The 57,671-nt window shown below is 59.2% G+C and carries 48 protein-coding genes and 1 tRNA gene (1 of these 49 running past the window's edge); 32 read left to right on the top strand and 17 right to left on the bottom strand.

The genetic code is table 11. The annotated features are described in order from the left end of the window. Together HCK86_RS14470 and HCK86_RS14465 are read right to left on the bottom strand one after the other, a co-directional pair. A protein-coding gene (locus HCK86_RS14470; RefSeq protein WP_176085188.1) for a dihydroorotase crosses the window boundary here: on the bottom strand, window positions 1-976 show its 5' portion. The gene continues 314 nt to the left of window position 1, outside the view; 976 of the gene's 1,290 nt are visible here — the first part of the coding sequence; its start codon is at window positions 974-976; the stop codon falls past the left edge of the window. Next, a complete protein-coding gene (locus HCK86_RS14465) occupies window positions 973-1,914 on the bottom strand; it encodes an aspartate carbamoyltransferase catalytic subunit (protein ID WP_176085187.1) in 942 nt (313 codons plus the stop codon). Before HCK86_RS14465 ends, HCK86_RS14470 begins: the two co-directional genes overlap by 4 nt. A 141-nt stretch (window positions 1,915-2,055) precedes the next feature. Here HCK86_RS14465 and HCK86_RS14460 point away from each other — a divergent pair, with 141 nt between their 5' ends. Beyond that, window positions 2,056-3,711: an acyl-CoA dehydrogenase family protein gene (locus tag HCK86_RS14460; protein WP_176085186.1), complete on the top strand. Its 1,656-nt coding sequence runs from the start codon at window positions 2,056-2,058 to the stop codon at window positions 3,709-3,711. Between the two features lie 178 nt (window positions 3,712-3,889). Here HCK86_RS14460 and HCK86_RS14455 read toward each other — a convergent pair whose 3' ends face one another. Continuing rightward, window positions 3,890-4,057, bottom strand: coding sequence for a hypothetical protein (locus HCK86_RS14455; RefSeq protein ID WP_176085185.1), 168 nt, complete (start codon window positions 4,055-4,057; stop codon window positions 3,890-3,892). Between the two features lie 457 nt (window positions 4,058-4,514). Here HCK86_RS14455 and HCK86_RS14450 point away from each other — a divergent pair, with 457 nt between their 5' ends. Further along, complete coding sequence (locus HCK86_RS14450) at window positions 4,515-6,347, top strand: aminopeptidase P family protein (RefSeq protein WP_176085357.1); 1,833 nt, start codon at window positions 4,515-4,517, stop codon at window positions 6,345-6,347. A 34-nt stretch (window positions 6,348-6,381) separates the two neighbouring features. Here HCK86_RS14450 and HCK86_RS14445 read toward each other — a convergent pair whose 3' ends face one another. Beyond that, entirely contained in the window at window positions 6,382-6,699 is a 318-nt protein-coding gene (locus HCK86_RS14445) for an AzlD family protein (RefSeq protein ID WP_176085184.1), read from the bottom strand. Further along, complete coding sequence (locus HCK86_RS14440; protein WP_176085183.1) at window positions 6,696-7,394, bottom strand: AzlC family ABC transporter permease; 699 nt, start codon at window positions 7,392-7,394, stop codon at window positions 6,696-6,698. The genes HCK86_RS14445 and HCK86_RS14440 overlap by 4 nt, the downstream gene beginning before the upstream one ends. Window positions 7,395-7,489: 95 nt before the next feature. Between HCK86_RS14440 and HCK86_RS14435 the strand changes: the two genes are divergently transcribed. After that, window positions 7,490-7,726, top strand: coding sequence for a DUF2164 domain-containing protein (locus tag HCK86_RS14435; RefSeq protein WP_176085182.1), 237 nt, complete (start codon window positions 7,490-7,492; stop codon window positions 7,724-7,726). A gap of 4 nt (window positions 7,727-7,730) precedes the next feature. Here the strand turns inward: HCK86_RS14435 and pncA are convergent, their stop codons facing one another. From pncA to HCK86_RS14420, 3 genes are all read right to left on the bottom strand, one after another. Beyond that, window positions 7,731-8,348 carry a bifunctional nicotinamidase/pyrazinamidase gene (gene pncA / locus HCK86_RS14430; protein ID WP_176085181.1) on the bottom strand — a complete coding sequence of 206 codons (618 nt, stop codon included), beginning with the start codon at window positions 8,346-8,348 and terminating at the stop codon, window positions 7,731-7,733. Between the two features lie 100 nt (window positions 8,349-8,448). Further along, entirely contained in the window at window positions 8,449-10,701 is a 2,253-nt protein-coding gene (locus HCK86_RS14425; protein WP_176085180.1) for a bifunctional diguanylate cyclase/phosphodiesterase, read from the bottom strand. Window positions 10,702-10,978: 277 nt separating this feature from the next. Further along, the gene (locus HCK86_RS14420) at window positions 10,979-13,417 is read right to left on the bottom strand and encodes a UvrD-helicase domain-containing protein (RefSeq protein ID WP_176085179.1); all 2,439 of its coding nucleotides are present in this window, start codon (window positions 13,415-13,417) and stop codon (window positions 10,979-10,981) included. Window positions 13,418-14,579: 1,162 nt separating this feature from the next. On the opposite strand from HCK86_RS14420, the gene HCK86_RS14415 reads away from it, so the two are divergent. From HCK86_RS14415 to HCK86_RS14400, 4 genes are all read left to right on the top strand, one after another. After that, on the top strand, window positions 14,580-15,737 hold the full coding sequence (locus tag HCK86_RS14415) for an efflux RND transporter periplasmic adaptor subunit (protein WP_176085178.1): 1,158 nt from the start codon (window positions 14,580-14,582) through the stop codon (window positions 15,735-15,737). A 109-nt stretch (window positions 15,738-15,846) separates the two neighbouring features. Beyond that, window positions 15,847-18,951, top strand: coding sequence for an efflux RND transporter permease subunit (locus HCK86_RS14410; protein ID WP_176085356.1), 3,105 nt, complete (start codon window positions 15,847-15,849; stop codon window positions 18,949-18,951). Window positions 18,952-19,069: 118 nt separating this feature from the next. Continuing rightward, window positions 19,070-19,663, top strand: a complete 594-nt coding sequence (locus HCK86_RS14405) for an OmpA family protein (RefSeq protein WP_176085177.1) — start codon at window positions 19,070-19,072, stop codon at window positions 19,661-19,663. Window positions 19,664-19,863: 200 nt separating this feature from the next. After that, entirely contained in the window at window positions 19,864-20,514 is a 651-nt protein-coding gene (locus tag HCK86_RS14400) for an OmpA family protein (RefSeq protein ID WP_176085176.1), read from the top strand. Window positions 20,515-20,631: 117 nt separating this feature from the next. On the opposite strand, the gene HCK86_RS14395 is transcribed toward HCK86_RS14400, so the two are convergent. Together HCK86_RS14395 and HCK86_RS14390 are read right to left on the bottom strand one after the other, a co-directional pair. Continuing rightward, a complete protein-coding gene (locus HCK86_RS14395) occupies window positions 20,632-20,895 on the bottom strand; it encodes a hypothetical protein (protein ID WP_176085175.1) in 264 nt (87 codons plus the stop codon). A 187-nt stretch (window positions 20,896-21,082) separates the two neighbouring features. Beyond that, window positions 21,083-22,567, bottom strand: a complete 1,485-nt coding sequence (locus tag HCK86_RS14390; RefSeq protein WP_176085174.1) for a D-alanyl-D-alanine carboxypeptidase — start codon at window positions 22,565-22,567, stop codon at window positions 21,083-21,085. A gap of 371 nt (window positions 22,568-22,938) precedes the next feature. On the opposite strand from HCK86_RS14390, the gene HCK86_RS14385 reads away from it, so the two are divergent. Together HCK86_RS14385 and HCK86_RS14380 are read left to right on the top strand one after the other, a co-directional pair. Further along, a complete protein-coding gene (locus tag HCK86_RS14385) occupies window positions 22,939-23,670 on the top strand; it encodes a rhomboid family intramembrane serine protease (protein WP_176085173.1) in 732 nt (243 codons plus the stop codon). A 114-nt stretch (window positions 23,671-23,784) separates the two neighbouring features. Continuing rightward, window positions 23,785-24,219: a CBS domain-containing protein gene (locus tag HCK86_RS14380; RefSeq protein WP_176085172.1), complete on the top strand. Its 435-nt coding sequence runs from the start codon at window positions 23,785-23,787 to the stop codon at window positions 24,217-24,219. 9 nt (window positions 24,220-24,228) lie between these two features. On the opposite strand, the gene hisI is transcribed toward HCK86_RS14380, so the two are convergent. Continuing rightward, window positions 24,229-24,681 (bottom strand): phosphoribosyl-AMP cyclohydrolase, encoded by a 453-nt coding sequence (hisI, locus tag HCK86_RS14375; RefSeq protein ID WP_176085171.1) that lies wholly within the window; start codon window positions 24,679-24,681, stop codon window positions 24,229-24,231. A gap of 160 nt (window positions 24,682-24,841) precedes the next feature. On the opposite strand from hisI, the gene HCK86_RS14370 reads away from it, so the two are divergent. Together HCK86_RS14370 and yidD are read left to right on the top strand one after the other, a co-directional pair. After that, entirely contained in the window at window positions 24,842-25,297 is a 456-nt protein-coding gene (locus HCK86_RS14370; protein WP_176085170.1) for an iron-sulfur cluster assembly scaffold protein, read from the top strand. Between the two features lie 5 nt (window positions 25,298-25,302). Continuing rightward, a complete protein-coding gene (yidD, locus tag HCK86_RS14365; protein WP_176085169.1) occupies window positions 25,303-25,671 on the top strand; it encodes a membrane protein insertion efficiency factor YidD in 369 nt (122 codons plus the stop codon). On the opposite strand, the gene HCK86_RS14360 is transcribed toward yidD, so the two are convergent. From HCK86_RS14360 to moaA, 4 genes are all read right to left on the bottom strand, one after another. After that, window positions 25,659-26,480: a class I SAM-dependent methyltransferase gene (locus tag HCK86_RS14360; protein WP_176085168.1), complete on the bottom strand. Its 822-nt coding sequence runs from the start codon at window positions 26,478-26,480 to the stop codon at window positions 25,659-25,661. The genes yidD and HCK86_RS14360 overlap by 13 nt on opposite strands. Window positions 26,481-26,543: 63 nt before the next feature. Beyond that, a complete protein-coding gene (gene mobA / locus HCK86_RS14355; RefSeq protein WP_176085167.1) occupies window positions 26,544-27,164 on the bottom strand; it encodes a molybdenum cofactor guanylyltransferase MobA in 621 nt (206 codons plus the stop codon). Next, on the bottom strand, window positions 27,161-28,114 hold the full coding sequence (locus HCK86_RS14350; RefSeq protein WP_176085166.1) for a DMT family transporter: 954 nt from the start codon (window positions 28,112-28,114) through the stop codon (window positions 27,161-27,163). The genes mobA and HCK86_RS14350 overlap by 4 nt, the downstream gene beginning before the upstream one ends. A 162-nt stretch (window positions 28,115-28,276) precedes the next feature. Beyond that, window positions 28,277-29,293, bottom strand: a complete 1,017-nt coding sequence (moaA, locus tag HCK86_RS14345; protein WP_176085355.1) for a GTP 3',8-cyclase MoaA — start codon at window positions 29,291-29,293, stop codon at window positions 28,277-28,279. 126 nt (window positions 29,294-29,419) lie between these two features. On the opposite strand from moaA, the gene HCK86_RS14340 reads away from it, so the two are divergent. Further along, on the top strand, window positions 29,420-29,776 hold the full coding sequence (locus HCK86_RS14340; protein WP_176085165.1) for a DUF971 domain-containing protein: 357 nt from the start codon (window positions 29,420-29,422) through the stop codon (window positions 29,774-29,776). 76 nt (window positions 29,777-29,852) lie between these two features. After that, on the top strand, window positions 29,853-30,464 hold the full coding sequence (locus HCK86_RS14335) for a pyridoxamine 5'-phosphate oxidase family protein (RefSeq protein WP_176085164.1): 612 nt from the start codon (window positions 29,853-29,855) through the stop codon (window positions 30,462-30,464). A gap of 7 nt (window positions 30,465-30,471) precedes the next feature. On the opposite strand, the gene HCK86_RS14330 is transcribed toward HCK86_RS14335, so the two are convergent. Beyond that, on the bottom strand, window positions 30,472-31,569 hold the full coding sequence (locus HCK86_RS14330) for an AI-2E family transporter (RefSeq protein ID WP_246739615.1): 1,098 nt from the start codon (window positions 31,567-31,569) through the stop codon (window positions 30,472-30,474). A 245-nt stretch (window positions 31,570-31,814) separates the two neighbouring features. Here HCK86_RS14330 and HCK86_RS14325 point away from each other — a divergent pair, with 245 nt between their 5' ends. The 14 genes from HCK86_RS14325 (at window position 31,815) to HCK86_RS14260 (ending at window position 51,857) form a co-directional block, all read left to right on the top strand. Next, entirely contained in the window at window positions 31,815-32,606 is a 792-nt protein-coding gene (locus HCK86_RS14325) for a hypothetical protein (RefSeq protein ID WP_176085163.1), read from the top strand. Window positions 32,607-32,741: 135 nt separating this feature from the next. After that, window positions 32,742-33,338, top strand: coding sequence for a DUF924 family protein (locus HCK86_RS14320; protein ID WP_176085162.1), 597 nt, complete (start codon window positions 32,742-32,744; stop codon window positions 33,336-33,338). A gap of 149 nt (window positions 33,339-33,487) precedes the next feature. Further along, complete coding sequence (locus HCK86_RS14315) at window positions 33,488-36,052, top strand: mechanosensitive ion channel domain-containing protein (RefSeq protein ID WP_176085161.1); 2,565 nt, start codon at window positions 33,488-33,490, stop codon at window positions 36,050-36,052. Between the two features lie 144 nt (window positions 36,053-36,196). Next, a complete protein-coding gene (locus tag HCK86_RS14310; RefSeq protein WP_176085160.1) occupies window positions 36,197-38,710 on the top strand; it encodes an FAD-dependent oxidoreductase in 2,514 nt (837 codons plus the stop codon). A 151-nt stretch (window positions 38,711-38,861) separates the two neighbouring features. Further along, a tRNA-Trp gene (locus tag HCK86_RS14305) sits at window positions 38,862-38,937 on the top strand. 171 nt (window positions 38,938-39,108) lie between these two features. Further along, the gene (gene secE, locus HCK86_RS14300) at window positions 39,109-39,309 is read left to right on the top strand and encodes a preprotein translocase subunit SecE (RefSeq protein ID WP_176085159.1); all 201 of its coding nucleotides are present in this window, start codon (window positions 39,109-39,111) and stop codon (window positions 39,307-39,309) included. A gap of 17 nt (window positions 39,310-39,326) precedes the next feature. Continuing rightward, window positions 39,327-39,857 (top strand): transcription termination/antitermination protein NusG, encoded by a 531-nt coding sequence (nusG, locus tag HCK86_RS14295; RefSeq protein WP_141150495.1) that lies wholly within the window; start codon window positions 39,327-39,329, stop codon window positions 39,855-39,857. Window positions 39,858-39,994: 137 nt separating this feature from the next. Continuing rightward, window positions 39,995-40,423 carry a 50S ribosomal protein L11 gene (rplK, locus tag HCK86_RS14290; protein ID WP_141150494.1) on the top strand — a complete coding sequence of 143 codons (429 nt, stop codon included), beginning with the start codon at window positions 39,995-39,997 and terminating at the stop codon, window positions 40,421-40,423. Window positions 40,424-40,428: 5 nt separating this feature from the next. Continuing rightward, on the top strand, window positions 40,429-41,124 hold the full coding sequence (gene rplA, locus HCK86_RS14285; protein ID WP_176085158.1) for a 50S ribosomal protein L1: 696 nt from the start codon (window positions 40,429-40,431) through the stop codon (window positions 41,122-41,124). Window positions 41,125-41,481: 357 nt separating this feature from the next. Then, window positions 41,482-42,000, top strand: a complete 519-nt coding sequence (gene rplJ / locus HCK86_RS14280) for a 50S ribosomal protein L10 (protein WP_176085157.1) — start codon at window positions 41,482-41,484, stop codon at window positions 41,998-42,000. 64 nt (window positions 42,001-42,064) lie between these two features. Next, window positions 42,065-42,442 carry a 50S ribosomal protein L7/L12 gene (gene rplL, locus HCK86_RS14275; protein ID WP_176085156.1) on the top strand — a complete coding sequence of 126 codons (378 nt, stop codon included), beginning with the start codon at window positions 42,065-42,067 and terminating at the stop codon, window positions 42,440-42,442. Window positions 42,443-42,638: 196 nt separating this feature from the next. Continuing rightward, complete coding sequence (gene rpoB / locus HCK86_RS14270; RefSeq protein ID WP_176085155.1) at window positions 42,639-46,781, top strand: DNA-directed RNA polymerase subunit beta; 4,143 nt, start codon at window positions 42,639-42,641, stop codon at window positions 46,779-46,781. Between the two features lie 180 nt (window positions 46,782-46,961). Further along, a complete protein-coding gene (gene rpoC, locus HCK86_RS14265) occupies window positions 46,962-51,176 on the top strand; it encodes a DNA-directed RNA polymerase subunit beta' (protein WP_176085154.1) in 4,215 nt (1,404 codons plus the stop codon). A 171-nt stretch (window positions 51,177-51,347) separates the two neighbouring features. Continuing rightward, window positions 51,348-51,857, top strand: a complete 510-nt coding sequence (locus HCK86_RS14260) for a MarR family transcriptional regulator (RefSeq protein WP_176085153.1) — start codon at window positions 51,348-51,350, stop codon at window positions 51,855-51,857. Window positions 51,858-51,999: 142 nt separating this feature from the next. Here the strand turns inward: HCK86_RS14260 and HCK86_RS14255 are convergent, their stop codons facing one another. Continuing rightward, window positions 52,000-52,293, bottom strand: a complete 294-nt coding sequence (locus HCK86_RS14255) for a transcriptional regulator (protein WP_176085152.1) — start codon at window positions 52,291-52,293, stop codon at window positions 52,000-52,002. Between the two features lie 153 nt (window positions 52,294-52,446). Between HCK86_RS14255 and HCK86_RS14250 the strand changes: the two genes are divergently transcribed. From HCK86_RS14250 to HCK86_RS14230, 5 genes are all read left to right on the top strand, one after another. Beyond that, window positions 52,447-54,024, top strand: coding sequence for an ATP-binding cassette domain-containing protein (locus HCK86_RS14250; RefSeq protein WP_176085151.1), 1,578 nt, complete (start codon window positions 52,447-52,449; stop codon window positions 54,022-54,024). A gap of 435 nt (window positions 54,025-54,459) precedes the next feature. Beyond that, the gene (gene rpsL, locus HCK86_RS14245; RefSeq protein WP_003507760.1) at window positions 54,460-54,831 is read left to right on the top strand and encodes a 30S ribosomal protein S12; all 372 of its coding nucleotides are present in this window, start codon (window positions 54,460-54,462) and stop codon (window positions 54,829-54,831) included. Window positions 54,832-54,905: 74 nt separating this feature from the next. Next, window positions 54,906-55,376: a 30S ribosomal protein S7 gene (gene rpsG, locus HCK86_RS14240; protein ID WP_141150485.1), complete on the top strand. Its 471-nt coding sequence runs from the start codon at window positions 54,906-54,908 to the stop codon at window positions 55,374-55,376. Between the two features lie 33 nt (window positions 55,377-55,409). Beyond that, window positions 55,410-57,509, top strand: coding sequence for an elongation factor G (gene fusA / locus HCK86_RS14235; RefSeq protein WP_176085150.1), 2,100 nt, complete (start codon window positions 55,410-55,412; stop codon window positions 57,507-57,509). 69 nt (window positions 57,510-57,578) lie between these two features. Continuing rightward, window positions 57,579-57,671: GTP-binding protein (locus tag HCK86_RS14230; RefSeq protein ID WP_002972655.1), on the top strand; the 93-nt coding region annotated here is incomplete at its 3' end.

Genomic DNA, 57,671 nt, shown 5'->3' with positions numbered 1-57,671 from the left:
CGGCTTCGGAGAAGGGAAGGCGCTTGGTATCGACGTCCTGGGGATCATGCGAAGAGACGATGATGTCGATCAGCCCGTTCTTCAGGGCCTCGACCATCGCAAGCCTGTCTTCTTCGGCGCGCAGCGGTGGCGACAGCTTGAAGAAGGTGCGGTATTCGCCGATGTCATGCTCGTTGAGCGTCAGATGGTTGATCGAGATGCCGCTCGAGACATTGGCGCCGCGCTCGCGGGCGACCCGGATGGCTTCGGTGGATTGCGGCACCGAGATCTTGGCGGCGTGATAGCGGACCCCTGTCAGGGTTGCCAGCCGCAGGTCACGCTCGAGCGGAATGATTTCCGCCTCGCGCGGAATGCCGGCAAGGCCCAGCCAGCTGGCAAACAGGCCCTCATTCATGTCGCCTGCCGAGAGATAGGGATCGCGTGGCTCCAGCGACACGACGCTGTCGAAGGAGCGGGCATAGGTCATGGCACGGCGCAGCACGCGGTTGTCGGCAATCGGATGCTGGCAATTGGTGAAGGCAACGGCGCCTTCTTCCTTCAGCAGACCGAGTTCCGTCATTTCCGTGCCCTTCAGCCCCTTGGTCAGGGCGGCAGCCGGATAGATGTTGACGACGGCGTTGTCGCGTGCGGTCTTCAGAACAAATTCAAGCAGCGCGATATCATCGATCGGCGGATTGGTGTCCGGCATCATGATGAAGGAGGTGATGCCACCGGCCGCCGCCGCATGGCTTGCCGATTCGATTGTCTCGGTATGCTCGAGACCGGGCTCGCCGACGAAGACATGCGAATCCACCAGCCCCGGCGTTGCAACGAGGCCTTCACAGTCGACCACTTCGGCGCCTTCGGGGATGCCCTGGTTCGCCGCCTCCGGACCGGCCGCGGCAATGATGCCGTCCTTGATGATGATGGTGCCTCTGGCATCGAGATCGCGCGAAGGATCAACGACCCGCGCATTGGTCAGAACCAGCGTTGTCATGGGCGCGGCCCTCCGTTTTCAGACAGCATCAGTGTTTCCATCACCGCCATGCGCACGGCAACGCCCATTTCCACCTGCTTTTCGATCACGCTCTGCGGACCGTCGGCAACATCGGTGGCGATTTCGACGCCGCGGTTCATCGGGCCGGGATGCATCACCAGTGCGTCTTCCTTGGCGGCTTTCAGCTTTTCGGCGTCCAGTCCCCAGAAGCGGAAATATTCCCGCACCGAAGGCACGAAGGAACCGGCCATGCGCTCGCGCTGCAGGCGCAGCATCATCACGACATCGGCGCCCTTCAGTCCTTCTTCCATTGTGTCGAACACTTCGACGCTCATGTCGCGCATGCCGGCGGGCAGCAATGTCGCCGGTCCGACAACGCGGACGCGTGCGCCCATCGTGTTCAGCAGAATGATGTTGGAGCGCGCGACACGCGAGTGGAGAATGTCGCCGCAGATTGCCACGATGATATTGTCGAGGCGGCCCTTGGCGCGGCGGATCGTCAGCGCGTCGAGCAATGCCTGAGTCGGGTGCTCGTGGGCACCGTCGCCGGCATTGACCACCGAGCAGGCGACCTTGCGCGACAGAAGCGCTGCAGCGCCTGCCGAGGAATGGCGGATCACCAGAACATCCGGGTGCATGGCGTTCAGCGTCATGGCGGTATCGATCAGCGTTTCACCCTTTTTGACGGATGAATTGCCGACCGACATATTCATGACATCGGCGCCGAGCCGTTTTCCCGCCAGTTCAAACGATGCCTGGGTTCGGGTCGAAGCCTCAAAGAACAGATTGATCTGGGTGAGGCCGCGCAAGGTAGATGTTTTCTTCTCGCGGGCGCGATTGAGCTTGATTGCCTCTTCGGCCTTGTCGAGAAGGGTTTCGATATCGACAGGGGAAAGGCCCTGAATGCCGATCAGATGGCGATGGGGAAAGAAGACCATAAAGCTTTCCTCCGTATGGGGTCTTGCGGTCTATAATGGCTGTGCGTCCACCCTGCAAGCGCCTGATCGCATTGTTACCCGGGTTTGACATGGCACGTCCCGGCGTGCCAACTGCTGCCGAAGAGAAGAGAAGTGATCCGAATGACGCCAAGCCGGTCTGACACGATATATAGTCAACTCAATCAGCCGAGGCCGTTTACGGGCATCAATGCCTATCAGTCGGATCCGCTGCTGGGCGATCTGACGCGCAGTCTGTCAAAGCCGCTCAGGGATGATCTGCTGACGCTCGGACGCCATGTGACCTCGTCGGAAGCGCAGGAACTGGCGCGCATGGCCAATATCCACGCACCGATCCTGAAGACCCATGGTCCGGCGGGCGAACGCATCGACAGTGTTGAATATCACCCTGCCTGGCACGCATTGATGCGCCGCTCCATGTCATCGGGGCTGCATTCATCGCTTTGGGAGCCGCCGCTTGATGCCGATTCGCGCAGCAAGGCGCACAAGATCCGGGCGGTGCGGATGTTCCTGAGCGCGCAGCTGGAATGCGGTCATCTTCTGCCGATGTCATCGACCTCGGCTGCTGTTTCCGTTCTGGCGGCCTCGCCGCAATTGCGGGCCATCTGGGCACCGAAAATACTGACGCGCCGCTATGATTCGACGACGCGGCCCGGCGGGCAGAAATCCGCCGTGACCGTGGGGCTGGCCATCGCCGAAAAACAGGTTGGCAGCGATCTGAAGGCCGTGACCACGCGTGCCGAGCGCGTCGGCGAGGGGATCTATCGCCTGAGCGGCCACAAGTGGTCGGTCGCCGCGCCGATGAGCGACGCCTTTATCATGCTGGCGCAGACCGAGGCCGGGGTGGGCTGCTTCATCGTGCCGCGCATTCTGGATGACGGCCAGCCGAATGGCCTGCATCTTCAGCGGATCAAGGATCTGCTCGGCATGCGATCGGTCGGCGTGGCGGAAATGGAATTTTCCGATGCGTTCGGCTTTCTGCTCGGTGGGCCGGGTGAGGGGTCTCGCACGGTGCTTGATATGCTGACGCTGATGCGGCTTGACCAGGCCGTTATCGCCGGCGGACTGATGCGCGCCGCGCTGGCCGAGGCCGTGCATGCCAGCCGGTCCCGCCTGGTGCAGGGGCGGCCGCTTGTCGCCCAGCCGCTCATGCTCAGGGTTCTGGCCGATCTGGCGCTCGATGTCGCCGCAGCCGGCTCCCTTTCCTTCCGTCTGGCCGAATCATTCGACCGGGCAAGGGATAGTGGCGAGGAAGCCGCTTATGCACGGGTCATGACGCCGGTGACGCGGTATTTCGCCACCAAGCTCGCGCCCGCCGTCATTGCCGAGACGATGGAGGTCATGGGCGGCAACGGCTATAGCGAGGACCGGGTCCTGGCGCGCCATTACCGTGATGCGCCCGCACTCGCCATTCTTGATGGCGGCGGAAACATGATGGCGCTGGATCTGCTCAAGGTCGTCGACCACGGTGCGGATCTGTTTGAGGCCGTATTCCGGCTGATCGGCCGCGATCTCGGCAGTTCAGGCGCCAAGATCATCGAGGTGCTGCGCGCAGCGATGGCGCTTTGCCGCTCTGATCCCAGTGCTGCGCGGATCTTTGTCGAACAGCTGGCGCATGCTGCTGCGGCGGCGGAGCTTTATCGCCTCGGTGCCGGGCGGATTGCCGATGCCTATCTGGAAACCAGGCTGGCATCGGGCTGGCGTTCGAGCTACGGCATGCTCGATACCCGCTTCGATGCAGGCTATATCGTCGAGCTCCTCTTTCCCAAGGCCGACTGACCAGGGCCTGCCTTGTCTCTGGCAAAGTCTCTGGCAATTCTGGCTGCAACGAAAAAGGCGGCGCCAGAGGCACCGCCTTCGATCAGTTTCCTGATCGTGATCCGCGAGCGGGTCGCTCAAGCAGACCGTTCTGGCTGGCTTGCGCCGGTCCTGGGAGGATGGACCAGCGAAACCGGCATCAGAGGAGGTAGGCAGAGCTGCCCTTGCGGCGGAGCTCGGCGCGGGACGTACCCATCGCGGTCAGCGAAGCGTCGTCGAGGTTCATCAGAGCGCCGTTGACATAACGGTCAGCCTGACGCTGGCGGGCTTCGGTGATGTTCTTGTAAGCGTTACGGAAGATACCCATTTTATCTCTCCTTGTTTCCGGATCGGCGCTCAGCTTGCTGCCGATCCTGTATTCGTCGCGAGGCAGGCCTTGAACCCGTTTCTCAGCTCCGCGTCTCAAACGACGTCTTGATCAATTAACTGAACCCTATATAGGCCGTACAACCTGGGCGAGGCAGGGGGTCTGTCTCATGGGAGCCATGCAGCAGACGCATGATCCGTCATGCGGACCTTAAGATTGGTCATGATGTGCCTCGAAATTGAGCAGGTTGCCGCATTTCTTTGTCATTCGTTCAGAACATAATGGCGCAATCCGTCCTGCGGGCGCCACGCTTTCGCGGCCAGCATTGCTTGCGAGGCGGGTCCGGTGCGGATATTGTTTCAACACCGTGTCAGGCTCTGGCCTGCCGCTTTGCATTTTCGCATGTCGGAACGCTCCGGTTTGAAGGACGCGATCCGGCGCAATGTCCGGGTGTTCCATGTTCCAGTCCTTCGAAGTCGTGTCCCGTCCTGAGCAGGCCGCGCCGCGCATTGCGGCCCTGCGCGCACTTTTCCCGAAACTCGGGATCAATGCCTTTCTGGTGCCGCATGCCGATGAATATCAGGGCGAATATCTGCCGCCTTCCGCCGAGCGGCTTGCCTTTCTGACCGGCTTTACCGGTTCGGCAGGTATCGCGCTGATCATGGAAAAAGAAGCCGTTGTCTTCGTTGACGGGCGCTATACCACCCAGCTTGCCGCACAGGTGGATCCGGCGCTCATGTCTGGCGGTGACCTTGTCGGAGAACCGCCGCATGTGTTTCTGGCAGGGCGCAGACCGAAGGGGCTGAAACTCGGCATTGATCCCTGGCTGCATACGCTGAAAGAAATCGAACAGCTGAAGCAGGCGCTGTCAGGATTTGGCGGCGAACTGGTTCTTGTCGAGGATAATCCGGTCGATCGCATCTGGTCCGACCGCCCGGCTGAACCGAAGGGGAAAATCTCGATCCAGCCGGATCATCTGGCCGGTCAGAAAGCTTCCGAAAAGCTAGGCAGCCTTGCATCGATGCTTTCAGGCAAGAATGCCGATGCTTTGCTGGTGAGCGATCCGACGGCCGTTGCCTGGCTTTTCAACATTCGCGGCCTTGATGTCGCTCACACACCGTCGCCGCTGTCGCGCGCGATCATTCGCAGGGACGGCGGGGCGATGATCTTCATTGATTCCGACAAGATTGATGATCCGGTGCGTGCCGACCTTGCCCGGCTTGCCGATCTTGCCGAACCGGCAGATTTCGGGCCCGCCGTTACTGATCTGGCGCGCGCCGGGGCCATGATCCTGCTTGATCCGGCGCAGGCACCTTTCGCTGTGGTCCGCCTGATCGAGGCGGCCGGAGGGCACTGGAGCGGGCAGGCCGATCCGGTCGTGCTGGCACGGGCGATCAAGAATGCTGCCGAGCTTTCCGGCTCCCGTCAGGCCCATCTCCAGGATGGCGCGGCCATGGTCTCCTTCCTGCATTGGCTGGATTGTCAGGAGCCCGGCAGTGTCAGTGAGATCGACGTCGCCGAGGCGCTGGAGGATGCCCGTCGCAGAACGGGTGACCGCATGCAGAACCCGCTGAAGGATATTTCCTTCGAAACGATTTCCGGCGCCGGGCCGAATGCTGCCATCATTCATTACAGGGTGACAACCGATACCAACCGTATGTTGAATGCTGGCGAGATGTATCTGGTCGATTCGGGTGGGCAATATCAGAACGGCACCACCGATATTACCCGGACATTTGCCATCGGTACGGTGCCGGCCGAGCAGAGACGCTTCTTCACGCTTGTCCTCAAGGGCATGATCGCGATCTCGGCGGCGCGCTTTCCGGTCGGCACCCGCGGCCAGGATATTGATCCGCTGGCGCGCATCGCGCTCTGGAAGGCGGGCGCCGATTACGGTCATGGCACCGGCCACGGCGTTGGCTCCTATCTGTCCGTCCATGAAGGTCCGCAGCGTATTTCCCGCGCAGGCGGTGCCGTGCTGGAGCCGGGGATGATCATTTCCAATGAGCCCGGCTATTATCTGCCCGGCAGCTTCGGCATCCGCATCGAAAACCTGCTGGTGGTGACCGAAGCCACTCCTGTTGACGGCGGCGACCGGCCGATGCTTGGCTTCGAAACGCTGACCTGGTGCCCGATCGATGCCCGCCTGATCGATACCGCCCTGCTGACGCGTGAGGAACTTGTCTGGCTGGATGCCTATCATGGCGAGGTGCGTGAGCGGCTTTCTCCGCTTGTCGCCGATGCTGCCGAACGGGCCTGGCTTGAGGCCGCAACCCGTCCGCTGACATAGAAAGATCCGCCAAAGGCTGTGATCTTATGAAGAATCAGGCAATCACAAAATAGCGCAGGATCATGACCAGCGACCAGCCGACGCCAATCATCGGCAGCGGTGAGGCGAATCTGAGACCGGTCACGAGTGCGGCCGCAATCGCAATCTTCGCCTCCCAGCCGCCGGAATAGAAGGCGGGCGCAACCAGCGTGGTCAGCACCGCAGCCGGAATGGCATTGAGAGCCGCTTCGGCGCGCGGCGGTATATCGGTCATGACCGACAGCAGCACGTAGCCGGCAATGCGGGTGAGATAGGTGGCAACGGCGGCAAGCAGGATCACGATGATCATGTGCTGATCGGTAAAGCTGTTCATGCGCTCGCCTCCTTGTTGGTTTTCGGAGGCAGGGCGGCAGCGAGCGCGATACCGGCCAGAGCGCCGATACTGACATGCCAGGGAGAGCCGATCGTGGCATAGGCGATGACGGAGCCAAGGGCGGAGACGAGGACGACCGGCAGAAAGTTATCACGTTTCCTGAAGCCGATCACGAGGCTGAGGAAGTAGATCGGCAGCAGGATATCGAGGCCAAGGGCTGCCGGATCGTCGATGAAGCCGCCAAGGGTTGCGCCGATCAGCGTCATGACATTCCAGAAACCATAAAGGCAGAGGCCGACACCGAGATACCAGACAAAACTGACGCCATGGCCGTTTTCATGACGCTTCAGCGTTTCGGCAAATTGCGGATCTGTCATCAGGAAGAAGGCGATTGCCTTTTCCGGCAGGCTGAAATGGGTGATCGCCGGGGTCATGGCGGCAGAATAGAGCACGTGGCGGAAATTGACGGCCACGATGGAGAGAATGATGATCCAGGCCGCGACGCGATGGCCGAACAGTTCGACGCCGACCAGCTGGCTGGCGCCGGCGAAGATGGTTATGCTCATGAGCGCCGTTTCGAAAACCGTCTGACCCTGCGCAACAGCCACGGCGCCGAACAGGACACCGAAGGGCGCGGCCGAGAGTGAGGGGACAAGGCCATCCTTAAGCCCGGTCAGAAATCCGTCTTTATGCATTTGTCTTCTTTCACGTGAAGGGCGGATCATGAAATGGTCGTGACCGGAATTCAAACGAGAATTGTTGATCGACCCATTAATGAAGGACAGGTATCATGATTGAATTTTCGCGCGCAGAAAAAACGGCCTTTGCCGCCCGGTTGCGCGATTATCTTGAAAGCGAACTGGAATGCGAGACCGGGCAGTTGCAGGCTGAATTGTTTTTCGATTTCCTCTGCACCGAATTCGGGCCGCTTTTCTACAATCAGGGCCTGCGCGATGCGCATGGCGTGCTGATGAGCCGGCTGGACGATCTGGCCGATCAGATCCTGCTGCTTGAAAAACCGGTCTGAAAATTCAGGCATCCTTGCTGTCAATCACCGCGATACCGGCCTGACGCAGCGCGGTGAGCGCCTCTGCAACACCGTCGGCACTGATGCCGCGGCAGCCATCGGCGATGAGCCGTACCGTGACGCCGGGCAGCATCTCGCGGGCGTCGAGCGCGGTGAACTTGACGCAGAAATCTGTCGCAAGGCCCATCACATCGAGCGTATCGATATCTTGCGCGCGCATCCAGTCATCGAGGCCGGTCCTGGCACTGCGGTCATTGTCACGAAAGGCCGAATAGGAATCGACCATCGGATCCATGCCCTTGCGCTGGACATAATCGATCGCATCTGTCCTGAGGTCCGGGTGAAACGCGGCATCGGGCGTGTTCTGGATGCAATGATCCGGCCACATGACCTGAGGTTTGCCGGCCAGTTCACCCATATCGAAGGGGGCTTTGCCCGGATGGGCGGAGGCGAAGGAACCGTGGCCCGGCGGATGCCAGTCCTGCGAGGCGATGACGAGATCGTAGTCACCTTTTTCAATCAGATGGTTTGCGACCGTGACGACGGCATTACCGTCTTCAACCGCGAGATTGCCGCCGGGGCAGAAACCGTTCTGAATGTCGACGAGCAGGAGCGCTTTCATGGGCATGGCTTCCGATGGGGGTGATTCTGACAGGCTGTGATGTGGGCAGGATGCAACAGGTTCATGCCGCTCGACAATGTCTGCAGCGCCGATCTCTGTTTCAGATCGCAGCAGGGCCGAGAAAATGCTCAACGGGCTTTGGTTCGCTGTAGCGATAGCCCTGCAGGAATTCGCATCCCCGTTCGTGCAGCCAGACCTCCTGTTCTTCGTTCTCGACGCCCTCGGCGACCAGTGTCAGATGCAGATGGCGGGCCACGGCAACGATGAATTCGACAAGAGAGGTGTCGCTGGTGTCGCCCGGAACGCCGGCAACAAAGCTGCGGTCGATTTTCAGTTCGTCGATCGGCAGCCGCTTCAGATAGATAAGCGCGGAATAGCCGGTGCCGAAATCATCGATAGACAGGCGGATGCCCAGCGCGCGAACCTGCTTCAGCCGTGCTGACACCATTTCGAAATTGGCGATGACAAGCGTTTCGGTCATTTCCAGCGTCAGATGCGCCGGATCAAAACGATAGGTGGCGATCAGTCGCTCCAGCCGCTCGACGAAATTATCCTGCAGCAGCTGCTGGACGGAAACATTGACGGACAGATGGATGTCGGGATTGGCGCGCAGCAGCCGGACGCTCTGGTCAAGAACCCAGGCGCCGATGGCGAGGATCATGCCGGTGCTTTCGGCAATGCCGATGAAATGATCGGGCCCGATAATGCCGCGGCTTGGGTGCTCGAGCCTGAGCAATGCCTCATAATAGTTCCCGGAAAAGGCGGTCGAAACCTTCGGCTGAAGATAGATCCGGAACCGGTCGTGCAGCAGTGCGTTCTGCAGATCCCGTTCGATATCGAAACGCTCAACGAGATCGTTGACCATATCCGTCTGGAACCAGGCCATCTGGCCGCGGCCGCGTTCCTTGGCGCTGTGCAGTGCTAGATCGGCGCGCCGCAACAGGTCGTCAACGCTCGTGCGTTCGCGGCCGAAAAGAATGACGCCCGCGCTTGAACTAGGCGTTATGTGACGCGAGCGCACCATGGCGGAGGCGCTGACGGCGGCATGAAGGCGCTGCAATTCCTCCGCCGTGCGGCCGCGCGCCACCGCTTCGTCAGGGCCGAGCCCGGTCAGCAGCAATACAAATTCATCGCTGGAAATACGTGCGACCATGCTGCTGGCAGAGATGTTACCCGACAGCCGGCTGGCAACCGTGCAAAGCAGCCCGTCCCCGACGTCATGGCCGAAGATCGAGTTGAGCGCGGCGAAATTGTCGAGGTCGAACAGGATGAGGGCCGCAAAGCCACGCTTGTGTTCCGGGCTCTTGAGGTAGGCGGTGATGGCGTCATAGGCCCGTGCCCGGTTCGCAAGCCCGGTCAGCGGGTCGTAATAGGCAAGCGTCTCGATCCGTTCTTCGGTGCGCCGCCGTTCCGTGACATCGCGCCACACCGAGACCGAGCCGAGCCGGTTGCCGTCAGGGTCGATCACGGCGGACTTGATCATTTCCAGCGTCAGGCGATTGCCGGTCGGGCCGGTGATCTCGCCTTCATTCGTCAAGGTCGCCTGATCGCTGACATCGCTGAAGATCTGCCGCCGGAGCAGATCATTCGCGCTGGCGCCGAAAATCTCCGTATCCGTCTTGCCGGAGATCATTTCCTTCGGCATGCCGACAAAGGCGGCGGCTGCGGTGTTGCAGGTGACAAAGCGGCCATCGGAGCGCTTGAAGTAGATCTGGTCAGGGATGGCATCAATCAGGACGCTGAGCAGAAGATGCTGCCTTCCAAGTTCACGGACCAGCCGACGCCGGCGCATGGTGTTGAAAGCCAGAAGAAGAATGATCACCAGCAGACCGATAAGCGCGACAGCCAGCGTGCGGCTGAACAGCCTGTAGGTCTGCTCAAGCTCGTGGCTCCGATCCATGATCGCCTTGTTGAGATTGCTGGTGTAGTCGCTGAGTGACTGGGTCGTAACCTGCTCGCCGTCTGCGTGGGATATCACGGAGAGCAGCGCCGTCGATCCGGCATACTGGATCGGCCAGGTGAAAACGCGGACTGTCCTCGTGGTACCGTCGGCGAAGCGATGCGGGAACAGGAAATAGTTTCGCTGAAGCTCTTTTGCCCGGCTTATTTCCTCGCGGATCTGGTCGCTCGACATCTGGTTGATATCGCTGATCGACATGGTCTCGAGGGTGGTCACACTGAAACCATAAAACCGCGCCGCAGCATCATTCGCCTTCAGGATACGGGTATCATCGGGATCCACCAGCAACATGGCGACCGGACTGTCACTGAACACGTCACCGAAATTCAGATGGCTCTGCGCACAGGCGATCTCTGTCAGGAAAAATGGTTCTGTCAGCAGAACCAAAAGCATGAGCGCAAGCCCGCGGGCAATCGCCCGGGCCCAGAAATTGGCCGGAAGCGGCCAAATAGCTGAAGAAACCCGCCTTGTTCTCATTCTCTCTTTTCGGGCCATCGGAGCCGTGATTGGCTTCGTCAATCAAATCAGAAGCAAGCATACAGCACAAAATGCTTTCCAAAAGACGAATTGGTGCGGGTCGGACACGCAAATTCACATGTATTGACGAACGGTCCAGAACTATGACAGCTCAGCATCCGGAGGCGATCGCAGGTTTGTGTGTCTTGGTCATTCAGACCGGCTGGATGAAGCCTTCAAGCACGCGCTTGCGGCCGGCCTTGTCGAAATCGATTGTCAGCTTGTTGCCCTCGATCGCGACGATGTTGCCGTTGCCGAACTTCATGTGGAACACACGGTCTCCAGGGGCGAAGCGGGACGGTGTCGTTTCCACCGAGCGGGCAACGAGCTCGCCTTCGATGGTCTTGCCGCTTGGTCCGCTTTCGCCATAACCGATACGCTCGACCTGGTGGCCGGATCTGGTTCCCCAATTGTCGCGGGTCGCATCGCTGCGATGCGACTGTGCCCGCTTCCAGCCCGGCGTGCCGTAGGAATTGGCAAAGGGCTCGGCGCGGTCGAAGCGTGATTGCCCATAGCCGCCATAGGACATCTCGGTCTCGCCGACCTCGACATGATCGGTCGGCAATTCATCGAGAAAGCGCGACGGCATGGTCGATTGCCACAGGCCGTGGATGCGGCGGTTGGAAACAAACCAGATATGGCAGTTGCGCTTGGCGCGGGTGAGGCCGACATAGGCAAGCCGGCGCTCCTCTTCCAGTCCGGCGCGGCCGCTCTCGTCAAGGGCCCGCTGGTGCGGGAACAGGCCCTCTTCCCAGCCAGGCAGGAAGACGGTCTTGAATTCGAGACCCTTGGCGGAATGAAGCGTCATGATCGATACGGCATCGAGATCTTCGTTCTGCTCGGCATCCATCACAAGTGAAACGTGTTCGAGAAATCCCCGCAGGCTCTCGAAGCCTTCCATCGAGCGGATCAGTTCCTTCAGGTTTTCGAGGCGGCCCGGCGCTTCGGCAGAGCGGTCGTTCTGCCACATTTCCGTATAGCCACTCTCGTCGAGAATCGTCTCGGCCAGCTCGGTATGCGGCGTGGTTTCCAGCAGACCCTGCCACCGGTCGAAATGGGTGACGACATCGTAAAGCGCCTTGCGCGCCTTGGGCTTCATCTCGTCGGTGTCGCACAGTTCACGCGCGGCGGCCAGCATCGGAATGTTGCGGTCACGCGCATGGTCATGCAGCTTGCGGATCGAGGCTTCGCCAAGACCGCGCTTGGGTGTGTTGATAATCCGCTCAAGCGCCAGATCATCGGCCGGCTGGCAGACCATGCGGAAATAGGCCATGGCATCGCGGATCTCGAGGCGCTCATAAAAGCGCGGCCCGCCGATAACCCGGTAATTGAGGCCGAGCGTGACGAAACGGTCTTCAAATTCGCGCATCTGGAAGGAGGCTCGAACGAGGATCGCCATGTCGTTCAGCTGTTCGCCCCGGCGCTGCAGCTGTTCGATTTCCTCGCCGACGGCACGGGCTTCCTCTTCCGAATCCCAGGCCGCATGAACCTGCACCTTGGCGTCATCAGGGTCCGAACGGTCGGTGAACAATGTCTTGCCGAGGCGGCCGTCATTATGGGCAATCAGGTGGCCGGCCGCGCCGAGAATATGCGCCGTGGATCGGTAATTGCGCTCGAGCCGGATCACCTTGGCGCCGGGAAAATCCTTCTCGAATCGCAGGATATTGTCGACCTCCGCACCGCGCCAGCCATAGATCGACTGGTCATCATCACCAACGCAGCAAATGTTCACCGGTCCGGTATCATGGCCCGGCCGCTGGGCGAGAAGCCTTAGCCACATATATTGCGCGGTGTTGGTGTCCTGATACTCATCGACCAGAATGTAGCGGAAGCGTTTGTGATATTCCTTCAGTACGTCGGGGTGCTGGCGGAAAATATGGATCGGATGCAGCAGCAGGTCGCCAAAATCACAGGCATTGAGCGTTTTCAGCCGGTCCTGATAGGCCTGGTAGAGCTTGCGGCCACGGCCGTTGCCGAAGGCTCGCGCGTCGCCCTCGGGAATATCCTTAGGCGTTAGCCCCTTGTTCTTCCAACCGTCGATCATGGATGCGAACTGGCGTGCAGGCCAGCGCTTGTCATCCAGGCCTTCAGCCTGGATCAGCTGCTTGATCAGGCGGATCACGTCGTCGGTATCGAGGATCGTGAAGTCGGAGCGGATGCCGGCAAGTTCCGCATGGCGGCGCAACAGCTTGACGCCGATCGAATGGAAGGTGCCGAGCCAGGGCATGCCCTCGACAGCCCCGCCGACCAGAACGCCAATGCGTTCCTTCATCTCGCGTGCTGCCTTGTTGGTGAAGGTCACAGCAAGGATCTGACTGGGATAGGCATTGCCGGAAGCGAGGATGTGCGCAATGCGCGTCGTGAGTACGCGCGTCTTGCCGGTGCCGGCGCCAGCAAGAACCAGAAGCGGACCTTCTGTGGTGACGACGGCATCGCGCTGTTCGGGGTTCAGGCCGCCGAGATAATCGGGCACGGAAGTTTCGCGCCGTGCCGCCATGGCACGCGCAGCAATGCCGCTGCCCTCGCGCCGCGGAGGCACCGGACCCGGCTCGTCGTCATCGAAAAAGGGAATATCGTCGCCGTGATGAATCATGCCGCCAATTTAGTGATTAATGCCGGAAAGAAAAGCACCATGGCGACAAAACCAGAACAAAATGAGTTCTGACATGCGATTGAAGCCGCGCATCCATATCTGCCGTGGCGAAAAGCGAATGCTCATTTGGCGCAGCAAGTGCCTGCATCCTGGCTGATGATCCGGGGCACTGGAGGCGATTTGGCCACTTGGCCATGCTGGATTTACGGCAGAATGCGGTGCTGTTTTCCTGCGCGGACCAAGACCGGAGATCGGCGCGCGATGATAATCTCCCACGCCTCTGTTCGTTGGGAGGGGGCATCTTGGCCGCATGATATTTCCAGCGCGACCAAACGGGGCTTGGATATCACGCGGCCAGACGTCGTTTCCGAATATCGACCTGCCTTCAGAATACAAATCGAACCGGCCGATGCTCTCGGCTTAGCGATTGCTGTTACGAGTCGTGCGGCCGGCGTATCGGCTATCAATATTCGTGTACAGTTCCGTCAGATTGTCCCTCTTGAGATTGTCTGCTTCAGTTGTCATGCTTCTTGGGCTCGTCAGGCCGTAGGCTCTGTCAAGGTTGTATCCGCCCAAACCCGTCTTCTGAACGTGTGACCGGTTCTGGTTGTCATATACATCTTTGAATTTATCGTTGGTGTGGGGCGTTGCAGTTCTGGTAGCTGTAGATATTTTGTCCATTTTAGCCTCGCTATAATGTGGATAATACCTAGCTGTATTTGCTATTATTTAGTTATTGTCAGTTTGAATTTTCTGAACCAGCTATGCATGTGCGGGTATTCGGCCGTCTTGCGGGTGCTGTGTCTCTTTGAGATATTTGCTGACCGTCTTTCACTGCGGTCACCCGGTCTTACCGGAATTTCTTAATCAGGTACCAATTCGGTACCGATCACGATTATTTGTAAGCTGCAGGTATCGCAAATTCGGTCTTGCGCGGTGAAAAGGTTTGCATGTTCTTTGGTGTAACGTACTGAAATATTGATGTATCTTTGGAAAAATCTGGTAGTCGCCGCGCTCACGCCGATCTATGTTAAACTTTGGAGAGGTTTCGCTGCCAGTCTTGTATTCCTGAATCAGTCGTTCATAATTTCTTTCAAAGCCCTGTTAAAACAGGCTGTTTCCCAATGCAGCATGAACAGGGTGCTTCCTACCGGGGACTTCTATGCGAATTTACACACAGGTTCTGGCCAGCCTGGCGATATTGGCGGTTGCCGCTGTCGCCTGGCTTTTTCTTGCGCCCGGCGGGCGTGATGTCCTGGCGAAGCTGGGGATTGGCGGCGCTGTCACGCAGTCCGCTTCGAAGGCTGGAGGTGCCGGAGGCGGCGGCGGTTTTGGTGGACGGCAGAAAACCCGGGTTGTCGCCGAGCCTGTCACGACGGGGGTCGTCAATGATGTGCTCGAGGCAATCGGTGATGGTGAGGCCGTGCAGACGGTGACGGTGCTGCCCCAGGTCGCCGGGACCGTTACGGACGTGCTGATTTCGTCCGGCGATATGGTTGACAAGGGGCAGGTGATCGCCCGGCTCGATAATCGTGAGGAAACGGTCGCACGGGATCAGGCGAAGGTGGCGCTTGAAGCGGCTGCCCGTCAGTCGCAGATCAATCAGAAGATCAAGTCATCCATTTCCGAATTGAGCCTCTACACCTCGCAGATTGCCGAGCAGACCGCCGAGCTTGAGTTGCAGTCGGCAGAGCTGGCGCTTGCCAAGCGCGACATTATCGCGCCCTTTGCAGGCATTGCCGGCATTCTGCAGATCAATGCCGGTGACTATGTCACGACGGCAAGCCCGATCGTGACGATTGACGACCGGTCGACAATCCTCGTTGATTTTTCCGTGCCCGAGCGCTTTGCCGCCGCTATCCAGTCCGGTCAGGCCATTGAGGCAAGGCCGGTTGCGACGCCGAACAAACTGTTTAAGGGCGAGGTCGAGGCTGTCGACAACCGGATTGACGAAGCCAGCCGGACCTTCACCGTGCGGGCCAAGATCGACAATGCCGATGATGCGCTGCGTGCCGGCATGTCCTTCAATGTCACCATGCATTTTGCCGGCGATACCTATCCAGCGGTCGATTCGCTTGCGGTTCAGTGGGATTCCCAGGGCTCCTATGTCTGGCAGCTCGTCGACGGAAAGGCGCAGAAGGCCCGTGTCAGCATCATTCGCCGCAATCCGGATCTGATCCTTGTCGATGGCGATCTGAAGCCGGGCGATCAGGTCATTACCGAGGGACTGCAGCGTCTGCGCGAGGGGGCTGAGGTCGACGTCGTCAACCAGGATGGCAGCAAGGCGGGCGAACAGGTTTCGTCCCGCAAGGCGGCGTGAGGGAGCGGATATGAGTGACAAGGATCATGTTCCGCCGGGCGGCAGTGATGAAGCGGATCTCGTGGCCCACGAGGTTTATGGCGAAGAAAAGCTGAACGACGAAGAGGCCATGGAGGATCCGGGCATCACGGCCCTTTTTGTCCGGCGCCCGATCCTGGCCTTCGTATTCAATGCAATGATCGTGGTTGCGGGCCTTGCCGCCTATTTCGGCGTTGAGGTTCGCGAATTGCCGGATGTCGACCGTCCGGTCATCACGGTGCGTACGACCTTTTCGGGCGCAGCGCCGGAGACGGTTGATCAGGAAGTGACGAGTGTGATCGAGGGCGCTGTCGCCCGTGTCAGCGGCTTGCAGTCCATGTCATCGCAGTCTTCGACCGGCTCAAGCCGTGTCACACTGGAATTCTCGTCCGATACCGATATCAATGTTGCCTCGATGGATGTGCGTGACGCGGTCGGGCAGATCCAGAACCAGTTGCCGGATGATGTCGACGACCCGAGAATCGTCAAGGCCGATGCGGATTCACAGCCGGTCATGCGCCTCGCCGTTACCTCCAGCACGCTGGATCTCGACGGTCTCACCAAGTTGGTCTCCGATCAGATTGAAGACAAGCTGGCCGCCGTTCCCGGGGTTGCCGACGTTGATGTCTATGGCGACCGCGACAAGGTGTTCCGCATCGATATCAATCAGGCGGCGCTCGCCAGCCGGGCGTTGACGGTCGCTGATATTGCGACGGCGCTCAGCAATGTCAGCTGGGACGTACCCGCCGGAAATCTCACCAGCACCAAGCAGGCGCTTAGCGTGCGGGCGACCGCTGATGTCACCACGCCGGAAGAATTCGAGGATATTCTGGTTGCCGACAATGTGCGTCTTGGCGATGTCGCAACGGTGACCTTCGGGCCGGATACGGCATCGACGGGGCTGCGCTATAACGGCCAGGTTGGCGTCGGTCTCGGGCTGATCCGTCAGGCCAAGTCCAATACGCTGGAAATTTCCCAGGGCGCCCACAAGGTCGTTGACGAGCTCAACAAGACCCTGCCTGAAGGCACATCCATCCATGTTTCGAATGATGATGCGGTGTTCATTTCCGGCTCCATCGATGAGGTTGTGCGTTCGCTGATCCTGGCCTCCATCATCGTTGTCGCGATCATCTATCTTTTCCTTCGCGACTGGCGGGCCACCTTCATTCCGGCGATCACGCTACCGGTCGCCCTGATCGGAACGCTGGCAGCCATCTATCTCGCCGGGTTTTCGGTCAACATCCTCACCCTTCTCGCCATTGTTCTTGCCACCGGCATGGTGGTGGACGATGCGATCGTGGTCCTGGAGAATATTGTCCGCCTGCGTTCCAAGGGCATGGGCCCGCGTGCGGCGGCCGTGCTCGGGACCAAGGAGGTTTTCTTTGCGGTGATCGCGACCACGGCAACGCTTGCTGCCGTCTTCGTGCCATTGTCCTTCCTGCCGGGGCAGGCGGGCGGGCTGTTTCGCGAATTTGGTTTCGTGCTGGCCTTTGCCGTGCTGCTGTCTTCCTTCGTGGCCCTGACGCTCTGCCCGATGCTCGCCTCGCGAATTCTGGTCGAGCACAAGCATACCAAGCCCGGTCCGATTGCGCGGCTCGGCATGTTCTTCGCCGCGCTCTACCGGGTGACGCTGCGCTGGGCGCTTTCCGCACCGCTGGTCGTATTGTCGCTTGGTGCGCTTTTGATGTTCGGTGCCTATATCGCCTATGGCAACATCACCAGTGAGTTGCTGCCCAAGGAAGACCGCTCGATGCTGATGCTGCGTGTGTCCGCGCCTCAGGGTGTCAGCCTTGACTACACGCGTGACCGGATGCAGCAGGTTGAAGAAAAGCTGCAGCCGCTGATCGACAAGGGGGAAATTGCCAGCCTGTTTTCGATTTCCGGGTTCGGCAGCAACACCAATAGCGGTTTCATGGTGCTGACCCTTGCTCCGTGGGATCAGCGCTCCCGCACACAGGATCAGATCGCCAAAGACGTCAACGCGGCTGCCGCGCAGGTGCCTGCGCTGCAGGCCTTTGCCATGCAGCCGAATTCGCTGAATATCCGCGGCGGTGGCAATGGTCTGTCTTTCTCGCTGGTCGGTGGAAGCCATGCGCAGCTGGCAACGGCGGCAAGCGCCCTTCTGGCATCGATGGAAACCGATGCTGATTTCGTCAATCCGCGGCTCAGCAATGACGCGACGCAGGCGCAGGTGGCGATCACGCTCAACCGCAAGAAGGCCTCGGATCTCGGCATCAGCATTTCTGGCCTGTCGACGGCGCTGAAGGCGCTTCTGGATGGGGATTCGATCGGTGATGTCTATATTGACGGTGACAGCTACAGTGTCGAGCTGACGGCCGATACCGACAATATTGATGATCCGGCCGATCTGGAGAATATCTTCCTTAGAACGGGCGATGGCCGTATCGTGCCTTTGTCGACCATTGCGACGCTGACCGAACATTCGATAGCGCCGACGCTGGAACGCCAGCAGCAGCTCGCAGCGGTTTCGATGTCTTCCAACCTGGCGACGGGGGTTGCGCTCGGACCAGCTTTTGCCGAGGTCGAGAAACTCGCCGCACCGCTTCTGCCGCCCGGTGCCTATGTCCTGCCTCAGGCGGAAGCAGCGGCGTTGAGCGAGAATTCCTCCGGCATGCTGATGGTGTTCGGTTTCGCCTTCGTCATTGTTTTCCTCGTTCTGGCCGCACAGTTTGAAAGTGTCTGGAGCGCGCTGATCATTCTCTTCACCGTGCCCTTCGGCATGGGGTGTGCCATTCTGGCAATGCTTCTGACGGGAACGAGCCTCAATATCTATTCGCAGATCGGGCTGGTGCTGCTGATCGGCGTCATGGCCAAGAATGGCATTCTGATTGTCGAATTCGCCAATCAGTTGCGCGATCGCGGCCAGAGCGTCAGGGATGCGGTCGAAAACGCGACCAATCTGCGTCTGCGCCCGGTCATGATGACGATGATTTCGACCATTCTCGGTGGCGTGCCGCTGGTGCTTGCCAGCGGTGCCGGGGCCGAGGCGCGCATCGCGCTTGGCTGGGTCATTGTCGGCGGTCTCGGTTTTGCAACCATTGTCACACTCTATGTCACACCGGTGGCCTATCTTCTGCTGGCGCGATTCTCCAAGCCGAAAGCTGACGAGGAGGCGAGGCTGCATCGCGAGCTGCAACACGCCTCGACAATCCCGGCAAGTGACGGACAGGCGTAAGCTGAAAAGCGGTAAAAGCGGTTGCGTTCAACCGGATAATACCTCTTTTACTGGTTTGAACTGGGCGGGCTTTTGTGTAAGCTCCGAAAACTATTGATCTGGACCGGAAGGGGAAGACATGATCAAGAAGATGATAATCGCAGCTGCTGCTGCCGCATTGCTGGCCGGTTGCGCCAGCAACAGCATGAATGCGACGGCGCCGCAGACCGTTACGGTGACCACCGTGAATGCAAGCTCGCCTGCCGAATACATGGATCAGCAGGAAGCCGAATTCCGGCAGACGCTTGAAGGTACCGGCGTGACGATTATCCGCACGCCGAAATATATCGCGCTTGTGCTTCAGTCGAGCGTGACCTTCCCCTTCGACAAGGCTGATCTCGTTCCGGAATTCTATCCGACGCTGACGGCGGTTGCCGCATTGCTGGTCAAGTATAACCAGACGGCGATCAACGTGAATGGCTACACGGATTCCACCGGTTCGGATGCCTATAACCTGAAGCTGTCGCAGGAGCGTGCCGATTCAGTCGCGGGTTACCTGATCAACAAGGGTGTCGATCCGTCGCGCGTCATTCCGACCGGATATGGCAAGGCTGACCCGGTTGCTTCGAACGACACGAAGGAAGGCCGTGCGCAGAACCGCCGTGTTGAAATCCGGCTCGCCCCCCCGGCCGCGCCAGCTGCTGCCGCAGCGCCGGCAATGGCAACCAAGTAATCTGCCTTTCGAGAGACGCCGCCACCGCGCTCACATCGAGTTCGGTGGCGGCTTTATTTTGCGGTGCAGACTAAACTTTCGTCTCGGCGTCACTTGACGAGCGCCTTGTCGACGATATTTGCCAACAGAATGGCTTTCGGACATAGACATGCCGCAATATTTGTCTGAACTCGCGATGATTTCGAAATTTGAGGGATTCCATGCTTAAGAAGGCAATGATCGCTGTTCTCGGAACAGCATTTCTTGCAGGCTGCACCACCACTGATCCGAATACCGGGCAGACGGTGAACAACAACACCGGTACCGGATTGCTGACAGGCACGGCGATCGGCGCGCTCGCTGGCGGTCTGATCGGTGGCGACGTCAAGGGGGCTGTTATCGGCGGTGCTATCGGTGCGGTCGCAGGCGGCGGCATCGGGGCCTATATTGACAGTCAGGAGCGGGAATTCCGCGCAGCACTGGCTGGAACCGGTGTTTCGGTCGTGCGCAATGGCGATCAGCTGACCTTGATCATGCCGTCAAACATCACCTTCGCCACCGATCAGTATCAGATCGTTCCGAATTTCTACTCGACGCTGAATGCTGTCTCCACCGTTCTGGTGAAATATGACCGCACCGCGATCAATGTTAATGGTTACACCGATTCCACCGGATCGGACGCCTACAACATGAACCTGTCGCAGCAGCGCGCCAACAGTGTTGCCAGCTATCTGATGCAGTCGGGCGTCAGCGGCCGGCGCATCTCGGCAATGGGTTTTGGCAGCCAGTATCCGATCGCTTCCAATGCGACGCCAGAAGGCCGCGCGCAGAACCGGCGTGTCGAGATCCAGATTTCGGCTGTCAAAATGTGATCATGGGGCAGGGCGCTCGCGCCCGCCGCTTCCAAAATGCGAAAAGGCGCATCGGTCGATGCGCCTTTTTCATTGGCTCTTGCGGGCCGCCCTGGGGCCTTGCCGCCGCTGCGAACGTCAGCGAAGCCTGAGATTGATGGGCCGGATACCCTGTTCGTCTTCGGGAAGATAGATGTGGATCCTGACTGGCGGCTCGGCGTGGCGGGCGGCGCGGGCGCCCTGACTGACCAGTAGCCCTACCAGCTCGCGTGCCCGTGATCGCCCCTGTGCGCGCGCATAATCCGCGAGCCGCGCGGCGGCTTCGGAAAGCGGGTTGAACGTGTTTCGCCGATGATCGCCCGGCGCGGAATTTGGGGTATCGGAGTGTTGTTTCCTGGTCACGTCACGCCTCGTGTTAGTCAATTCGAGGTTCTGACGGCGCTGCCTTCGGCATGCACCTGACGGTTCTGAACGAACCGCTGACACTGAAAGTAAGCAGTAATTCTTTAGAATGTGTTTATGATAAAAGCCGCCCTTTATCGAAAAGGCGGCTTTTTGTTGTGATTGTGGCGATTTCTTGAAGGTGCGCCTATTGCAGGCTGGCCCAGCACTCGACGCCATTGCGCTTGAGAACCCGGCACGCATTCACCGCTTCCTCTTCGTCGGAGAAGCCGGCGAAGCGGGCCCGATAAAGCTGCTGGCCTCCGCTGTTATAGGCGAGCGTATAGGGCTTGGACGCATTCAGCGTTCCGTCAGCCTGGGTCTTGGTGCGTTCGAGAATGGCATTTGCGCCTTCTGCCGTGGCAGCCGTGCCAACCTGAACCACCCAGCCCTGAACACCGATCGACTGGGTCGTCAGCGTTTTGTCAGGCGCCGGCTGTGCGGCATTGGCGGCGGGAACGATCGCTTCGCCCACGGCGTCAACTGCGTGATTGGCTGAGGCAAGCACGTCTTCGACCGTAAGCGGTTCGTCATTATTGGCCTTGGCAGGCGCGCGTTCTGTCGGGATCGGCACGTTGGCAACCAGGTCGGCCTGCGGCCCGGAAAGACCCGAAACGGAGGGCGCCGGTGCAGGGACTGGCTCGTCAGCCGACGCATAGGCAAGCGCGATACCGGTATCGGCGACGGGGCGCTGATAGGGGATCGGCGGATTGTCCGGGAATTTATCCATCGCAATGGTGCGCGGGGTCGAGGCGCGGGCGATGACATAGCTCTTCTTCCGCGAATTCGAAGCCTTCTTCATATAGGAGGTGATCAGCCGGTCGGCCCATTTGTCACGGCTGGCGGCCGTCGATCCACCCATGACAACAGTAACGATCGAGCGGTTGCCCATCGTGGCCGAGGTGGCGATATTGAAACCGGAGGCATTGGTGTAGCCGGTCTTGATGCCGTCAATGCGAATACCGTTTTCTGTACCCAGCATGTGGTTATGGTTGGCAATCGACGTGCTGCCATATTTGAAGCTGGTGGTCGAAAAATACTGGTAATATTGCGGGAAATGCTGGCGTAATGCGAGGCCCAGCTTGGCCTGGTCGCGCGCCGTGGTGACGTGTTTGCTGTTGGGCAGGCCGTTCGGATTTTCGTAATGGGTGTTGGTCATGCCGAGCGAACGGGCCTTGTTGTTCATCATATTGGCAAAGCCGGAAACCGAACCGCCCATGTTTTCTGCAACGGCCACGGCCACGTCATTGGCAGATCGTGTGATCAGCGAATAGATCGCGGTCTGCACGGTAATGCTGCCACCCGGGCGAATGCCGAGCTTGGTTGGCGGCTGTGCCGAGGCATTTTTCGAGAAGGTAATCTTGCTGTCCAGCGAAAGCTGCCCGCTGTCGATGGCCTCGAACATCAGATAGAGCGTCATCATCTTGGTCAGTGATGCCGGATAACGCCTCGCATCCGGGTTCTCGCTGTAGAGAACCTTACCTGTATTGGCATCGACCACGATGGCGGCATCATTGGTATCCGCAGCGCTGATAGCGGGAAAAGCTGTCGAAACGACAATGCACGTGAGCACGAATGTGAGCACGGCGTTTACGGATTTCAGACGAAAGCGGCGAAAAGCCTCTTGCAGCATTAGATATACTCTTGCGGAAGCTGGCGTTAAAATTTCTGGCGAAGACTGCGCCGATGATAGCGCCGGCGCCTTCAGCGAGCCAGAGCACCCGTTATTCTGATCTCAACACGGTGAACAAAGACTTAAGGAATGGTCTGTCACCCCCCATTTCGATGACCGGTTCGCTGAAAAACGGAGAAAGGGGCTCTGCTTTTCAGCGAACCGGTCAACATGCGAATTTATAACCTAAAAATAGCGCTTCGGCCACCATGCGCTTTATGGCCTTGCAATCGCGATGCGGGGCTCAGAGCCTGACGGACGGGATGGGCTTTGAAATGTCTGTGTGTTTGCGCTACACCCGAACGGCGCATAAACCGGAAAGATCGTCTGCCATGCCATCTCCCTTTTCCCGGCCGCCCCATGGCCAGAAGCCGCCGTCAAACCCGCCGGTCAATCTGCCGCCAGCGGTTCTCGCATCATTGGCCGTGTTGTTCGCTGTCTTCCTGTTTCAGCAGTATGTACTTGATTTTGCTGGACGGTCTGTGCTGTGGGCGCGGTTTGGCTTCGTCGCCGGCCGCTATGCCCTACCGCTTGATCAGCAGGGGCTTCCCTGGCTCTGGTCGCCGGTAACCTATTCGCTTCTGCATGGCAGCTGGACGCATATCATCTTCAACAGCATCTGGCTGGCGATCTTCGGCGCGCCTGTTGCCAACCGTATCGGCTCGCTGCGCTTTGCTGTTCTGTGGATCGCCAGTGCGGTTTTCTCCGCCTTCTTCTTTGCGGCGCTGAACTGGGGATCGCCGGAAATCCTGATCGGCGCGTCGGGCGTTGTCTCGGCCTTCATGGGCGCGGCCTGCCGATTCGTGTTCACCCCGCGCGGTGCTTTCAGCGTTCATGCCCACATCAATCCGCGTCTGTCGATCATCCAGGTGGCGCAGAACAAGACGGCAAGGGCCTTCGTGCTGGTGTGGCTGCTTGGCAATCTCGCTGTTGCCGCCGGTTTCGGTCTGGTCGGTGTCGATGCCGGCAATGTCGCATGGCAGGCGCATATTGGCGGGTTTCTGTTCGGCTTTCTGGCGTTCCCGCTGTTCGATCATCGCACGCCGCGCGTCCTGCGCTTCTGATTTGCGATCAGCGCTAGATCGAGCGCTTTTCCTTGCTATTGCCCGGCCTCTCATGCACCATCATGGCTTGTCCCCGTCAAGGGAGGGCGGCGGCATTCAGCGAAGGAGGCGTAGATGGTCATCACCGTCAGAATGATACTGGATGAAAAGGGGCGCGATGTCGTCACCGTAGAGCGCATGACAACGATCGGGGAAGTGGCATCGACGCTTCACCAGAGCCGGATCGGTGCTGTTGTTGTTGTCGACGATGCCATGCATATCCAGGGCATCTTCACCGAGCGCGATCTGGTCGCTTCGATCGGCAAACATGGCGATAAGTGTCTCACCCGGCCGGTTGCCGAAGGGATGACGGAAAATGTGTTCCGCTGTGACGAGGGCACAACCGTCAACCAGTTGATGGAAGTGATGACGGACAAGCATTTCCGTCACGTTCCTGTTGAGGAGAACGGCAAGCTTGCCGGCATCGTATCCATCGGTGATGTGGTCAAGTCACGCATCCGCGAAGTGCTGATGGAAGCCGAGCACATCAAATCCTATCTGGCGAGCTAAGCGGCGCGCTCAGTGCTTGTGGCCATAGACCTCCGCCGGGTCGAAAGCGCGGCGGTCGTCAATGGAAGTGAGCGCCGCCTTGCCATCTACAAGGCTAACCGCCCGATAGAAGCAGGACCGCCGTCCGGTGTGGCAAGCGGCATCGTGGCCGGCAACGCGGACCTTCAGCAAGACGGCATCCTGGTCGCAATCGGCGAGAATGGCCTCGACATGCTGGAGATTGCCCGAGGTTTCGCCCTTCTTCCAGATTTTCGCGCGGGAACGGCTGTAATAATGGGCGATGCCGGTTTCCAGCGTCAGCGACAGCGCTTCGGCATTCATATGGGCAAGCATCAGCACCGCACCGTCCCTGATATCGGTCACGACGGCCGTCACGAGGCCGTGTTCATCGAAGCGCGGGGTGAAGACTTTGGCTTCATCGAGTTCGGATTTGTCTTCGGGCGGCGTATCAAATGGGATCATGCTCTTTCCTCTGTGATCTCGACTAGATAGGATAGTTCGGCGGCGTTTGGCAATTGCGCCCGACGGTTTCCGCCGCATAGAAGCCATTGTACTGGCCTGACGCGGCGCCTATGTCAGGTGGGAAGCGCGAAAGCCTTGTCGCCTGTTGCAGGATGGTGAAATGATGGACGATATCTATTCAGCGAAAATTCTGTCCTATGCCGGCAACCTGACCCGGTCCGGCCGGCTTGAAGCGGCGGACTGTTCGGCCGATGCCCTGTCGCGGCTGTGCGGTTCGCGCATGACCGTCTATCTGAAGCTCGAGCATGGGCGGATCAGCGATTTTTCCCACGAGGTCAAGGCCTGCGCGCTGGGTCAGGCAGCAGCTTCGATCATGGCGAACACGATCATCGGCGCGACACCGGCGGAAATCCGGCTGGCGCGGGAGGCGATGCGGGCGATGCTGAAAGACGGTGGCGACGGCCCCGATGGCCGATTTGCTGAGATGCGCTGTCTTCAGCCCGTCAAGGATTATCCCGCCCGTCACGGCTCCGTCATGCTGACCTTCGAGGCCACGGTCAAGGCGCTTGCAAATCTTGAGAAGAGCCATGACAGTCCGCAGGAACAGGCGGTCTGACGGCGATGTGCGCATCAGGCCACGATCATTCCGACCGCCAGGACGAGAAGCCGCATTCGCGTAATTTTCGCGGGCCGTTTCGCAAAACGCCCGGACGCCTTTTCGGCATGGCCTTGATCCGGGCCTATCAGCTGACGCTTTCCAGCCTTGTCGGCCAGTCCTGCCGCCACATGCCGACCTGCTCCGAATATGGTTATGAGGCGATTGCCCGGCATGGGCTCTGGCGCGGCGGATTTCTGACGCTGTTCAGGGTTTCACGCTGCGGACCGGGCGGAACCCATGGGTTCGACCCGGTACCGGAAACGCTGGATCCGGCGGTGCGCTGGTATCAGCCGTGGCGCTATTGGGCGCTTGGCCGGCGTCACGAGCCCTGATAGCGGGCGATGACGAGATAGCCGGGCGTCGGCTCGCCATTTTCAAAACGCACATTGATGTCGGTGATTTCCACCAGATCGAAGCCGGTCGCTTCCAGCCGTTCCTCGATATAGTTGCGGGCATGGGCGAAACGCTGGTGCGGGCCGACCATGAAAGGCTTCTCGCCGAGAACCGTATCGGGCAGGGTCTCCGAGGAAAAGGCGAAGATGCCACCTTCGACCATGTTTTCCGCTACGCCGAAGAACATCGGCTCCAGCCGGCCGAGATAAGGCAGGACATCTGCCGCAACCACCAGATCGAAGGCTTCCTCGTCATTGTCATCGAGAAAATCCTCGACTTCGGCCACATAAAGCGTCTCGTAGAGATCCTTCTCATGGGCGATGCGCACCATGTTCTCGGAAATGTCCAGGCCGGTAATGTCATCGACCATGTCGCGCAGGGCGCCGCCGGCAAGACCCGTGCCGCAGCCGAGATCGAGCATGCGGTAGAAAGGGCCGGTCTCCAGTGTCTGGAAACGCTGGCGGATCATCAGCGGCACGCAATAGCCGAGCCTTTCGACGAGAATATCTTCGAAATCATCGGCATGCTGATCGAACAGTGTTTCGATATAGGCGTCGGGGGCCTTATCCGGCGTATCGCCATAGCCCATGGCGGCAAGCCGCACGCAAGCGCCGCCATGATCGTCTGGATCAAGCGCCAGAACCCGGCGATAAGCTTCGGCTGCCAGCTCGAAGGACCCCGCCTTTTCCAGTGCCAGCGCATGGTTATAGGCTTCGGCCAGCTTCTGCTCGTCTATCTTCTTTGCCATGGTTATCCTCGAACACGTTCCTGGATTCGCTTTAGGGCGGATCGCTGCGTGGCGCAACCTGTTTCACAGCAGTGAGAAATGCGGCGCAAAGCGGACGGCGGTGGCAAGATCTTCATCGGTATTGATGTTGAAGAAGGGGTCGATCGGGCCGAGGGGCGTTTCGATCTGCGCGAATGCAACGCTGCGATGCGGATGGGCGGCGATGAAATCCATGACGCGGCGGCTGTCGGGCTTGAGCAGAAATGCCTCGAGCGCCGGTTTCAGGGCGCATGGCCAGAGCGCGAAGACAGGATGCTGGCGCCCGGCCGATGCCGCGAGAACGATTTCGTCCGCAGCCGGGGGGCCCGCTGCAAGTTTCGCGGCAAGAGCGTCCGGGAAAAACGGCGTGTCGACGGCGACGCTCAGCAGATGGGAGGCTGGATGGTTCTGCTCTGAAAGCCAGGACAGGCCCGCATGAATGCCGGCAAGCGGCCCCTGGAAGCCGCCGATCCGGTCGAGCAGAGGAATGGCGCCGTCGATTTTCAGCGTTTTAGCGCCGGCACTCAGCAGCAGCGGATCGGCGATACCGGAAAGCCGTTCAGCAGCACGGGCGGCAAGCGTCATGCCATCGAGCACAATTCCTGCCTTGTCCCGGCCCATGCGCCGCGACGCGCCGCCGGCAAGAATGAGGACCGGCAGGTTCATCTTTCGCTGGCCTCTTCCTGGGCGCGAACGATCAGCCCGCCGCCTTCGGAAGGGCCGGGCTGGGTGGTCTCTGCCAGAGGCGCGATGCCGCGCTTGCGTTCGCGATGGAAGGAATAAAGTCCGGCCGCGACGATGATGGCACCACCGGTGAGGACGTGGGCATCGGGGATGTTGGCGAAGACGATCATGCCGAGAAGCGCCGCCCATAGCAGCCCGGTATAGCGGAACGGTGCGATATAGGAGATGTCCGCCTTGCGGACCGCGATCACGATCGACTGATAGCCGCAGAGCAGAAAGGCCGCAGCCAGAACCAGCTTGAGCAGGATCGGAACTGTCAGCATGCTCCAGTCGGCCTCCATCGTTCCCATGATGCCACCACCGGCCGTCAGCAGCATGGCTGTTGAAAGCGTAATGACGATGGCCGGCACGGAGGCGGTGATGGTCTTGGTCAGAAGATCACGCGATGCAGCGCCGAAAACCGCCAGGATTACGAAAAACGAACCGGTATCGAAACCACCCGCACCCGGGCGGATGATGATCAGGACACCGATGAAGCCGACGAGAATGGCGCTCCACCGCCGCCAGCCGACCGGCTCGCCCATGAACAGCGCCGCCCCGAGCGTGACGGCGAGCGGCAGCGATTGCTGGATCGCCGAGGCATTGGCAAGCGGCATCAGCCGCAGCGCTTCGAGATAGGTTATCGCCGCGACGAGCTCGCAGAAGCTGCGGATCAGGATTTTCGGCTGCAACACATTGCGCACGCTTGCGAGAACGCCGCCGCGCCAGGCAATCACCAGCGCCAGCAGGACGATGATCATCCCGCGGAAGAACATGATCTGGCCGATACCAATCTCTTTCGTCAGCAGTTTGACGGTCGCGTCATTGGCAGCAAAGCAGGCCATGGCGAGGATCATGAAGATCGCGCCCTGGATATTGGAGGAAATGCGCATGATGGGCCTTGTCGTTCCGGGAAACTGACGCTTAACCCGAAAAGCCGTTGCCGCATAGACGATCAGTCAATTGTCCTTCGGATTTAGCGCCTGTGCGCGAACGGATTGAAACTGCGTGGCATGCTTTCGCCAAATGCGATGTCCGGTTGTCGCGGCGGCGCGCTAGCCGCCGGTGACATTCATGTGGCGTTTCACCGCCACCCTGGCGCGGTGCTCGTCCAGCTCGAAATTATGTTCGAGCGGCTTCAGCGAAATGGCCCGGTCGATGGCAGCGTGCAATTTGTCATCATCGTCAGTTTCGCGCAGAACCTTGCGGAAGTTGGCATTGTCATCCTGACCGAGACAGAGATAGAGCATGCCGGTGCAGGTGAGCCTGACGCGATTGCAGCTGGCGCAGAAATTATGGCTGAGTGGCGTAATGAAGCCGAGACGGCCGCCGGTTTCTGCGACCGTGACGAAACGGGCCGGGCCGCCGGTCGCATGCGGGCTGTCGGTCAGCGTGTAGCGCTCGGCAAGGCTGGCGCGCACCTTGGACAGCGGCAGATATTGCGCTGAGCGGTCCTGATCGACGTCCCCCAGCGGCATGGCTTCGATCAGCGTCAGCTCCATCCCCTCGCCATGCGCAAATTCCATCAGCGCCGGGATTTCCCGTTCGTTGACGCCGGCAATGGCGACGGCATTGAGCTTGACCTTCAATCCGGCCTTCAGCGCCGCCTGCAGGCCGTTGAGCACCTTTGGCAGGTCGCCCCAGCGGGTGATCGTGCGGAATTTCTCTGCATCAAGCGTGTCGAGGGAGACATTGACCCGGCGCACGCCCGCAGTGAACAGGTCTTCCGCATAACGGTGCAGCTGTGAGCCGTTGGTGGTCAGCGTGAGTTCGTCGAGACCGTTGCCAAGCCGTTTTCCAAGCCCCTCGAAGAGGTGCATGACATTCTTGCGCACCAGTGGCTCACCGCCGGTCAAACGCAGCTTTGTCACGCCGCGATCGATGAAGGCGTTGCACAGCCGCTCCATCTCCTCCAGTGTCAGCAGGTCGCGCTTCGGCAGAAATGTCATGTTTTCCGCCATGCAATAGGTGCAGCGGAAATCGCAGCGATCCGTCACGGAAACGCGCAGATAGGAGATCGTCCGGCCGAAACTGTCGACAAGCGGCGGACGTTCGCGGTTTCTGACCGGCATTACAGGTGCAAGTAAACTGGTATCCACTGGCGCATCTCTCCTTCTCCGGGGAAAATGTCGTTTGACTTGGCTGCGGTCAAGGGTGAAGACAAACAACAGGGTGTGAACGCAGTCGTGAAGGATCCTATGATTATCGAACCGACCGAAATCCGGATTTCCAAAGATCGCCGCCAGATGACCGTCAGCTTTGCCGATGGCAAAAGCTTTTCCATTCCAGCCGAAATGCTGCGCGTGCTTTCGCCTTCGGCGGAGGTGCAGGGACACGGTCCGGGGCAGAAGGTGACAGTGCCGGGCAAGCGAAAGGTCGAGATCATCACCGTGCAGCAGGCCGGCAATTATGCCGTACGGATCGGTTTCGATGATCTGCATGACAGCGGCATATTTACCTGGACCTATCTGCGCGAACTCGGCGAGACCGGCGATGTTCTTTTTGCCGCCTATGAAGCCGAGCTTGCCGAAAAGGGGCTCAGCCGCGATCGCTGAAGGCCTTCAGCGCTTTCATCTGCCGGTCACGCGCCCTGGCTAGTCTTGTACCGTCTCGTAAACAGGAGGGCCCTGAATGAAGATCATTGAAACGGTCGAACAGCTGAAGGCGATCTATGGCGCGCCGGGGGAGGCGTCGCTGGCAAAGGTGACGCCGGCGCTGACGGCCGAATATCGCCGGATGATCGAGGCGTCGCCCTTCGTCGCACTGGCAACCGTCGGGCCGGAAGGGCTTGACTGCTCACCGCGCGGTGATGCCGGATCCGTGGTGCGGGTGGCCGATGAGAAGACCCTTCACCTGCCTGACTGGCGTGGCAATAACCGCGTTGATTCGCTGATGAATATCGTGCGAGATCCGCGCGTCGCGCTGATGTTTCTGGTGCCGGGCTCGAACAATGCCATGCGGATCAATGCCCGCGCCGTCGTCAGCGTCGAGCCGGCGCTGCTCGAAAGCTTCGAGATGGACGGCAGGCATCCGCGCAGCGTCATCGTGATCACCATCAACGAGGTCTATTTCCAGTGCGCGCGCGCCCTGATGCGGGCCGAATTGTGGAACCCTGAGCGCTTCGTCGATCCGAAGACACTGCCGACACCGGGCGAACTCACCCGCGCGGCAAGTGTCAGCGATTTCGATGCTGAAACCTATGATGCCGAATGGCCGGAGCGCGCGGCGAAATCCATGTGGTAAAAGACCGTCAGCCCTTTTTGTCCGGCGCGGGAAGCTCGAGAACGGCACGCTGGGCCGGTGTTTCCGCCGGTGGCGCACGGCCGAACAGACGGGCAAGCCAGGCAAGCGACGGCGTTTCCTCGCAGATGGTCAGCAGCGCAATGGCGATCGGAACACCGAGGAAGGTGCCGAACAGACCCCACATGAAGGTCCAGAAGAAAATCGAGAAGACGACCATGAAGGGTGAGATTGACAGGAGCGAACCCGAGACCAGCGGCTCAACATAATTGCCGATGGTGAACTGGATCAGGTTCAGGCAGATGAACAGCGCCAGGGCAGTTTGCCAGTGCTCGAACTGGATCACTCCATAGGCGGCCGGGAATACCGTGGCGATGACCGAACCGATGAAGGGAATGTAATTGAGCGCAAAAGCGATCACGCCCCATTCCACCGCATAGTCGAGGCCGAGGATTGTTGCCACGGCCCAGAACAGAAAACCGGTCAGCGCGCTCATTTCCGTGCGCACCAGCATGTAGCGGGCGAATTTGCGCGAGGTGGCCCGGGCAACGCGGAGCATGGTCTCGGCCATTTGCGGGTTGTGAAGCGTATCGATCTTGCCGCGCAGTGCGTCCAGTTCCGCCAGGCCAAGTGCCACATAGGCCAGAACCACCAGCCAGAAGCTTAAGGTCGTGCTGGCCTGGCCGGTGATCTGCTGCAAGGTCCGCACCAGAAGGCCGACGTTGAAAACATCATTCAGGGATGTTGCTGCGGTGATGCCCTTCGAGCTCAGCCAGCCGGTGAGTTCCTGATAGGCGACCTGCAATTGCCAGGCGGCGCCGATAAAGGTGGTCGCGACCCGGGAAAAGCCCCAGACCACGAGCATGGTGAAGGCAAAAAAGATGATGATGGTCGAAAGCAGTGTCAGCGCCAGCGCCAGCATGGATGGCATGAAACGCTGAAGCCTGCTTTTCAGCGGCCAGGTGACGGCAATGATGAACAGTGCCAGCGCGAAGGGCTTCAGAAAAGACCCCGCCCAGTTGATCGCGAATAAAAGAACAAGAACAAAGATAAGGGCGACGGCGACAGAGGCGCCGCTACGCACCGGTGACGGGCGCATTTCGTTCATGATGTCTCTTCATTCGCCTGCTTGAGCGGTCATTCACAAGACTGTATCGTCTGGTCCGGGCCGGCGCAAGCCGGCGCGAAGCATGGCGCAGATTCTGCTGGGTGCCCGATTGCCATAATTGCGCTTGTATGTGGTGGCTGGGGCGCCGGGGATATGCGCTTTGCAAGCGAACCGCGTGCGGATCGTCTGGCGGTTGTTCTTCCGGTAGAGCTGCGTCCTTGCAATCAACGTGTTTGGGAGGCTTGATGGTCGTTGTTGTTAGCTATGCCACCGAGAATTTCTCGCAGGCGGCGGCGCTCTTGAAGAAAAGTTCAAAGCATTTCGGAGTTCATGATGTCAGGGTTTACGGGCCTGGCGACGCAGTCATTGCAGACCTTCGTCGTGCTCAGCCGGAGATCATGGCGCAGCCTCGAGGCGCCGGCTACTGGCTTTGGAAGCCATTTATCATCGCTGATGTGCTCTCAAAGGTACCGGATCAAGAATTTGTTTTATACCTCGACAGCGCGATGACTTTTGTTGGCGATCCCTCCTGCCTCACGAGAGCGCTAGGCAGTGACGATATCTGCCTTTTCCAGCAATATCCGGCTTTTAGTGCTCGAATGTCCATGTGGACCAAGCGAGACTGTTTTGTCGCGCTCGACGCAGACACCGAAGAATACTGGTCGTCGGTGCAGCTGGCTGCATCCTTCCAGCTCTACAGGGCGGGCGCGCGGGCCCGTGAATTCGTCTCTGCGCTCGGTGTTGCCTGCTGCGATCGGCGGGCGCTCACTGACGAGTCCAACCAGCTCGGAAAGCCAAACCTGCCTGACTTCGTGGATCACCGTCATGACCAGTCAGTGCTGACAATTCTTGCCCAGCGCGAAGGTGTCAGGCTTCTGCCTGATCCGAGCCAGTTTGGTCCCTGGTGCAGCGAAGATAAGCCTCCTGCCGGTTTGTGGCAGGTTTTTCATCAGCATCGAAGCCGAAAACTGTCGCTGAAGAAATATATCCGGGCGCGCCTGCGCCGTGACTACACAGGCGGGAGATACTTCTTGTAGTGTCTGGTGACCAAGATTCGTCTGGTCGGCGGGACGTTACCTGTTTGTCCTGTTTGGGGATGTTATTGGCAGCCCACGAAAGAAATCGCGGGCAATATACCTGTGGGTTTGCGTACGCGACGGGAAGGCGAGGCTATGGTGGGTAATCTCAAAGCGATGTGTCATCCGGGCGAGGTGCTCGAGTTCTGGTTCGAGGAACTGACACCGGAAGACTGGTTCGCGCCGCGCGATCCGGCAGGTCTGGATGCGATGATCCGCGCGCGGTTTTTGTTGACGCATCTGGCGCTTGCGCGCGATGTCGAACCGCTGTGGCGGTCGAAACCCGACTATCATCTGGCCGCAGTGCTGGTTCTCGACCAGTTCCCGCGCAACATGTTCCGTTCAACCCCGCTGGCCTATGCCACCGACATGCTGGCGCTTCGGGAGGCGAAGCTGGCGGTTGCCAGCGGTGCCCATGAAGCGGTGGCGAGTGTTCGCCGGGTCTTCTTCTTCATGCCTTTCGAGCATTCCGAGCAGATCAGTGATCAGGAGCGCTCGGTCCATCTGTTCGAGACCATGGGAGAGGTTGCCGAAACCTTTGTCGACTATGCACGGCAGCATCGCGATCTCATTGCCCGTTTCGGACGTTTTCCGCATCGCAATCAGATCCTGAGACGCCGTTCGACGCGGGCCGAACTGGCCTATCTGGCCAGTGAGGCAGGGCAGGGCGGATTTGGTCAGGGGCAGGACTGAAACAGACCTTCGGATGACATGTTGCTGTACGCTTTGTCTGTCAGCCTCGATCTTGAAGACTAGATGCTATGGACTTTGCTCAGCGATGATCCATCATTCCGGGCATTCATTGCGCTCACCGCTTCTGGCGGGAAAATATGGAGCATGACTTGAAATTAGATGCCGCATTTATGCCCTTGCGCCTGAACAGCCGTCATTTTGGCGCGTTCCTGCTGCTGGTCCTCGCTTTGACCCTTGGTGCGGGCCAGCCTGTTCTTGCGCAGACACCTGATACCCAGAGCAATGTCGATCGGGCGAATGCGACGGTAGCGTCGGATCCGTTTATCGATGAGAAGGCGCAACAGCTCGATACTTTCGCAGCCACCTATGCGACGCTTGACAAGAAGATGCAGGAAAGCGGCCTCAGTGATGACGAGCTCGCCAGCCTGCAGACGACTGCCGATCAGCTTGACAGCGACCTTAACCAGCTCTCCCTGGATATCGAAGCCAAGCTCAATACGGTTCGCGACCAGATCGCCGAACTGGGCAAGGCGCCGGGTTCCAATGATCCGCCAGAACCCGCTGTGACCACCGACCAGCGCAACCAGCTGATCGCTGAGCGGTCGGAACTGAGCGCTCTTTCGGACAAGGCGACCAAGCTCGCCGCATCTGCAGTCGAGGCATCGAAGAAGATCGCCACGATGCGGCGTGACCTGTTTACCGATGCACTCTTTGCCCACACTAGTCTTCAGGATCTGTTTGCGGCCGACTTCATCTCATACGTGCAGCAGGAATATCGGAATTTTCAGGCATCCTATGGCGCATGGTTCCGCTATATCTGGAAGGAAAGGCGGGTGCAGCTGGTGCTGGCGCTGGGTCTTTCCGCACTTGCCGCCTTTTTGTTCAGAAGCGCCACCATTGCCTTGATGCGGCGGCGGCTGGCGCAGATGGTGTCGGAGGACGACAAGCCCGATTTCTTCATCAAGCTGGTCACCGCAGCCTATTCGACGGGGCTGCCATCACTGGTGATCGCCGCCTTCCTGGCGGTGTCGTATCTGCTGTTTTACGGCCTCGATGTGCTGGTGCCCGATGTTCAGCAATTCGTGTTCACCACCTATAAGGCCATCGCCGTCATCTTCTTCGTCTTTCTCTTGACCCGTAATGTGCTCTCTCCCGGTGATCCCGCCTGGCGGCTGATCCCGATGCGCACCAGTGCCGCGCGCAAGCTGCACTGGGCGATCACGGCGATGGCGGCGATCAACTGGGGCGACCAGATCATTGACGTTCTGAACGAAACGCTGGCGGCGGATCTGGCGCTGGAAGCGGTGCGCAGCTTTGTTGCCGCGATCCTGATTGGGCTTATTCTCGTCGCCGTCTCCTTCATCAAGCCGTTTCATGGCGATGCGATGCGTCAGCGCACGCGTGCCGTCAAACTGCTCTGGCCCTCGCTGATGGCGAGCCTGATCCGGCTGGCGGGTTTCTTTCTGCTGGCCTGCGCGATTACCGGCTATATTGCTCTGGCGCGTTTCATTGCCATGCAGGTGGTACTGACCGGTGCGATCCTGTCGACGGCCTATGTCTCGATCCTGCTCGGCAATGCAGTGTCGCAGCCCGGCACCATGCTCAGAACCGATCAGGGGCGCAGGATTGCCGAGAGGTTCAAGCTTTCCCCGGTGCGTATCGATCAGATCTCGCTTCTGGCCGGATTGGCGATCTATGCGCTCACCGTGTTGATCGGCATTCCCTGTCTGCTGGTCGCCTGGGGGATGCGCCTTGCCGAGATCAGGCTCTGGGCGGCCAAGCATCTCACCTCGGTAACCCTCGGCTCGATCACGATTTCGCTTGGCGGCATCCTGCTGGCGATCATTCTGTTCGTCGCCGGCTATCTTCTGACCCGCTGGTTCCAGAAGTGGTTTGATGACAATGTGCTGCTGCGTTCGCGTGCCGATCCGGGTGTCAGGAATTCGGTCAAGACCGGGATCAACTATCTCGGCATCCTGCTGGCCGTGCTGGTGGCCATTTCGGCGGCCGGCGTCAACCTGTCCTCTCTGGCGCTGGTGGCCTCGGCACTTTCGATCGGTATCGGTTTCGGCCTGCAGACCATCGTCCAGAACTTCGTTTCCGGCCTGATCCTGCTGATCGAGCGGCCGTTCAAGGTCGGCGACTGGATTGTGTCGGGAACGACGGAGGGGTTCGTGAAGCGCATTTCGGTGCGCGCGACTGAGATCGAGACCTTCCAGCGTCAGTCGATCATCGTGCCGAATTCCGAGCTCATCAATGCATCCGTCGGCAACTGGACGCATCACAATCACATGGGCCGGTCGGAAATTGCCGTCGGCGTGTCCTATTCTTCCGATCCGCGCAAGGTGATGGATATCCTGCTTGAGCTTGCCAAGGCGCATCCTCTGGTGCTCGCCAACCCCGAGCCTATGGTGATCTTCAACGGTTTTGGTGACAGTTCGCTTGATTTTGAGCTGCGGGTCTATCTGGCCGATGTCTTCAACGGCATTCCGGTCAGGAACGATCTCCGGGTGGCGATCTTCGAGCGGTTCCGCAAGGAGAACATCGAAATTCCGTTCCCGCAGCGCGATCTTCACATCATTACCGATCGTGATGGCGAGGAGGCTGCGGCGCTGGCAGCTGAGATCAGGCGTCGTTCCCAGCCGATTGATGAGAACCCGAACCCCGCTTTCGATCACCCGGATGCCGGCAATGATGACAGTGGCGGGCGCTGAGCGCAGCCGCCGAATTTGACGGAGCCGCGTCGCGTCGGCGGCGAAGCATGTCGCAAACGAACTCTTGGCCCGCCCGTCTTGCGTTGCATAGTCGATGAAGGCGGGCTGGAACTGCACGCCCAACATGAAGATGAGGCGGAGCAAATGAGCATGAGGACAAGAGCGGTCGTCATCGGCGGTGGCGTGGTTGGTGTGTCAACCCTCTACCATCTGGCAAAGAAGGGGTGGAGTGATGCCGTCCTGATCGAGCGCAAGGAGCTGACCTCCGGCTCGACCTGGCATGCCGCGGGCCTGCTGCCGCTGTTCAATATGAGCTATTCCGTTGGCCAGCTGCACAAATATTCGGTCGATCTCTATTCGTCGCTTGAGGACGAGACCGGTCTGAATGTCGGCTTCTCGAAGGTGTCGAACATCCGCCTCGCCATGTCGAAAGACCGGATGGATGAATATCTCTATTATTCCGGTATCGCCGAAACGATCGGTGTCGATGTGAAATTCCTGACGCCCGAGCAGGTCAAGGAGGTCTGGCCGCTCTGCGAGACGGATGGCCTGCTCGGCGCAATCCAGCATCCTGACGATGGCTATATCCAGCCGGCCGACCTGACCCAGGCGCTTGCCAAGGGGGCGCGTGACCGCGGCGCGAAGATCCTGCGCAATACAACGGTGACGGCGATCAGCCAGAATGACGACGGCACCTGGCAGGTGGAGACGGACAAGGAAAGCTTCACCGCCGACCACGTGATTTCCTGCACCGGCAGTTTCGCCCGCAAGACCGGCGCCATGGTTGGCATCAACGTGCCGGTCATCCCGGTCGAGCATCAATACATCGTCACCGAGCCGCATCCGGCTATTCTGGAACGCAAGAAGCAGGGCCTGCCGGAAATGGGTGTCCTGCGCGAATCCGACAGTGCCTGGTATATGCGCGAGGAAGCAGGCGGTCTGATTCTCGGGCCCTATGAGGCCGGCGCGCCGGTCTGTTATGTCGACGGGCCGTCCGCCGACAGCGAATATGAGCTGTTCCAGGAAGAGCTCGACCGGTTGATGCCGCATATCGAGACCGCCTTCGCCCGCGTGCCTGCCTTTGCCGAGGTCGGCATCAAGAAGGTCTATAACGGAGCCATTGCCTATACGCCTGATGGCAATCCGATCGTCGGTCCGGCGCCGGGCCTGAAAAATTTCTGGCTCAATGAGGGTCATTCCTTCGGGATTACCGCCGCGGGCGGTGCCGGATGGCAGCTGGCCGAATGGATCGTCGAGGGCGAGCCGACCGTCGACCTTGCCGGTGTCGATCCGCGCCGGTTTGGCCCCTATGCCACCGAAGGCTATCTGATCGCAAAGAACGAGGAAGCCTATGCCAATGTCTTCACCATGCACTACCCGGACGAGGAGCGGGCAGCAGCACGGCCGCTGAAAACATCGCCGGTCTATGGACGGCTGAAGGCACTCGGCGGCGTCTTTGGTTCGGTCTTTGGCTGGGAGCGCGCCAACTGGTATGCCCCGGAGGGCTATCAGCTCGATGAAAGCGAACTGGGTGTCGGGGCGGATGTGCTCACCAATCATAATCACGCCGAGCCGCTGGATGATGGCCGTATTGTCGAGAAGTGGTCGTTCCGCCGCTCGAATTATTTCGAGCATGTCGGCAACGAGGTGAAGCATGTGCACGAGCATGTCGGCGTGCTCGACATGACGCCCTTTGCCAAGATGGAGGTGTCGGGCCCGGGGGCGAGGGCATTTCTTGACAGTATCTTCGCCAATGCGGTGCCGAAGAAGCGCGGCCGGATCGCGCTTTGCCATCTGCTTGGCGCGCAGGGCGGCGTCAGGGCCGAATTCACACTTTATGAATGGATGCCAGGTCGCTTCTACCTCGTCTCGGGGGCGGGGCTCGAAAGCCATGATCATGACCTGTTGATGCGGCTGGCACCGAGCGATGGCTCGGTGACATTGCGCCCGATGACGATGGAAATGGGCGTTCTGGTGGTTGCAGGGCCAAAGTCGCGGGATCTTCTGAAGAAGCTGACCCGGACATCGCTTGAAAATTCCGATTTCGGCTGGCTGACCGGCCAGCAGATCGCGATCGGTGCGGCCACGGCGCATGCGCTCAGAGTGAATTTCGTCGGTGAGCTGGGCTGGGAACTGCATCATCCGATCGCGATGCAGGCCTATATTTTTGACCGGTTGATGGAGGCCGGCGCCGAATTCGGCATCAAGCCTTTCGGTATCCGGGCGATGAATGCGATGGCGCTTGAGAAATCCTACCGCGCCATGCAGCGGGAAATGACCATCGAATACACGGCCTACGAATCAGGGCTCGATCGCTTCATCAAACCGCAGAAGCCATTCATCGGCCGCGATCAGCTGCTGAAAAAGAAGGAGGAAGGGCTTGGCGCCATCTTCGCGACCTTGCTGGTTGAGGGCAATACGGACGTCGATGCGCGCGGTTCCGAGGCGATCTATGCTGCCGATGGAACGCTTGCCGGCCGCGCCACCCAGGGGGGCTTTGGCTGGCGAATCGGCAAATCAATCGCACTTGCGATGCTCGCTCCGGCCTATGCGACAGCGGGAACACGGCTTAAAATCAAGATCCTTGGCGAACTCTATGATGCCACCGTGGTTGAGGAGAGCCCGTTCGACCCGGACAATCTGGCGCTGAGGGCCTGAGGCGGAAAGGGCTTGGTGCTGGCTGAGGCAGGCACGGAGGCTGGTGGTGGCAAAAGTTTGAAAAAGCCACTTGCAAAGCGTGGCGCAGCACCGTAAATGGAGCGCCATGTCTGGAACCGGATCGCCGAATTGGCGAAAACGGAAGAGGCAAAGGGGTATAGCTCAGTTGGTAGAGCGGCGGTCTCCAAAACCGCAGGTCGGGGGTTCGAGCCCCTCTGCCCCTGCCATTTCGCTTGCAATCTGCTTTACTGCGCAGCTTGTATTCAAGCGTATAATTTCGGGTATTGCCGTTTTTCCTCTTGTGATTTTGAAAAACGGTGCTATGTAGATCAAAACAGACGCGCGGTGCGTGGGGCTGGCTCATGCCGCTTTACGTGCCGTAATGGTGTGGGCAGTTTATGGCATCGAAATCCAATCCATTCACGTTTCTGCAGCAGGTTCGCTCCGAGACGGCCAAGGTCGTCTGGCCGTCGCGCCGGGAAACCATGATCTCGACCCTGATGGTGTTCGTTATGGTGGTTGCTGCGGCGTTGTTCTTTTTCGCTGCTGACCAGTTGATGGGCTGGGGCCTCAGCTTTGTGCTGAATCTCGGCAATTAACAGGCGGGGAAAACAAGATGGCGATGCGCTGGTATATTGTTCATGCCTATTCCAACTTCGAAAAGAAGGTGGCAGAGGCGATTGAGGAGAAGGCCAAGCAGAAGGGCCTCGATCAGTATTTTGATCGTATCCTCGTTCCGACCGAGAAGGTCGTTGAGGTTCGTCGCGGCCGCAAGGTTGATTCGGAGCGCAAGTTTTTCCCGGGCTATGTACTGGTCCGGGTTGATATGAATGATCAGGTGTTCCATCTGATCAAGAACACGCCGCGCGTGACCGGGTTCCTCGGCAGCGAGCAGAAGCCGGTACCGATCCCGGATTCCGAGGCTGATCATATCCTCGGCCAGGTTCAGGAAGGCGTGGAGCGCCCGAAGGCGACCGTATCCTTCGAAATTGGCGAGCAGGTGCGTGTTTCCGATGGTCCGTTCGCTTCGTTTAACGGCGTCGTCCAGGATGTGGATGAAGAGCGCGCCCGCCTGAAGGTCGAGGTTTCGATCTTTGGCCGCGCAACGCCGGTCGAGCTCGAATACGGGCAGGTCGAAAAGGTTTAAGTTCCCTTCGGGGTATTCGCGTGGAAGGGCAGGGGTCTCAAGCCGGGTCCTGACAGTTCCGTACCACGCAACCGCAGCCGCTGGCGAAAGCCGGCACCAGGGCCGGGTCTTCCGGTCGAAACAGGAAAGGCAGAGTAATGGCTAAGAAAGTTGCAGGCCAGCTCAAGTTGCAGGTTCCGGCAGGTTCGGCGAATCCGTCGCCGCCGATCGGTCCCGCTCTTGGTCAGCGTGGCATTAACATCATGGAATTCTGCAAGGCGTTCAATGCCGCTTCGCAGGAAATGGAAAAGGGTATGCCGATCCCGGTCATCATTACCTATTTCCAGGACAAGTCCTTCACCTTCGTCATGAAGCAGCCGCCGGTATCTTACTTCCTCAAGAAGGAGGCCAAGATCAAGTCGGGCTCCAAGACGCCGGGCAAGGCCAAGGCAGGTTCCATCTCCGCAGAGCAGGTCCGCAAGATCGCCGAAGCGAAGATGAGTGACCTCAATGCTGCCGATATCGAAGGCGCAATGCGCATGGTTGAGGGTTCTGCCCGCGCCATGGGCCTGGAAGTGACGGGTTGATTGCCATGACCAAGATTGCAAAGCGTATTCAGAAGACCCGCGAAGGCGTTGACCCCAACAAGCTTTACTCGCTGAGCGAAGCTGTTGCCATGGTCAAGGAACGTGCCGTCGCCAAGTTCGATGAAACCATCGAGATCGCAATGAATCTCGGCGTTGATCCGCGTCACGCGGACCAGATGGTCCGCGGCGTCGTCAACCTGCCGAACGGCACTGGCCGTACGGTTCGCGTAGCCGTTTTCGCACGCGGCGCCAAGGCTGATGAAGCCAAGGCCGCTGGTGCCGATATCGTCGGCGCCGAAGAGCTGGTTGATCTGGTTCAGGGCGGCACGATCGATTTCGACCGCTGCATCGCCACGCCGGACATGATGCCGCTCGTCGGTCGTCTCGGCAAGGTTCTCGGCCCCCGCGGCATGATGCCGAACCCGAAGGTTGGCACGGTTACCATGGATGTGACGGCTGCCGTCGAAGCTTCCAAGGGTGGCGCTGTCGAATTCCGCGTCGAAAAGGCCGGTATCATCCATGCGGGCGTTGGTAAGGCTTCCTTCGGTGCTGAAAAGCTCGAAGAAAACATCCGCGCCTTCGCTGATGCTGTTGTCAAGGCCAAGCCGGCTGGCGCCAAGGGTAACTACCTGAAGCGCGTTGCCCTGTCCTCGACCATGGGTCCGGGCGTCAAGGTTGACCTTTCGACGGTCAGCGTCTGATTTGATTTCGGAAGCCTGGCTTTACAGGCTTCCTGACGTGTTTTCCGGGCTCCAGGGCCCGGAAAAACTCCGGGATTTATCCCGGTTTCCTGTCCGAGATTGCAGGTGGGCAACCTTAATCCATCAGCCTGCATGAGACGGGTGAGACCGATTTTACCGTCATTCTTTGCGGAGGTTCCGTGATTTTGGCGAGGAATTTGGTTCGAACCTGGTTGTGCCTTGGGGCTCGTTCTTAGAGCGTGCCGAAAGGGGACAGGATCCTCGAGCGTCGCTCGGGATCTTCGCGGTAACGCCAAGTCCCGCGCGGCAAAGGCAAACCCGACAGGGCCAGTTGGTCCTGTCAACTGGAGATAGGCAGTGGAAAGAGCGGAAAAACGCGAATTCGTCACGGAGCTGAACGAAGTCTTCAAGGCTTCCGGTTCAGTTGTTGTGGCCCACTATGCCGGTGTCACGGTTGCGCAGATGAACGACTTTCGTTCGAAGATGCGCGTTGCCGGTGGCACGGTCAAGGTCGCGAAGAACCGCCTGGCCAAAATTGCCCTTCAGGGTACGGAGTCCGAGGGAATGACTGACCTGTTCAAGGGTCAGACGCTCATCGCTTATTGCGATGACCCGGTTACGGCTCCGAAGGTCGTCATGGATTTCGCCAAGACCAACGACAAGCTCGTTGTTCTGGGCGGTGTCATGGGGGCAACCGTGCTCGACGCGGAAGGTGTCAAGTCGCTCGCGACCATGCCTTCGCTGGACGAGCTGCGTGCGAAGCTGGTGGGTATGATTCAGACCCCGGCTACCCGCATTGCAACGGTTGTCGCAGCGCCTGCAACGCAGCTTGCACGCGTTTTCGACGCCTACGCCAAGAAGGACGAAGCCGCTTGAGGCGGTTTTTCGCTGTTTATGAATTTCGAACCAGTTCGAACCAAACACACGAAGGAATGATAACATGGCTGATCTCGCCAAAATCGTAGAAGACCTCTCCGCCCTGACGGTTCTGGAAGCTGCTGAGCTTTCCAAGATGCTCGAAGAAAAGTGGGGCGTTTCCGCCGCTGCTCCGGTTGCTGTTGCAGCTGTTGGTGGCGCCGGTGCTGCTGCTGAAGCCGTTGAAGAAAAGACCGAATTCGACGTTATCCTGGCTGAAGCCGGCGCTAACAAGATCGGCGTCATCAAGGAAGTTCGCGCCATCACCGGTCTCGGCCTCAAGGAAGCCAAGGACCTCGTTGAAGGCGCTCCGAAGGCCGTCAAGGAAGCCGTTTCCAAGGCTGAAGCTGAAGAACTCAAGGGCAAGCTGGAAGCAGCTGGCGCCAAGGTTGAGCTCAAGTAAGCTTTTGGTTTCAGGGTTGCGGGTGGTTTTGCCACCCGCGATCCCGCTCTTTTCTACCCGAAGTCATTACCCAAAGGCCCCCAGACGGGCCTTTGGGTAATGGGTTCTCAAGAAGACCCCCTTTATCGTGACGGAGCCGACTGGCCAGCGGTGACCGTCTGTTGCAGGCCCGGATGCAGTTTGACAAGGAGCGACGATGGCTCAGACCCTTTCCTTTAACGGTCGCAGGCGCGTACGCAAGTTTTTCGGAAAAATTCCGGAAGTGGCGGAGATGCCGAACCTGATTGAGGTTCAGAAAGCGTCTTACGACCAGTTCCTCATGGTTGACGAACCCGTTGGCGGCCGCCCCGATGAGGGGCTTCAGGCCGTTTTCAAGTCCGTCTTCCCGATCACCGATTTTTCCGGCGCCTCGATGCTCGAATTCGTTTCCTACGAATTCGAAGCTCCGAAATTCGACGTTGACGAATGCCGTCAGCGCGACCTGACCTTTGCCGCGCCGCTGAAGGTCAAGCTGCGTCTGATCGTTTTCGATATTGACGAGGATACCGGCGCGAAGTCGATCAAGGACATCAAGGAGCAGTCGGTCTATATGGGCGACATGCCGCTGATGACCAACAATGCGACCTTCATCGTCAACGGTACCGAGCGCGTTATCGTCTCGCAGATGCACCGTTCGCCGGGCGTGTTCTTCGACCATGACAAGGGCAAGAGCCATTCGTCGGGCAAGCTGCTGTTTGCTGCACGCGTGATTCCCTACCGTGGCTCCTGGCTCGATATCGAGTTCGACGCCAAGGACATCGTCTATGCGCGTATCGACCGTCGCCGCAAGATCCCGGTCACATCTCTGCTGATGGCCCTCGGCATGGATACCGAAGAGATCCTCGACACCTTCTACGACAAGGCAACCTATGTCCGCGACGGCGAAGGCTGGCGCGTGCCGTTCTCGCCCGAGCGTCTGAAGGGCCAGAAGGTCATTAGTGCACTTGTTGACGCCGACAGTGGCGAAGTCATTGCCGACGCCGGCAAGAAGCTGACCCCGCGCATGCTGCGTCAGCTGAAGGACAAGGGCGTCAAGGCACTTCGCGTTTCCGACGAGGAGCTGTTCGGTGCCTATCTGGCGGAAGACATCGTCAATTTCGAAACCGGCGAGATCTATCTCGAAGCCGGTGAGGAACTGGACGAGAAGAACCTGGCCGGTATCATCGAGTCGGGCATTGACGAGCTGCAGATCCTCGGCATCGACCACGTCAATGTCGGTGCCTATATCCGCAACACCATGGTTGCCGACAAGAACGAGAACCGTCAGGACGCCCTGTTCGACATCTATCGTGTCATGCGTCCGGGTGAGCCGCCGACCATGGAATCGGCCGAGGCCATGTTCAACTCGCTGTTCTTCGACAGCGAGCGTTACGATCTCTCTGCTGTCGGTCGCGTGAAGATGAACATGCGTCTCGACCTAGACGCTGAAGATACCGTTCGCGTTCTGCGCAAGGACGATATTCTCGCTGTGGTCAAGACGCTGGTCGAGCTGCGTGACGGCAAGGGCGAGATCGACGATATCGACAACCTCGGCAACCGTCGTGTCCGTTCGGTCGGTGAGCTGATGGAGAACCAGTATCGTCTGGGTCTGCTGCGCATGGAGCGCGCCATCAAGGAGCGCATGTCGTCGATCGAGATCGACACGGTCATGCCGCAGGATCTGATCAACGCCAAGCCGGCTGCCGCTGCGGTTCGCGAATTCTTCGGTTCCTCGCAGCTGTCGCAGTTCATGGACCAGATCAACCCGCTGTCGGAAATCACCCACAAGCGTCGTCTTTCGGCACTTGGCCCGGGCGGTCTGACGCGCGAACGCGCCGGCTTCGAAGTCCGCGACGTGCATCCGACCCATTACGGCCGTATCTGCCCGATTGAGACGCCGGAAGGCCCGAATATCGGTCTGATCAACTCGCTGGCGACATTCGCACGCGTTAACAAGTATGGCTTCATCGAAAGCCCGTATCGCAAGATTTCCGACGATGGCATCGTTTCTGATGAAGTGATCTATCTGTCGGCGATGGAAGAGGCGAAGTACTACATCGCCCAGGCCAATGCGATGCTGGATGAGAAGGGCAGCTTCGTCGAGGAATTCGTCGTCTGCCGTCATGCCGGTGACGTGATGCTGGCACCGCGCGAAAACATCAACCTGATGGACGTCTCGCCGAAGCAGCTGGTTTCGGTCGCAGCAGCGCTCATCCCGTTCCTGGAAAACGACGACGCCAACCGCGCTCTGATGGGCTCGAACATGCAGCGTCAGGCCGTTCCGCTTCTGCGCGCCGAAGCGCCGTTTGTCGGAACCGGCATGGAGCCGATCGTTGCCCGTGACAGTGGTGCTGCCATTGCCGCCCGTCGTGGCGGTGTGGTCGACCAGATCGATGCAACGCGTATCGTTATCCGTGCCACGGAAGATCTCGATGCCTCGAAGTCGGGTGTTGATATCTACCGGCTGATGAAGTTCCAGCGTTCGAACCAGAACACCTGCGTCAACCAGCGTCCGCTGGTGCGCGTCGGCGACATCATCAACCGCGGCGACATCATCGCCGACGGCCCGTCGACGGATCTTGGTGACCTGGCACTCGGCCGCAACGCGCTCGTCGCCTTCATGCCGTGGAACGGTTACAACTACGAAGACTCGATCCTGCTTTCGGAGCGGATTGTCGCTGAAGACGTCTTCACCTCGATCCATCTGGAAGAATTCGAGGTCATGGCCCGCGATACCAAGCTGGGTCCGGAAGAAATCACCCGCGACATTCCGAATGTTTCGGAAGAAGCACTGAAGAACCTTGATGAAGCCGGTATCGTCTACATTGGTGCCGAAGTACATCCGGGCGATATCCTGGTCGGCAAGATCACGCCGAAGGGCGAAAGCCCGATGACGCCGGAAGAAAAGCTCCTCCGCGCCATCTTCGGTGAAAAGGCATCGGACGTTCGCGATACCTCGATGCGCATGCCGCCCGGAACCTTCGGTACGGTCGTAGAAGTGCGCGTGTTCAACCGTCACGGCGTCGAGAAGGACGAACGTGCCATGGCCATCGAGCGCGAGGAAATCGAGCGTCTTGCCAAGGACCGTGACGATGAACAGGCGATCCTGGACCGGAACGTCTATGCCCGTCTTCTCGAGATGCTGGATGGCCAGACCTCGATTGCAGGCCCCAAGGGCTTCAAGAAGGGCGTTGTCCTGACGGAAGAGGTGGTTCAGTCCTATCCGCGTTCGCAATGGTGGATGTTCGCCGTTGAGAGCGAGGAAATGCAGGGCGAAGTCGAAGCGCTTCGTGGCCAGTACGACGAATCCAAGGCGCGGCTTGAGCAGCGCTTCATGGACAAGGTCGAAAAGGTCCAGCGCGGCGATGAAATGCCTCCGGGCGTCATGAAGATGGTCAAGGTCTTCGTCGCTGTGAAGCGCAAGATCCAGCCGGGCGACAAGATGGCCGGCCGTCACGGCAACAAGGGTGTGGTTTCCCGCATCCTGCCGATCGAGGACATGCCGTTCCTCGAAGACGGTACCCATGTTGACGTGGTGCTGAACCCGCTCGGCGTGCCGAGCCGCATGAATGTCGGTCAGATTCTCGAAACCCATCTGGCCTGGGGTTGTGCGGGCATGGGCAAGCGCATTGGCGAGATGCTCGAAGAGTATCGCCAGACCAATGAGATCGCGCCGCTGAAGGAAACGCTGACCGAGGTCTATGCCTCTGAAGCACGCAGCGAAGTCGAGCATTTCGATGACGACCAGCTGGTCCTTCTGGCCGAAGAAGCCAAACGCGGCGTTTCGATCGCCACGCCGGTCTTCGACGGTGCCCATGAAGGCGATGTTTCGGAAATGCTGAGCCGTGCAGGCTATGATCCTTCGGGACAGTCGGTGCTCTATGACGGGCGTACAGGCGAGCCTTTCGACCGCAAGGTCACCGTGGGCTACATGTACATGATCAAGCTCAACCACCTGGTTGATGACAAGATCCATGCCCGTTCGATCGGTCCTTACTCGCTCGTCACCCAGCAGCCGCTCGGTGGTAAGGCGCAGTTCGGCGGTCAGCGCTTCGGCGAAATGGAGGTCTGGGCTCTGGAAGCTTATGGCGCTGCCTACACGCTGCAGGAAATGCTGACGGTCAAGTCGGATGACGTGGCCGGTCGTACCAAGGTCTATGAGGCGATCGTCCGTGGCGATGATACGTTTGAAGCCGGTATTCCGGAAAGCTTCAACGTTCTGGTCAAGGAAATGCGTTCGCTGGGTCTTTCGGTCGAACTGGAAAATCAGGCCGGCGAGCCTGAAGCCGAAGAGACCGTGCTGCCCGACGCAGCCGAATAAGATTGAAAAGCGGCGCGCCTCCTGCCTGAAGGGGGCGCGGCCGGTTTCCCGATTTCAAGTGTCGGGAAACGCTTTCGCCGCATTTTGCGGCTATACCCGTTTTTACAAGGCATGCTGTGTCGGCCGGGAAGCGACAGAGTGTGCCCCCAAGGGCTCAACCGCCCATTCAAGGAGACAGGCATGAACCAAGAGGTCATGAATCTTTTCAATCCGCAGGCGCCGGCGCAGGTCTTTGATTCTATCCGGATCTCGATTGCCAGCCCTGAAAAGATCCTTTCCTGGTCCTATGGCGAAATCAAGAAGCCGGAAACGATCAACTATCGTACGTTCAAGCCGGAACGCGACGGCCTGTTCTGCGCCCGTATCTTCGGGCCGATCAAGGATTACGAATGCCTGTGCGGCAAGTACAAGCGCATGAAGTACAAGGGCATTATCTGCGAAAAGTGCGGCGTTGAAGTGACGCTGTCGCGCGTTCGCCGCGAGCGCATGGGCCATATCGAGCTCGCCGCGCCCGTTGCCCATATCTGGTTCCTGAAGTCGCTGCCGAGCCGCATTTCGACGCTGCTCGACATGACGCTGAAGGATGTCGAGCGCGTTCTCTATTTTGAAAACTACATCGTCACCGAGCCGGGCCTGACCTCGCTGAAGGAGAACCAGCTGCTCTCCGAAGAAGAGTACATGCTGGCGATCGATGAATTCGGTGAAGACCAGTTCTCGGCCAATATCGGTGCTGAAGCCATTTATGAAATGCTGGCCAGCATGGATCTGGAAAAGATCGCCGGTGACCTGCGCGCCGAGCTGGCTGATACCACGTCTGATCTGAAGCAGAAGAAGCTGATGAAGCGGCTGAAGATCGTCGAGAACTTCATTGAATCGGGCAACCGCCCGGAATGGATGATCATGAAGGTCGTTCCGGTGATCCCGCCGGATCTGCGTCCGCTGGTGCCGCTCGATGGCGGCCGTTTCGCGACGTCTGACCTCAATGATCTCTATCGCCGCGTGATCAACCGTAACAACCGTCTGAAGCGCCTGATCGAACTGCGCGCGCCGGGCATCATCATCCGTAACGAAAAGCGCATGCTGCAGGAATCTGTCGATGCGCTGTTCGACAATGGCCGCCGCGGCCGCGTCATCACCGGTGCCAACAAGCGCCCGCTGAAGTCGCTGTCCGACATGCTCAAGGGCAAGCAGGGCCGCTTCCGTCAGAACCTGCTCGGCAAGCGCGTCGACTATTCCGGCCGTTCGGTCATCGTGACCGGTCCGGAGCTGAAGCTGCACCAGTGCGGCCTGCCGAAGAAGATGGCGCTCGAGCTGTTCAAGCCGTTCATCTATGCCCGTCTTGATGCCAAGGGTTATTCCTCGACCGTCAAGCAGGCCAAGAAGCTGGTTGAAAAGGAACGGCCGGAAGTCTGGGATATTCTCGATGAGGTCATCCGCGAGCATCCGGTTCTTCTGAACCGTGCGCCGACGCTGCACCGTCTGGGCATCCAGGCCTTTGAACCGACGCTGGTTGAAGGCAAGGCCATTCAGCTGCATCCGCTCGTCTGCACCGCCTTCAACGCTGACTTCGACGGCGACCAGATGGCTGTTCACGTGCCGCTGTCGCTTGAAGCTCAGCTCGAAGCCCGCGTCTTGATGATGTCGACCAACAACATCCTGCATCCGGCCAATGGTCAGCCGATCATCGTGCCGTCGCAGGACATGGTTCTCGGCCTCTATTACCTCTCGATCCTGAACCAGAACGAGCCGGGCGAAGGCATGGTCTTTGCCGATATGGGCGAGCTGCATCACGCTCTGGAAAACAAGGTCGTGACGCTGCACACCAAGATCAAGGGCCGTTTCCGTACCGTTGATGAAAACGGCGAGATGGTTTCGAAGATCTATGAGACCACGCCTGGCCGCATGATCATCGGCGAGCTTCTGCCGAAGAACGTCAATGTGCCGTATGAAACCTGCAACCAGGAAATGACCAAGAAGAACATCTCCAAGATGATCGACACGGTCTATCGTCACTGCGGTCAGAAAGAGACGGTTATCTTCTGCGACCGCATCATGTCGCTCGGCTTTGCCCAGGCCTGTAAGGCCGGCATTTCGTTCGGCAAGGACGACATGGTCATTCCGGATGCCAAGCACAAGATCGTTGCCGATACCGAAGCCTTGGTGAAGGAATACGAACAGCAGTACAATGACGGTCTGATCACGCAGGGCGAAAAGTACAACAAGGTCGTCGACGCCTGGGGCAAGGCAACCGAAAAGGTCACCGAAGAGATGATGGCCCGTATTAAGGCTGTCGAATTCGATGAAGAGACCGGTCGTCAGAAGCCGATGAACTCGATTTACATGATGTCTCACTCCGGTGCGCGTGGTTCGGTGAACCAGATGCGTCAGCTGGGTGGCATGCGCGGCCTGATGGCCAAGCCGTCGGGTGAAATCATCGAGACGCCGATCATCTCGAACTTCAAGGAAGGCCTGACCGTGAACGAGTACTTCAACTCGTCGCACGGTGCCCGTAAGGGTCTTGCCGATACCGCTCTGAAGACGGCGAACTCGGGTTACCTGACCCGCCGTCTGGTTGACGTTGCCCAGGATTGCATCGTCAACACCAATGACTGCGGCACGGACAAGGGCCTGACCATGACGGCCATCGTCGATGCCGGTCAGATCGTTGCGTCGATCGGCCAGCGTGTCCTCGGCCGCGCTGCTCTGGTCGACATCGAAGATCCGAACACGGGCGAGCTGATCGTTGAAGCCGGCCGTCAGATCAACGAAGCCGACGTCATCAAGATCGAAGCTTCGGGCATCCAGTCGGTGCAGATCCGTTCGGCGCTGACCTGCGAAGTCCAGACCGGCGTCTGCCAGGTCTGCTACGGTCGCGACCTTGCACGCGGTACGCCGGTCAATATCGGTGAAGCTGTCGGCGTTATTGCCGCACAGTCGATCGGTGAGCCCGGTACCCAGCTGACCATGCGTACCTTCCACCTTGGCGGTACGGCGAACGTGGTTGACCAGTCCTTCCTGGAATCCTCCTATGAGGGCACGGTCAAGATCAAGAACCGCAACGTGCTGCGTAACTCCGAGGGCGTTCTCGTCGCCATGGGCCGCAACATGGCGGTTCAGATCCTCGACCAGCGCGGTCAGGAGCGCTCGTCGCAGCGTGTTGCCTATGGTTCGAAGCTGTTCGTTGATGACGGCGATGCGGTCAAGCGCGGTCAGCGTCTGGCGGAATGGGACCCCTATACCCGTCCGATGATGACTGAAGTTGCCGGTATCGTTGCCTTTGAAGATCTGGTTGAAGGTCTTTCGGTGACTGAAACGACGGATGAGGCCACCGGCTTCACCAAGCGTTCGGTTATCGACTGGCGCTCGACGCCGCGTGGTGCGGATCTGAAGCCTGCGATCGTGATCAAGAACGACAAGGGTGAAGTGGTGAAGCTGCCGCGTGGTGGTGAAGCCCGGATGATGCTCTCGGTTGACGCCATCCTTTCGGTCGAGCCCGGCCAGAAGGTCAGCCAGGGTGACGTGCTTGCGCGTTCGCCGCTGGAAAGCGCCAAGACCAAGGACATCACCGGTGGTCTGCCGCGCGTTGCCGAACTGTTCGAAGCCCGCCGTCCGAAGGACCACGCGATCATCGCCGAAATCGACGGTACGATCCGCTTTGGCCGTGACTACAAGAACAAGCGTCGCATCCAGATCGAGGCTGCGGAAGATGGTGTCGAAAGTGTCGAATACCTGATTCCGAAGTCGAAGCCGTTCCATCTTCAGGATGGCGACTACATCGAAAAGGGTGATTACATTCTCGACGGCAACCCCGCTCCGCACGACATTCTTGCGATCAAGGGTGTCGAGGCGCTGGCCTCCTATCTCGTCAACGAGATCCAGGAAGTCTATCGTCTGCAGGGCGTTGTGATCAACGACAAGCACATCGAGGTGATTGTTCGCCAGATGCTGCAGAAGGTTGAGATCACGGTTTCGGGCGATAGCGGCTATATCACCGGCGATGTTGTTGATGTCATCGAACTCGAAGACATGAATGATGCGCTGATCGAAGAGGGCAAGCGCCCGGCCGAAGGCAATCCGGTGCTGCTCGGCATCACCAAGGCCTCGCTGCAGACGCCGTCCTTCTTCTCGGCGGCGTCCTTCCAGGAAACCACCAAGGTGCTGACCGAAGCGGCAATCGCCGGCAAGGTCGACACGCTGCAGGGCCTGAAGGAAAACATCATCGTCGGCCGTCTGATCCCGGCCGGTACGGGTCGCGCCATGGCGCAGATCCGCCGTATCGCCACGTCGCGTGATGACCTCATCCTCGAAGAGCGTCGCAAGACCAGCGGTGCGGATGAAGCCACGCCGATGCTCTCGGCGATGAACCCGGAAAGCGAGCCGACGCCGGGCGAATAAGCCTGACGTCCAGTCTGCGATATCGAGAGCCCGGCGGAGCGATCCGCCGGGCTTTTTGCATCTGCGGTCGGGCGACGCTGCGGCTCCAGGGACATCAGGGAAGTCGATTTTACTATAAGGCCGCCCTAAAATAATCAGACAGGCAGGAGATACGGCAACGGAGCGCTCGGGATGGCAAGCAGAGATATGGGACACGGATTGATCACGCCGGCGCTTTTGCGCAACGCGATGAAGGCCTATGGCGGCCTTCTGGCGCGCTCACTCGGGCGTGCCGGCTATGATGATCTGCCAAAGGGCGGTGCGCTCGTGATCGCCGGTGTGGCCTCGCGTGAGCGCATTCCACTGCGCGAGCTCATTCAGGAGCTCGGTCTGTCAAAGCAGTCGGCCGGCCAGCTGGTGGATGCGCTCGTGGCACGCGGCTATCTGAACCGGGTGACCGATGAGCGCGATCGCCGGCGGCTCAACGTCACATTGACCGAACGCGGCCGTCAGGCGGCGGAGGTCTATCACCGGGTGGTAAAGAAGACCGAAGCGGAATTCGCGGCCCGGTTTGGAAGCAGTGAATATGGGATAGCGCTGCAGCTGCTGAAGGCATTCGCCGATCTGGGTGGCGGATTTGGCCGGGAACGTGCGGCAGTGCCGACATTCGCCCTATCGCGCCGGGAGGGGTGCAACCTCTGAAGCATTGGACCGCTATCCGGCCCCTTTGAGGCGTCTGCGATATTCCATCGATGCGATCGGCCCATAAATCCGCTGCGTTTTCGGGCCAAAGCGCAAACAAGGTCAGCCGTGATGGCAGCATCGTGCCACCGGCTCAAAAAGACTATTCGCCGGAAATCTTGATGATGGCAACTTCGCCTTCGAGCGCAGTCTCATAGGCTGAAGCATGCGGCTCTTCGTCAGGGATCTCGGTGATCAGTCCGATCTGATCGAGGTCGGCTTCGGCATAGCCTTCGGCGGCCAGCGCGTTGAGCGTGTTGCGTACGGCGCTGTCTTCGTCGGGGGCGGCAATCAGGACATGGACTTCAGCATCGCCGTTCCATTCGTGATAGACCTTGCCGGTGATGATGAACACCATGCGTTCACCGTCGCGTGTATATCCTGGAATGGCGATCATGATCGCTCCTTACTGCTTGGTGGGTTTTCGGTTGCACTTGCCTGTGTTGCACACTTCATGTATCTACACAGCCGCCGCAATGCCAACAGGATGTGTCTGACATGGATTCCAATCTCTAAGCAATGAAAGTTTTTTCTGCTTTGGGGATGAATCATGCCAAATTCCGTGATCCTGTCGGATCTGTCCTACCGGACAGATGACGGACGTTTTCTGTTTCAGAACATCAATTGCAATTTCGGTAGCGAGCTTTGCGGTCTCATCGGCCGCAATGGTATCGGCAAGACGACCCTGCTTGCACTGATTTCCGGTCAGCTGTCACCGGCATCGGGCTATATCACCGCGCCGGACCGTATCGGCATTCTCAATCATTCATTTGCCATTGCTGCCGGCGATTGCCTGTCCGATCTCTTCGGGATCCGCGACATGCTGGATCGCATCAGCGACGCCGAAGCCGGACGGGCGGATGCGGCGGCGCTGTCGCGCTGTGACTGGTCGGCTCCGGCGCGCGCGGCAGCGGCACTGGAGCGTGTCGGCCTGGCACGGCCGATTGACACCGCGCTTGCTTGCCTTTCCGGCGGGCAGGTCGCCCGTGCGCGGCTTGCAGCGCTTGATTTCGCCGATCCCGATTTTCTGCTGCTCGATGAGCCAAGCAACAGTCTCGACCGCGAGGGCAGGGCGGCGCTTGTCCTGTTTCTGAGGACCTGGCGAAAAGGGGCGGTTGTCGTCAGCCATGATCGCGATCTGCTTGAAGAGATGGATGTCATCGTTGCGATGGGCAGCCAGGGGCTGAAGCGCTATGGCGGCAACTATTCCGCCTATGAAGAGGCGAAAGCGGCTGAGGTACTCGTCGCCGAGCGGGCGCTGACCGATGCGCTGAGCCTGGAACGGAAGGTCGCCGCTACGGCGCGCAAACGCAGTGAAGGCAAGGCGCGGCGTGATGCCAGAGGGCGGCGCAAGGCGGCCCGCGGCGATCAGCCGAAAATCGTCGCGAGTGGGTTCAAGCGCAAGGCAGAAGCCTCGGCTGGCCGGATGACCGTGCTGAACGCTCGTCAGGCGGCGATGGCTGATGAAGCGCTGAAGGCGGCCAAGGCGGGCTTTGAGGTGCTGGAACCCTTCACCGTCCAGCTGCCACCGAGCGGTCTGGTCGCAGACCGTCGGGTGATCCGGGTCAACGATCTGTCCGGCGGCTATGGCGAACATATCCTGTTTGCAGGTCTGACCTTCGCGCTGACCGGGCCGCGGCGCATGGCCATTCTCGGGCAAAATGGAGCCGGCAAATCGACACTGCTCGCTATTCTGACCGGCAGGCTGACGCCTCTGGCGGGAGAGGCCCGGATCCTCGTGCCCTATGCCGTCCTGGACCAGCAGGTGTCGCTGCTCGATGACGGGATCAGCCTGTTGGCCAACTATCGGCGGCTCAATGCCAGTGAAGGGGACAATGACGGACGGTCCGCGCTTGCCCGCTTCCGCTTCAGGGCCGATGCAGCCTTGCGGCCCGCAGGAGAGCTGAGCGGCGGTGAGCGCATGCGGGCAGGGCTTGCCTGCCTGCTGGGCGGAAAGACGCCACCGCCCTTGCTCATCCTTGATGAACCGACCAACCACCTGGATCTCGAGTCGGTTGCGATTCTCGAAGCCGGACTTGCGGCCTATGACGGAGCGATTCTCCTCGTGAGTCACGACAGCCGTTTTTGTCGTGCCGCAGGAATCGACTGTGAGGTCAATCTCACGTAAAAAGGCCGGAAAGGACGACAGGATCGTGCCTGAGACCGGGATTTGTCGGGCGATTATTACCCGGTTTCACTAAAACGCGCGTTTGGGTTTCGTCAGGTGGCCCGAAACCAACTATTTCGAGCCGTTCCCCTTGACTGATCGGGGTTAACACAGTATGTCCCACGCCATCGAACCCATGTGAGGCTTGGCCGTTCGGGATGACTCGTCCCGGAGTTCACCTCAGACTAGGTTCCAATACAGCACGTTGAAGATCAAATGCTGCACGCATGACGCGGCAAGGCGACCGTGTCCTCTGCTTTTGGGGTCCATCTGCTATTGGCGGGTCGGGCCACGTTTGTGCGCATATAAAAGCTGAATGTGCTCTTTATCGCCGGAGACGGCATTAGGTTGTGCCCGAAAGGGCGATGAGAGACGTAATTCTAAAGGGATGGTTGTATGCCTACCGTAAACCAGCTGATCCGCAAGCCGCGCCAGGCGCAGGTAAAGCGCAATAAGGTTCCTGCCCTGCAGGAAAACCCCCAGAAGCGTGGCGTTTGCACCCGCGTTTATACGACGACACCGAAGAAGCCGAACTCGGCTCTGCGTAAGGTCGCCAAGATCCGCCTGACCAATGGCTTTGAAGTCATCGGCTACATTCCTGGTGAAGGTCACAACCTTCAGGAACACTCGGTCGTCATGATCCGCGGCGGCCGCGTAAAGGACTTGCCTGGTGTTCGCTACCACATCATCCGTGGTGTGCTCGATACTCAGGGTGTCAAGAATCGTAAGCAGCGCCGTTCGAAGTACGGTGCGAAGCGTCCGAAGTAATTCGGTTTTCGTTTTTATGGCGCTGCGCGAGGTTCTCCGCGTGATGAAGTGCCGCAACTGTTGAGAGACAAAACATGTCACGACGCCACAGTGCAGAAAAGCGTGAGATCAACCCGGACCCCAAGTTCGGTGATCTGGTCGTCACCAAGTTCATGAATGCCGTCATGCTGCACGGAAAGAAGTCGGTCGCCGAGACGATCGTCTACGGTGCCTTTGATGCGGTTGAAGGCAAGATGAAGCAGAGCCCGATCGATGTATTCCATCAGGCTCTCGACAACATTGCCCCGCATGTTGAGGTTCGTTCGCGCCGCGTTGGTGGTGCAACCTACCAGGTTCCGGTCGATGTCCGTCCCGAGCGCCGTCAGGCCCTGGCAATCCGCTGGCTGATCGCCGCTGCGCGCAAGCGCAACGAGACAACCATGGTTGAGCGCCTTTCGGGCGAGCTCATGGATGCTGCGAACAACCGTGGCGCTGCCGTCAAGAAGCGTGAAGACACGCACAAGATGGCCGACGCCAACCGCGCGTTCTCCCACTACCGTTGGTAATCAACCGTTCGATATTTCGAAAGGCAGTCCTCAATGGCTCGCGAATATAAAATCGAAGACTACCGCAATTTCGGTATCATGGCGCACATCGACGCCGGCAAGACGACGACGACCGAGCGTATTCTTTACTACACCGGCAAGTCGCACAAGATCGGCGAAGTTCATGACGGCGCAGCCACGATGGACTGGATGGAGCAGGAGCAGGAGCGTGGCATCACGATCACCTCTGCTGCGACCACCACGTTCTGGAAGGGCCGCGACGGCAAGATGCGCCGTTTCAACATCATCGACACCCCCGGCCACGTTGACTTCACCATTGAAGTCGAGCGTTCGCTGCGCGTGCTCGACGGTGCTGTTGCCCTGCTCGACGCCAATGCCGGTGTTGAGCCGCAGACGGAAACCGTCTGGCGTCAGGCTGACAAGTACAACGTTCCGCGGATGATCTTCTGCAACAAGATGGACAAGATCGGCGCCGATTTCTATCGCTCTGTTTCGATGATCAAGTCCCGTCTTGGTGCGACCCCGGTTGTCGTTCAGCTGCCGATCGGCGCTGAAAACGATTTTGCCGGCGTGATCGATCTGATCGAGATGAAGGCTCTCGTCTGGGACGGCGAGCACCTGGGTGCTGAATGGGATGTCACCGACATTCCGGCTGACATGCAGGACAAGGCTGAAGAGTGGCGCGAAAAGATGATCGAAACGATCGTCGAGCAGGACGAAGCCGCCATGGAAGCCTATCTCGAAGGCGAAATGCCCGACAACGACCAGATCCGCGCTCTGATCCGCAAGGGCACGATCGCTGTTGACTTCTTCCCGATGTTCTGCGGCTCTGCCTTCAAGAACAAGGGCGTTCAGCCGCTGCTGGACGGTGTTGTCGACTATCTGCCGTCGCCTGTCGACATTCCTTCGATCAAGGGTATCGATGTGAAGACCGAGAAGGACATCGAGCGTCACGCCGATGATGCCGAGCCGCTCTCCATGCTCGCCTTCAAGATCATGAACGACCCCTTCGTCGGTTCGCTGACCTTCTGCCGCATCTATTCGGGCAAGCTCGAAAAGGGCTCGTCGGTCATGAACACGGTCAAGGAAAAGCGTGAACGCGTCGGCCGCATGCTGCAGATGCACTCCAACAGCCGTGAAGACATCGAAGAAGCCTTTGCTGGCGACATCGTTGCTCTGGCCGGTCTGAAGGAAACCACCACTGGTGACACGCTCTGCGATCCGCTGAAGCCTGTTATTCTTGAGCGCATGGAATTCCCGGAACCTGTTATCCGGATCGCCATCGAGCCCAAGACCAAGGCTGACCAGGAAAAGATGGGCCTCGCGCTGAACCGTCTTGCTGCTGAAGATCCTTCCTTCCGTGTTGCCACGGATGAGGAAAGCGGCCAGACCATCATCGCTGGCATGGGCGAGCTGCATCTGGACATCCTTGTTGACCGCATGAAGCGCGAATTCAAGGTTGAGGCCAATGTCGGCGCGCCGCAGGTTGCCTACCGCGAGACCATTACCCAGGCGCACGAAGAAGACTACACCCACAAGAAGCAGTCGGGTGGTTCGGGTCAGTTCGCCCGCGTCAAGATCATTTTCGAACCCAATCCGGATGGCGAAGAATTCGTCTTCGAATCCAAGATCGTTGGTGGTTCTGTTCCGAAGGAATACATCCCCGGCGTTCAGAAGGGTATCGAAAGCGTTCTGTCTTCCGGTCCGCTGGCTGGCTTCCCGATGCTGGGCATCAAGGCCACGCTCGTTGATGGTGCTTACCACGATGTTGACTCGTCGGTTCTCGCCTTCGAAATCGCCTCGCGCGCCTGCTTCCGTGAAGCTGCCCGCAAGGCTGGTGCACAGCTCCTCGAGCCGATCATGAAGGTCGAGGTTGTGACGCCGGAAGATTACGTCGGTGACGTGATCGGCGATCTGAACTCTCGCCGTGGTCAGATCCAGGGTCAGGAATCGCGCGGCAATGCCGCCGTTATCGACGCTCTGGTTCCGCTGGCGAACATGTTCAAGTATGTCGATAACCTGCGTTCGATGTCGCAGGGTCGCGCACAGTATTCGATGGTCTTCGACCACAATGCTCCGGTCCCGTCCAACGTGGCCCAGGAAATTCAGGCGAAGTATTCCGGTCAGAAGTGACCGGGATACACCCGTAACGACAAGTAGAGACTAACCCCGTCACGGGGTCTGAAAGATAAGGAGCCAAGCATGGCAAAGAGTAAATTTGAGCGCACGAAGCCGCACGTCAACATCGGTACGATCGGTCACGTTGACCATGGCAAGACGTCGCTGACGGCTGCA

This window comes from Martelella sp. HB161492 (assembly GCF_013184775.1).
In the GTDB taxonomy this organism is placed as follows: Bacteria; Pseudomonadota; Alphaproteobacteria; order Rhizobiales; family Rhizobiaceae; genus Martelella.
This window is presented reverse-complemented; position numbering and strand designations above follow the sequence as displayed.

What these genes read in the sequence shown, in the direction of transcription:
- HCK86_RS14465 (WP_176085187.1), bottom strand. Translation starts at nt 1,914, where the DNA reads ATGGTCTTCTTTCCCCATCGCCATCTGATCGGCATTCAGGGCCTTTCC.
- HCK86_RS14460 (WP_176085186.1), top strand. Translation starts at nt 2,056, where the DNA reads ATGACGCCAAGCCGGTCTGACACGATATATAGTCAACTCAATCAGCCG.
- HCK86_RS14455 (WP_176085185.1), bottom strand. Translation starts at nt 4,057, where the DNA reads ATGGGTATCTTCCGTAACGCTTACAAGAACATCACCGAAGCCCGCCAG.
- HCK86_RS14450 (WP_176085357.1), top strand. Translation starts at nt 4,515, where the DNA reads ATGTTCCAGTCCTTCGAAGTCGTGTCCCGTCCTGAGCAGGCCGCGCCG.
- HCK86_RS14445 (WP_176085184.1), bottom strand. Translation starts at nt 6,699, where the DNA reads ATGAACAGCTTTACCGATCAGCACATGATCATCGTGATCCTGCTTGCC.
- HCK86_RS14440 (WP_176085183.1), bottom strand. Translation starts at nt 7,394, where the DNA reads ATGCATAAAGACGGATTTCTGACCGGGCTTAAGGATGGCCTTGTCCCC.
- HCK86_RS14435 (WP_176085182.1), top strand. Translation starts at nt 7,490, where the DNA reads ATGATTGAATTTTCGCGCGCAGAAAAAACGGCCTTTGCCGCCCGGTTG.
- pncA (WP_176085181.1), bottom strand. Translation starts at nt 8,348, where the DNA reads ATGAAAGCGCTCCTGCTCGTCGACATTCAGAACGGTTTCTGCCCCGGC.
- HCK86_RS14425 (WP_176085180.1), bottom strand. Translation starts at nt 10,701, where the DNA reads ATGCTTTTGGTTCTGCTGACAGAACCATTTTTCCTGACAGAGATCGCC.
- HCK86_RS14420 (WP_176085179.1), bottom strand. Translation starts at nt 13,417, where the DNA reads ATGATTCATCACGGCGACGATATTCCCTTTTTCGATGACGACGAGCCG.
- HCK86_RS14415 (WP_176085178.1), top strand. Translation starts at nt 14,580, where the DNA reads ATGCGAATTTACACACAGGTTCTGGCCAGCCTGGCGATATTGGCGGTT.
- HCK86_RS14410 (WP_176085356.1), top strand. Translation starts at nt 15,847, where the DNA reads ATGGAGGATCCGGGCATCACGGCCCTTTTTGTCCGGCGCCCGATCCTG.
- HCK86_RS14405 (WP_176085177.1), top strand. Translation starts at nt 19,070, where the DNA reads ATGATCAAGAAGATGATAATCGCAGCTGCTGCTGCCGCATTGCTGGCC.
- HCK86_RS14400 (WP_176085176.1), top strand. Translation starts at nt 19,864, where the DNA reads ATGCTTAAGAAGGCAATGATCGCTGTTCTCGGAACAGCATTTCTTGCA.
- HCK86_RS14390 (WP_176085174.1), bottom strand. Translation starts at nt 22,567, where the DNA reads ATGCTGCAAGAGGCTTTTCGCCGCTTTCGTCTGAAATCCGTAAACGCC.
- HCK86_RS14385 (WP_176085173.1), top strand. Translation starts at nt 22,939, where the DNA reads ATGCCATCTCCCTTTTCCCGGCCGCCCCATGGCCAGAAGCCGCCGTCA.
- HCK86_RS14380 (WP_176085172.1), top strand. Translation starts at nt 23,785, where the DNA reads ATGGTCATCACCGTCAGAATGATACTGGATGAAAAGGGGCGCGATGTC.
- hisI (WP_176085171.1), bottom strand. Translation starts at nt 24,681, where the DNA reads ATGATCCCATTTGATACGCCGCCCGAAGACAAATCCGAACTCGATGAA.
- HCK86_RS14370 (WP_176085170.1), top strand. Translation starts at nt 24,842, where the DNA reads ATGATGGACGATATCTATTCAGCGAAAATTCTGTCCTATGCCGGCAAC.
- yidD (WP_176085169.1), top strand. Translation starts at nt 25,303, where the DNA reads ATGTGCGCATCAGGCCACGATCATTCCGACCGCCAGGACGAGAAGCCG.
- HCK86_RS14360 (WP_176085168.1), bottom strand. Translation starts at nt 26,480, where the DNA reads ATGGCAAAGAAGATAGACGAGCAGAAGCTGGCCGAAGCCTATAACCAT.
- mobA (WP_176085167.1), bottom strand. Translation starts at nt 27,164, where the DNA reads ATGAACCTGCCGGTCCTCATTCTTGCCGGCGGCGCGTCGCGGCGCATG.
- HCK86_RS14350 (WP_176085166.1), bottom strand. Translation starts at nt 28,114, where the DNA reads ATGCGCATTTCCTCCAATATCCAGGGCGCGATCTTCATGATCCTCGCC.
- moaA (WP_176085355.1), bottom strand. Translation starts at nt 29,293, where the DNA reads ATGCCGGTCAGAAACCGCGAACGTCCGCCGCTTGTCGACAGTTTCGGC.
- HCK86_RS14340 (WP_176085165.1), top strand. Translation starts at nt 29,420, where the DNA reads ATGATTATCGAACCGACCGAAATCCGGATTTCCAAAGATCGCCGCCAG.
- HCK86_RS14335 (WP_176085164.1), top strand. Translation starts at nt 29,853, where the DNA reads ATGAAGATCATTGAAACGGTCGAACAGCTGAAGGCGATCTATGGCGCG.
- HCK86_RS14330 (WP_246739615.1), bottom strand. Translation starts at nt 31,569, where the DNA reads ATGAACGAAATGCGCCCGTCACCGGTGCGTAGCGGCGCCTCTGTCGCC.
- HCK86_RS14325 (WP_176085163.1), top strand. Translation starts at nt 31,815, where the DNA reads ATGGTCGTTGTTGTTAGCTATGCCACCGAGAATTTCTCGCAGGCGGCG.
- HCK86_RS14320 (WP_176085162.1), top strand. Translation starts at nt 32,742, where the DNA reads ATGGTGGGTAATCTCAAAGCGATGTGTCATCCGGGCGAGGTGCTCGAG.
- HCK86_RS14310 (WP_176085160.1), top strand. Translation starts at nt 36,197, where the DNA reads ATGAGCATGAGGACAAGAGCGGTCGTCATCGGCGGTGGCGTGGTTGGT.
- secE (WP_176085159.1), top strand. Translation starts at nt 39,109, where the DNA reads ATGGCATCGAAATCCAATCCATTCACGTTTCTGCAGCAGGTTCGCTCC.
- nusG (WP_141150495.1), top strand. Translation starts at nt 39,327, where the DNA reads ATGGCGATGCGCTGGTATATTGTTCATGCCTATTCCAACTTCGAAAAG.
- rplK (WP_141150494.1), top strand. Translation starts at nt 39,995, where the DNA reads ATGGCTAAGAAAGTTGCAGGCCAGCTCAAGTTGCAGGTTCCGGCAGGT.
- rplA (WP_176085158.1), top strand. Translation starts at nt 40,429, where the DNA reads ATGACCAAGATTGCAAAGCGTATTCAGAAGACCCGCGAAGGCGTTGAC.
- rplL (WP_176085156.1), top strand. Translation starts at nt 42,065, where the DNA reads ATGGCTGATCTCGCCAAAATCGTAGAAGACCTCTCCGCCCTGACGGTT.
- rpoB (WP_176085155.1), top strand. Translation starts at nt 42,639, where the DNA reads ATGGCTCAGACCCTTTCCTTTAACGGTCGCAGGCGCGTACGCAAGTTT.
- rpoC (WP_176085154.1), top strand. Translation starts at nt 46,962, where the DNA reads ATGAACCAAGAGGTCATGAATCTTTTCAATCCGCAGGCGCCGGCGCAG.
- HCK86_RS14260 (WP_176085153.1), top strand. Translation starts at nt 51,348, where the DNA reads ATGGCAAGCAGAGATATGGGACACGGATTGATCACGCCGGCGCTTTTG.
- HCK86_RS14255 (WP_176085152.1), bottom strand. Translation starts at nt 52,293, where the DNA reads ATGATCGCCATTCCAGGATATACACGCGACGGTGAACGCATGGTGTTC.
- HCK86_RS14250 (WP_176085151.1), top strand. Translation starts at nt 52,447, where the DNA reads ATGCCAAATTCCGTGATCCTGTCGGATCTGTCCTACCGGACAGATGAC.
- rpsL (WP_003507760.1), top strand. Translation starts at nt 54,460, where the DNA reads ATGCCTACCGTAAACCAGCTGATCCGCAAGCCGCGCCAGGCGCAGGTA.
- rpsG (WP_141150485.1), top strand. Translation starts at nt 54,906, where the DNA reads ATGTCACGACGCCACAGTGCAGAAAAGCGTGAGATCAACCCGGACCCC.
- fusA (WP_176085150.1), top strand. Translation starts at nt 55,410, where the DNA reads ATGGCTCGCGAATATAAAATCGAAGACTACCGCAATTTCGGTATCATG.